We start from the raw sequence: 45056 nt of genomic DNA, 5'->3' as shown, positions 1-45056 counted from the left end.
CCCCCCCCCCCCCCCCCCCCCCCCCCCCCCCCCCCCCCCCCCCCCCCCCCCCCCCCCCGGGCTCCTACAAAGGGTGCATTCCAAATTTCAGTCATGCATTCCAAATTTCAGGCATGCCTTCCAAATGCCAGGCGTGCATTCCAGATTTTGGTCTGAGAACGACATCGGCTGTACTGAAAGCGCTACAGCGTAACGATATCGCTACAACCCTGTTTTTTGCGCGCCATGCAAGGCTTTGATCCACATAGGCTTTTTTTCTTGCGCCTGAGTGTAGCGAAATCGCTACAGCCAAACCGCATAACGCTATAACCAATTTCTCTAAGTTATTGTTTTGTAACGATTTAATAACCTTGGCCGCGATTTTGCTAAGCAACTCCCCATTATTCCAATCCCGTCCACCAGACGAATCTGGCCCCGAGGAGTTTCCATGAGCGAGTTGCGTTTCACTGAAGATCACGAATGGCTGCGCGCCGAAGCTGACGGCAGCGTCACCGTGGGTATCACCGCTTTCGCGCAGAACGCGCTGGGTGATGTGGTTTTCGTGCAACTGCCGGAGTTGCAGGCCTACGAGAAAGGCGCCGAAGCCTCCACCGTGGAATCGGTCAAGGCCGCCAGCGGCGTGTACATGCCCCTGGCCGGTGAAGTGCTGCAAGTGAACGACGCACTCAGCGACAGCCCGGAACTGGTCAACGAAGACCCGATGGGCGAAGGCTGGTTCTTCCGCTTTAAACCGGCCGATGCCGGGGCGGTAGCTAAACTGTTGGATCAGGACGCGTACGACCGCCTGATCAAAGCCAACGCTGAAGCCTAGGAGCGCGCCATGACCGCACACTCTTTTTTACAAGACGTGACCACCGCCAACGAATTCATCGCCCGCCACATCGGCCCGCGCGCGGAAGACGAGCAGCAAATGCTCGCCAGCCTGGGCTTTGACTCCCTGGAAGCCCTGAGCGCCAGCGTGATCCCGGAAAGCATCAAGGGCACCAGCGTGCTCGGCCTGGAAGACGGCCTGAGCGAAGCCGAGGCCCTGGCCAAGATCAAGGCCATCGCCGGCAAGAACCAACTGTTCAAGACCTACATCGGCCAGGGCTACTACAACTGCCACACGCCGTCGCCGATCCTGCGCAACCTGCTGGAAAACCCGGCCTGGTACACCGCCTACACCCCGTACCAGCCAGAAATCTCCCAAGGCCGCCTGGAAGCGCTGCTGAACTTCCAGACCCTAATCAGCGACCTCACCGGCCTGCCGATCGCCAACGCCTCCTTGCTCGACGAAGCCACCGCCGCCGCCGAAGCCATGACCTTCTGCAAGCGCCTGAGCAAGAACAAGGGCAGCAACGCTTTCTTCGCCTCGATCCACAGCCACCCGCAAACCCTCGACGTGCTGCGCACCCGTGCCGAGCCGCTGGGTATCGACGTGGTGGTGGGCGATGAGCGCGAACTGACTGACGTCAGCCCGTTCTTCGGCGCCCTGCTGCAATACCCGGCGAGCAACGGCGACGTATTCGACTACCGCGCACTGACCGAGCGTTTCCACGCCGCCAACGCCCTGGTGGCCGTGGCCGCCGACCTGCTGGCCCTGACCCTGCTGACCCCGCCGGGTGAGTTCGGCGCCGACGTGGCCATCGGCAGCGCACAACGCTTCGGCGTGCCGCTGGGCTTCGGAGGCCCGCACGCGGCGTACTTCTCCACCAAGGATGCGTTCAAGCGCGACATGCCGGGCCGTCTGGTCGGCGTGTCTGTCGACCGTTTCGGCAAGCCGGCCCTGCGCCTGGCCATGCAGACCCGCGAGCAACATATCCGCCGCGAGAAAGCCACGTCGAACATCTGCACCGCCCAAGTGCTGCTGGCCAACATCGCCAGCATGTACGCCGTGTACCACGGCCCCAAAGGCCTGACCCAGATCGCCCAGCGTGTACATCAGCTGACCGCGATCCTGGCCAAGGGCCTGACCGCACTGGGCCAGAAGGTCGAGCAGGAACACTTCTTCGACACCCTGACCCTCAACACCGGCGCCAACACCGCCGCCCTGCACGACAAGGCCCGCGCCCAGCGCATCAACCTGCGTGTGGTGGATGGCGAGCGTCTGGGTGTATCGGTGGACGAAACCACCACCCAGGCCGATATCGAAACCCTGTGGTCGATCTTCGCCGACGGCAAGGCCCTGCCCGCTTTCGCCCGGACTGAAAGCACGCTGCCAGCCGCCCTGCTGCGCCAGTCGCCCGTGCTCAGCCACCCGGTGTTCAACCGCTATCACTCCGAAACCGAGCTGATGCGCTACCTTCGCAAGCTGGCCGACAAGGACCTGGCGCTGGACCGCACCATGATCCCGCTGGGCTCGTGCACCATGAAGCTCAACGCTGCCAGCGAAATGATCCCGGTGACCTGGGCCGAGTTCGGCGCCCTGCACCCGTTCGCCCCGGCTGAGCAAAGCGCCGGCTACCTCGAGCTGACCTCCGACCTGGAAGCCATGCTCTGCGCGGCCACCGGTTATGACGCGATCTCCCTGCAACCGAACGCCGGTTCCCAGGGTGAGTACGCAGGCCTGTTGGCCATCCGTGCCTACCACCAGAGCCGTGGCGATGAGCGCCGCGACATCTGCCTGATCCCGTCGTCGGCCCACGGCACCAACCCGGCGACCGCCAACATGGCGGGCATGCGCGTGGTGGTGACCGCCTGCGATGCGCGTGGCAACGTCGACATCGAAGACCTGCGCGCCAAGGCCATCGAGCACCGCGATCACCTGGCGGCGCTGATGATCACCTACCCGTCCACCCACGGCGTGTTCGAGGAAGGCATCCGCGAAATCTGCGGGATCATCCATGACAACGGCGGCCAGGTGTACATCGACGGCGCCAACATGAACGCCATGGTCGGCCTGTGCGCCCCGGGCAAGTTCGGCGGCGACGTGTCCCACCTGAACCTGCACAAGACCTTCTGCATCCCTCACGGCGGTGGCGGCCCGGGCGTTGGCCCGATTGGCGTCAAGTCGCACCTCACGCCGTTCCTGCCCGGCCACGCGGCCATGGAACGCAAGGAAGGCGCGGTGTGCGCGGCACCGTTCGGCAGTGCGAGCATTTTGCCGATCACCTGGATGTACATCAGCATGATGGGCGGCGCAGGCCTCAAGCGCGCTTCGCAGCTGGCGATCCTGAATGCCAACTACATTTCCCGTCGCCTCGAAGAGCACTACCCGGTGCTCTACACCGGCAGCAACGGCCTGGTGGCGCACGAATGCATCCTCGACCTGCGCCCCTTGAAAGACAGCAGCGGCATCAGCGTGGACGACGTGGCCAAGCGCCTGATCGACTTCGGCTTCCATGCGCCGACCATGTCGTTCCCGGTGGCCGGCACCTTGATGATCGAGCCGACCGAAAGTGAATCCAAGGAAGAACTGGACCGCTTCTGCAACGCCATGATCGCCATCCGCGAAGAAATCCGCGCAGTGGAAAACGGCACCCTGGACAAGGACGACAACCCCCTGAAAAACGCGCCGCACACCGCTGCAGAACTGGTGAGCGAGTGGACCCACCCCTACACCCGCGAGCAGGCGGTGTACCCAGTACCGTCGTTGATCGAAGGCAAGTACTGGCCGCCGGTCGGGCGTGTGGACAACGTGTTTGGTGATCGCAACCTGGTGTGCGCTTGCCCGTCGATCGAGAGCTACGCGTAACCGACTGACGGAACACAGTCCAATGTGGGAGCTGGCTTTTGTGGGAGCTGGCTTGCCTGCGATGCAGGCACCTCGGTCTATCAAGTAGACAGGGGTGATGCTATCGCAGGCAAGCCAGCTCCCACATAGCCCGCCTCCACAGTTGGACCGAGCACCTTCAGAAAATAATAAGAAACCGGAGAACAACCATGTCCCTCAGCGTGTTCGACCTGTTCAAGATTGGCATCGGCCCCTCCAGCTCCCACACCGTCGGCCCGATGCGCGCCGCCGCTCGATTCGTCGAGGGCCTCAAGCGTGACAACCTGTTGAGCGCCACCGCCTGCGTCAAGGTGGAACTCTACGGCTCGCTGGGCGCCACCGGCAAAGGCCACGGCAGCGACAAGGCCGTGTTGCTGGGCCTGGAAGGCGAACACCCGGACACCGTGAATACCGAAACCGTCGCCGCCCGCCTGGCGCAGATGCGCAAGGACGGCCGCCTGAATTTACTCGGTGAACACAGCATTGCGTTCAACGAGAAAGAACACCTGGCGATGATTCGCAAACCCCTCGCCTACCATCCCAACGGCATGATTTTTCGCGCCTTCGACGCCGCCAATATCCAGATCCGCAGCCGCGAGTATTACTCGGTGGGTGGTGGTTTTGTGGTGGACGAAGACGCCGCCGGCGCCGACCGCATTGTCGAAGACGCCACGCCCCTGACCTTTCCGTTCAAACACGGCAAAGACTTGCTCAACCATTGCACCACTTACGGGCTGTCCATCAGCCAGGTCATGTTGACCAACGAAAGTGCGTGGCGCCCAGAGGCGGAAACCCGCGCCGGGTTGCTGAAGATCTGGCAGGTGATGCAGGACTGTGTGGACGCAGGTTGTCGCAATGAAGGGATCTTGCCGGGCGGCTTGAAGGTCAAGCGTCGTGCTGCCGCCCTGCACCGTCAGTTGTGCAAGAACCCGGAATCCTCACTGCGCGATCCGTTGTCGGTGCTGGACTGGGTCAACCTCTACGCCCTGGCCGTCAACGAAGAAAACGCCAACGGCGGGCGCGTGGTCACCGCGCCCACCAATGGTGCGGCCGGGATCGTGCCAGCGGTGCTGCATTACTACATGCGCTTTATCCCGGGCGCGAACGAAGACGGCGTGGTGCGCTTTCTGCTCACCGCTGCCGCCATCGGCATTTTGTACAAGGAAAACGCCTCGATCTCCGGCGCCGAAGTCGGCTGCCAGGGTGAAGTGGGCGTGGCCTGTTCCATGGCGGCCGGTGCGCTGTGTGAAGTGTTGGGCGGCACGGTTTCCCAGGTGGAAAACGCCGCCGAGATCGGCATGGAACACAACCTCGGCCTCACCTGCGACCCGATTGGCGGGCTGGTGCAGGTGCCCTGCATCGAGCGCAATGCCATGGGTTCAGTGAAAGCCATCAATGCGGTGCGCATGGCGTTGCGTGGGGACGGGCAGCATTTTGTGTCCCTCGACAAAGTCATCCGCACCATGCGCCAGACCGGCGCCGACATGAAAAGCAAATACAAGGAAACCGCCCGTGGCGGTTTGGCGGTCAACATTATCGAGTGCTGACGCCCCAAGGCGCGCCAGCACGTTTTTCAGGAGCTGAATATGTCCACCGAAACCCTGTTGAAAACCCCGTTGCACGCACTCCACATCGAGCTGGGCGCACGTATGGTGCCCTTCGCCGGCTACGACATGCCGGTGCAATACCCGTTGGGCGTGATGAAAGAACACCTGCACACCCGTGATCAGGCCGGGCTGTTCGACGTGTCCCACATGGGCCAGATCCGCCTCACCGGCGCGAACGCCGCCAAGGCCCTGGAAACCCTGGTGCCGGTCGACATCATCGACCTGCCGGTGGGCATGCAGCGCTACGCCATGTTCACCAACGAACAGGGCGGCATCCTCGACGACCTGATGGTGGCCAACCTGGGTAACGACGAGTTGTTCCTGGTGGTCAACGCTGCCTGCAAAGACCAGGACCTGGCCCACCTGCGCAAGCACATCGGCGACCAGTGCAGCATCGAGCCGCTGTTTGAAGAGCGTGCACTGCTGGCCCTGCAAGGCCCGGCAGCGGTGAAGGTGCTGGCGCGCCTGGCACCGGAAGTCACCAAGATGACCTTCATGCAGTTCGCCACCCTGCGCCTGCTGGGCGTGGACTGCTACGTCAGCCGTTCGGGCTACACCGGTGAAGACGGTTTCGAAATCTCGGTGCCCGCCGCCAACGCCGAGAGCCTGGCCCGCAGCCTGCTGGCCGAGACCGAAGTACAGGCCATCGGCCTGGGCGCCCGCGACTCCCTGCGCCTGGAAGCCGGCCTGTGCCTCTACGGCCACGACATGAACACCGACACCACGCCAATCGAAGCCAGCCTGTTGTGGGCGATCTCCAAGGCCCGCCGTGCCGATGGCGCGCGCGCCGGTGGGTTCCCGGGCGCCGACCGGATCTTCACCCAGCAACAAGCCGGTGTGAGCCGCAAGCGCGTCGGCCTATTGCCTCAAGAGCGCACCCCGGTGCGTGAAGGCGCAGAAATCGTCGATGAACACGGCACCGTCATCGGCAGCGTGTGCAGCGGCGGTTTTGGCCCGACGCTGGGCGGCCCGCTGGCCATGGGTTACCTGGACAGCGCGTTCATCGCACTGGACACCGAAGTGTCTGCGTTGGTACGTGGGAAAAAGGTGCCACTACGTGTAAGTAAAATGCCATTTGTGCCGCAACGTTACTACCGTGGCTGAGTGACTGTTTCTATAAGTAACGCGGTTGCGTTAATGTGCACTAAACTGTAACGCAACCGCCATAAAACAGTGCATTGACGATAGTCAATGCACTAGGGAATAACCTATAACAAGTGATCAACTCTATCGAATAAGTGGGATCCACATTGTTGACCAAAGTGTCACAAAGCCGAGCAAAACCTGGGTCTTGGGCAGGGCTTGTTTTTTCTCCTTTAGTTGGCGTAGAGTTTGTTCACTGTGTTTGCATGGGTCGCTTTGAACCTGGACCTGGGCAGTAGCTGAAGTAGTTGTGCTACAACCCGTTCGACGTCTCTTACTTTCCTGCAACTCAGCCCAGTACTCTTTCATGCGAAAGGGGCTGTCATTAATTTTTAGCGTCAAAGGAAAGAAGAAAATGTCAGATCGTCAGAGCGGCACCGTCAAGTGGTTTAACGACGAGAAAGGGTTTGGTTTTATCACTCCAGAAAGCGGTCCGGATCTGTTCGTGCATTTCCGCGCTATCCAGGGCAACGGCTTCAAGAGCCTGAAAGAAGGCCAGAAGGTCACGTTCAAAGCCGTGCAAGGCCAGAAAGGCATGCAGGCTGACGAAGTACAAGCAGAAGGCTGATCCTTCCTGCGACAAAAAGCCCCTGATGGTGACATCAGGGGCTTTTTTATGCGCGTTTGTTCGTAGAATGACTTTTTTATTCTGAGAGCCCTGCCATGTCCAAACCCTTGCTGACCCCCCAGGGCGATTTCCCCGCCGTTGGCCTTGGCCGGCGTCTGGCAGCCATGTTCTATGACTTCCTGCTGTGCACCGCCCTGCTGATCGTCACCGCATTCCTCTACAAGCTGGTGTGGATGGCGTTTATCGGCGAGGCCAGGATGCGCACGCTCACCGAGTCCGGCGCACTGGACGGCGACCCGTTGCTGTCGACGATCCTGTTTTTCGTGCTGTTTGGTTTCTTCGCCAAATTCTGGACCCATTCGGGGCAGACCCTGGGCATGCAGGTGTGGGGTGTGCGTGTACAGAACGCCGATGGCTCACGCATCAGCCTGTGGCAGGCGCTGCTGCGCTTTGTGGTGTCGATTGCGTCGTGGCTATGCGTGGGGCTGGGGTTTATCTGGTCGCTGTTTGATAAGCGCAAACGCAGCTGGCATGACATCTACTCGGACACGCAGCTGGTACATATCCCCAAGCAAAAGAAGTAATTCCAGGCTAGCGAAGATGCAAATGTGGGAGCTGGCTTGCCTGCGATAACGTCAGTCCAGTCACTGCAATATTGACTGATAGACCGCTATCGCAGGCAAGCCAGCTCCCACACAACGAAGTCAGGCGTTACCGGCCAGCTTCAGTCGCGCAGCCTGGGTGAAGTCGAGCATGCGCTTGAGCGGGCGCACTGCATGCGGGATCACCGAAGGCTCCACGAAGATCTCGTTGCTGCCCTCACGCAGGCACTGCAACGTGCGCTCCAGGGTGTTCATCGCCATCCACGGGCAGTGTGCGCAACTGCGGCACGCAGCGCCGTTGCCGGCGGTAGGCGCTTCGACAAAAACCTTGTCCGGGCACAGCTGCTGCATCTTGTAGAAGATGCCGCGGTCAGTGGCCACGATGAAGGTTTTGTTCGGCAAGCGCTGCGCGGCGGCAATCAGCTGGCTGGTAGAGCCGACGGCATCTGCCAGTTCGATCACCGAGGTCGGCGACTCCGGGTGAACCAGGATCGCGGCGTCCGGGTACAGCGCCTTCATGTCCTCCAACTGCTTGGACTTGAACTCCTCGTGCACGATGCACGCACCGTCCCACAGCAGCATATCGGCACCCGTCTGGCGCTGGATATAGGTGCCCAGGTGCTTGTCCGGGCCCCAGATGATGGTTTCGCCGTTGTCCATCAGGCTTTCGACGATTTCCAGCGCGCAGCTGGAGGTCACCACCCAATCGGCGCGGGCTTTGACCGCCGCCGAGGTGTTGGCGTACACCACCACGGTGCGCTCGGGGTGCTGGTCGCAGAATGCCGAAAACTCATCCACTGGGCAGCCAAGGTCCAGGGAGCAGGTGGCTTCCAGGGTGGGCATGAGAATGCGTTTTTCGGGAGTGAGGATCTTGGCGGTCTCGCCCATGAAACGCACGCCAGCCACCAACACGGTCTTGGCCGGGTGGGCAGCGCCAAAGCGTGCCATTTCGAGGGAGTCGGAGACACAGCCGCCGGTTTCTTCGGCCAGGGCCTGAATCACCGGGTCGCAATAGAAGTGGGCGACCAGCACCGCGTCTTGAGCCTTGAGCTCGGCAGCGATGGCGGCGCGCAGGCTCGCCTCTTCTTCGATGCTCAGGGCCTTGGGCTGCTTGGCATCGAGGTGGGCTTGAACCAGAAGGCGTTCGGAAATGTGCGTCATGTTCGCAAGACCTGCAGGCGCAGTTGCGCGAAAGTCGAGTGTACCACCGGCTCTGGGCCCCTTCGGGCACCGCCGGACGAAGTGATTGTGTTCATCAAGCACGGGTGAAGCTGCGCAAGGCTACAGAATATCGAGGGGTTTCAAAAGCCTAAAAGATGCGCCCCAGACACCGCAGCCGCAAACCGCATCGCCTTTGCCCGTGGAGAGGTCGGGCGCCATAACGTTCTTTTGTAGAACTGCGCGAATCGGTGACGCAGCAGAAATCACTCAACGTTTATAAACATTTAAACCCCGCGCGCCTCAGCCTATACAAAAAACAAACTTAAGACTTGTCTCAAAAGCACTCTGAAAAATTGCCAATCTCGTAAGTAACGGTAAGAATTGCCTCAACTCAATTCATACCCGAGCCACACCGTGAACAACAGAACCGTAATCGCCGACAATCATCCGATCGTCCGCCTGAGTCTTCGTAAAATACTGAATGACCACGGGCACAAAGTTGTCGGTGAAGCCAACACTGCGAAAGACGCATTAGAGCTATGCGCCTCACTTCGCCCTGGCTTTTTACTACTGGATGTCGCACAACCCGAACTGGATGGCCTGCACTTGATCAGGCAATTAAATCTGCAAAGGATCCCCACGAAGATAGTGGTATTTACGAGTTTAGTCTCGAACACCATTACCGAACGCTGTATGTCAGAGGGTGCACACGGCCTGGTCTACAAGCATGAAGAACCGTCCAGATTAATCGATTCCATCCGAATAATCGCAACGGGGTACAACTACTTCCCGAACAGAGGGCCCGCCGCTGTTGGTGTGGAACATGACACCCGAAAGGATGAAAAACTGTTGAGTTCACTGTCCCTGAGAGAACTGTGCATTCTGCAAAGGCTGTCTTGCGGGCAAACTCAAAAGTCCATTGCCGAAAGCATGCACCTGAGCAACAAAACCGTGAGCACCTATAAAGCCAGGCTGTCATTGAAGTTGAACGCCAACACGACCATTGAGTTGTATGAAATAGCCAGGCGCAATGGGTTGTCCTTGACACATTCGGTGTAACACCCGCGCCGTGCTCACCCTAATTCACACGATTAATCAAAACACCCGCAAACTCCACCCGTAAAAGATAGGCGTGCACTTCTGCACCTTATTTATCTCAAGATCAAGGAGGTTGGATTGCACTAGAGGTCTATCAATGAACACCGCCAATACACTCTTGTGTTTAGCATTAAATATTTATCACGAGTCCCGTGGAGAGCCCGAAAACGGCCAAATCGCGGTGGCAAGCGTCACCATGAACCGCGCCGGCTGGCAGACGGAAAACATTTGCAGGGAGGTATACCGGGAACGGCAGTTTTCCTGGACGCACTCCAATGCCCAGCGCCAACCGAAGGAAGAAAAGGCGTGGCGCAAGGCCAAGACCATCGCGACGCAAGTGCTCAACGGAGAGCACAAGGATCCCACCGGCGGCGCCACGCACTTTCATGCCTCAAACATCCAACCCTACTGGAGTCGATCCTTTCAGAAAAAAATGCGCATAGGCCGGCATATTTTCTATACCGAGAACTGACCATCGGGCCAGGTGATCGCTTCAGATGTCCTTGAGGTGCAGGTGTAACTTGAACAGTTCCGTATCGGTGCGCACATTCAGTTTGCGTAATGCGGCCTGTTTCTGACCGCTGATCGTCTTGCGACTGCGCAGGAACTTGACGGCAATTTGCGAGACGGACATCCCCTCAAGGCAGCAACGCAGCACTTCACGCTCCTTGGGCGACAACGCAGGGTAGTTGACCAGTTGTTCAGAGCCCGAATCGCCTTCCTCAACCGACGCAGAAGTGGGTGTTTCGGGGGTTGAATCCAACTCTGAGGCCATGGCCGGCGAAAGGTACAAGCGGTCCAGCGCCACCGTGCGAATCGCGCGTACCAAGTGCTCAGGGTTCTGTGACTTGCCGAAGAAACCGTTGGCACCCGCGCGTATGGCCATATTGACCGTCGCGGGCCGTTCCATGGACGAAAGCACCAGGATGCGCAAGTCAGGATGATGGCCGCGCAACAGCTGAATCAGCCGCAAGCCGTCGAGTTCACCATCGCTCAATTGGTAATCGAGGAGCACCAGGTCGATTGCCTCTTCACGTAGCGCCTGCAGAAGCTGGTTACCTTGGGAATACACGCCGACGACTTTGATGTCGGACTCGGAGGACAAACGAACCGTCAGTGCGTCACGTATCAACGCGTGGTCATCCAGGAGCGCCACCTTGAGCGGTGAAACGACCGACCATCTCATCGTAAAGCCCTCCGGATACACACGAAATTGCGCGAATTACCTGACAGGTCATTCGCCATTATAAACACACACTATCCTAAGTCTGAGAGAAAAAAAACCTGGGAATAGCGATTCTGAGGATTCGACCTACAACCGCGAACCACAACATATAACATATTGATTTTATTGAAATAAAATAAATACCAGCACACTAATGCGGCATAAAACCGGTCAGTCTGGCGTGACTGCAAAGCCCATCGTTTTTTCCAGAAAAAAAGCGCTCAAACAGAGCCGCGGCACAGGCCAGAGACCGACAAAAGGATGCCAGAGGGAGATATTGCACAAGCGTGAATGCAGGCAGGGAGCTATGTTGACTGGTATTAAATCTTACAGAATAAAATGACGGAAACTACGGACGCTGATTTTTCAGGGCGCCCGTCCTACCGGGCTTGAACGTCAATGCTTCCTACTGGACCTGACACCTTGAAGACCTTTCAACGTTTGTTCGCCTGGTTAACGGGCACCTTGATCCTGTTGATTGCGACCTGCGCCCTGGCGCAACCCCGTGAGCCGGTGCAGCTGCTAGTCAACGCTCCCACCAACATTCCTCACGTCGAATTCGATACCCAGACCCGCGCCTGGCTCGCCACCGGCCCCGAAATCAATGTGGCGATCTGGAACGGCGCGCTACCGCCCTTGCACATGGGCTTCGACCAAAGTCAGTTCGAAGGCGTGGCGGCGGACTACCTGGGCGCCATACGTGCCGCCACCGGGCTGCGCTTGAAGATCTGGCGCTACCCCAGCCCCAAAGAGGCACGAGAGGCGCTGGCCCGAGGCGAAGTGGACCTGCTGGCGCTGCATGACATCACCCAAGGCCAGGAAGGTGCGCTGACACAATCGCGTCCCTACCTGCTCAATCGCAAGGTCATCGCCCGGCGTATCGGCGAAACCTTGCCGCCGACCGCCGACCTGGACGGCCAGAGCCTGGCCTACGTGGGGGACGACAGCGTCGGCGCGGCCCTGCATACGCAGTACCCCAAAGCCCGATTGATCCAGTACTCCAACCACCTGATCGGCCTCACTTCGCTGGTGTACAACCAGGCGGACGCCATGTGGATGGATGCAATTACGGCGGAGTTCATGATTCGCCTGCTCTACAACAACGACGTATATATCTCGGGCGACGCCCTCCCCCGCGCCTCGGCCGACATCAACTTCGCGGTCAGCGACCGCCAGCCGCACTTGTTGAAGGCGATCAACACCACCCTCGACGCCATCCCGCCCCTGGACATGATGCGCATCACCACACGCTGGGGCTTGAGCAACAACTTTGTCGTGGACCAACCGCCACTGGACCTGGATGCCGCCGAGACGGCCTGGCTGGCCAGCCATAAGACCGTCCGGATTCTCGTGGCCGGTGCCTATGCGCCCCTGACGTTTTTTGATGATCATGACGGGTTCCAGGGCCTCAGCGCGGACTTGCTGAAAATCGTCAGCCAACGTACCGGCCTGAAACTGGAGATCGTACGCAGCAACAGCATCCCCACCATGCTCAAACAGCTTCAGGACAATCAGGCCGACCTGATCGCCGCCCTCAGCATTGGCGAAGCGCGTCTCAAGCCCGAACAATTCACCCGGCCTACCTCATCAACCCGTTCGTGCTGGTGACCCGACGCTCGGGCACCACGCTGGACACCCTCGACGCACTCAACGGCAAACGCCTGAGCATTCCCACCGGCAACCCGCTGGCCAACTGGCTGACGCAGCACTACCCGCAGATCATCCAGGTACCGGTTCCCAATGCCGTGCGCGGTATCGAAATGCTCTCCAAGGGCGACGTCGACGCGGCGGTGCATATCCAGATCGGCGCCGATTACTTCATCAAGCAGCATTTCCAGGATGCCTTGCAGATCAGTGCCGTGATCGGTGAATACCCCGCCCGCATCGCCATGGCGGTCGGTGATGACGACCCGCAGCTCAAAAGCATCATCAACAAGGTGCTGCTGGGCATTCCCCCCGAAGAGCTCAAGACCTTGAGTGACCGCTGGCGCAACCATGCCGCGCCGGCCGTTTCCAGTTCGTGGAACGCCTACAAGGATGACCTCTACCCCATCATTGGCGCGGCCGTGGCGTTTGTCCTGGCGTTTCTGGTGTGGAACTACTACCTGCAGATCCAGATCCGCAAACGGCGCAGTGCCGAACGCGCCCTCAGCGACCAATTGGCGTTCAGCAAAACCTTGATCGACGGTTCCCCTATCGCGCTGTATGTGCGGGACAAGTCAGGGCGCCTGGCCCAGTGCAACCTGGCTTACCTGGAGTTTCTGCACACGACCCAGGATGAAGTCATCGGCAAGACCCTGAGTGAAACCGGCGTGATCTCGCCAGCGCTCAGCGTCCAGTACCAGCAGATCTATGCACAGAGCGAGAAGAGCCAGGAACCGACCTTCGCCGACCTGGACATCGAGATCGACGGCCAGCAGCGCCAGATCTACCACTGGACGCTGCCCTTCCAGAACGCTGCCGGTGAGTTCTCCGGGGTGATCGGTGGCTGGTTGGACATCAGCGAGCGCGAGCAATTGATGGAGCAATTGCTGCTGGCCAAGGAAGCGGCCGATGATGCCAACGAATCCAAGTCGACCTTTTTGGCGAGCATGAGCCATGAAATCCGCACGCCCATCAGTGCGCTGATCGGGCTGATCGAGATGCTGCGGGTGCGCGGTGGCACCCCGGAACAGCTGGACGAAAACCTGCGGGTGGCGCACCTCTCCGCGCAGTCGTTGCTGTCATTGATCGGCGATATCCTGGACCTGTCGAAAATCGAAGCCGGCGCGATGCACCCGTTGCATCGTCCCACCCACTTGATCGAACTGCTGGAGTCGGTGCACACCCTGTTCGAGGTCAATGCACAGAACAAACACCTGGGCTTCGACCTGCGGGTCGACGCCCATGACCCGCTGGTGATCATCGATTCGTTGATGCTCAACCAGATCATCGCCAACCTGATCAGCAACGCGATCAAGTTCACCGAACACGGGTCGGTGACGTTGTCGCTCAAGCAATTGCCGGATGACGCCACCACAGGGTTTTGCCGCTATTTGATCGAGGTACGCGACTCGGGCGTGGGCTTGAGCGAAGCCGCGAAAAAGGCCATTTTCGAACCGTTCGTGCAGGTGGCGTCCGGCACCCGTAGCGCGCGCGGCACCGGCTTGGGCCTGAGCATTTGCACACGCCTGGCGGCGTTGCTGGACGCCCGCCTTAGCGTCACCAGCACGCTCGGCCAAGGCTCCTGCTTCCAGCTGGAGTTCGCCGCCGAGCGCACCCAACTTGCGCCCGCCTCACAACCGGCGCAAGCGCCCGGCACACCGAACCACCGCCTGAACATCCTGGTGGTCGAGGACCACGCACCCAATCGCTTGCTGCTGTGCCAGCAACTCGAGTTCCTGGGGCACCGCGTGGTGCCTTGTGACGATGGCGAAACCGCCCTGGCCGAATGGAAGCAGGCCGACCCGCCCTTCGACCTGACCATCACCGACTGCAATATGCCGCTGATGGACGGCTATGAGCTGACCCGCCAGATGCGCAACCTGGAACAGGACCGGGCCATGAGCCCGCACCCCATCTTTGGCCTGACGGCCCATGCCCAGTCGCAAGTTATCCAGGACTGCCTGGATGCGGGCATGACCCAGTGCCTGTTCAAGCCGACCGGCATTGAGGCCCTGGCCCAACACATCGGTGCCGTCTCTGCCGAAGCGGCCCGGCGCGCCGGTGCGGCCAACGCGAGTGGCGGGGAATTGCAGAAGCTTAAATTCCTCGCGCCCGACGCGTACAAGCCCCTGGTCGAGCAATTCATCAATGCCAGCTACGAAGACCGTGCCAGCTTCAAGGCGCTGCTGAGTACCAACGACACCCGGAAAATCGGCACGCTGACCCACAAAGTCAAAGGCGGCGCCTTCATGGCCGGCGCCCAGCAACTGGTCGAGGCCTGCACGCAGTTGGAAGACCTGCTCGAACAAGATCCGCCCGGGGCGTATCACCCGCAAGTGGAACGCGTCATGGCGGTGATGCAAACCCTGGAACAACAGTTGTTGGCCGAGATTGCCTAACGCCGGGGCACTGGCGGCTAGTCCGTCAGTTCCACCCGCCACTGCCCGGCGCTGAGGGGCGCCGCGACAAAAAACGGCAGGTCCGCCGACCAGCACTGCGCGTGTACCTTCGAATGGTAGCGGCACACTTCCTGGCCCGCCTGATCGAGTACACGCCAGCCCTGGTATTCACCACAGGCCTTGGTGCTGGGGCCACGGATCGCCTTGAAACTCGCATTGCTGCCCACATGAAAGCGCTCGGTCTGCCAGCGAATCGGGGCATGCGCCGGAAACGGCTGGGCGTCATGAAAATCGAACCACTCATCATGGTTCAACACGCTCTGGCGCAGCATCGGCCACACCTGCTCACGCAGGAACAACTGGTCGGCAAAGCGCGTCACGTCGGACTGCTGCGCCAGCCAGGCTTGCATCAGCGGTTTCAACGCAGGCAAACCGCCACGGCAACCGCCCCACAGCCCCGCCAGGATCAATTCGGTGTGGGTGAAATAATCGCGCATATGGTGAAACCAGCAGGGGCTCGCCAGCCACTGCTCGACGGCCACTTGCTCACGCTCAGACAGCAGCGAGTCCGCATCGCGGATCAGGTAGCGGTCTACCTCCGGGTCATCCACCACCAGGAAACGCCACATCAACGGGTGCACACCGTCACGCGCCGAACCGCTCATGTCGATCACCTGGGCGCCGGCCGCCAGCAGGCGTTGCCGGATCAGCGCCGGCACGCTGTCATCCAGGTAGACACGGCAACGCCACGCGGGAAACAGCTCCCGGGCCACCTGCACATTGGCGACAGCCGACTCGCAATAGCGCGGGCTGTCACCGAACAAGGTGTAGGCGATGATGTTGCGTTCAGGCGCGCCCGGCTCAAAGGCCGCCGGTGCAGCCGCTCGCGGCCCCGGCTCGACGGCATGGCCGTGGCGTGCGTCGGCACGTTCCAGTGAAAGCTTGCCATAGGTGCGTATGTCGTCGTACAAGCCCAGGCGGCCGCAGACCTCAGCCAACCCATCCAGCCACGTAGCGCTGGCCTGGGCTTGCAAGGCGGGCGGTGCGTTGAAGATCCGCAGGTACACCGCGTGCGCCTGGCTGAAATGATTGAGCCGCATCAGGCACAACGCGTAATCCGACAACACGCCCATATGCTGCGGCACAAGCTTCAATGCGCCTTCGGCCGCGCCCAGCCCCGTGGCAAAGTCATTGCGTGCCATGGCCGCCTGGAACGCCTGGGCGCAGTGCTGAAACTGCTGGGCCGGGCTGGAACGCTTGTGTTTAGCCAGGCTCATCGTGCTTCCCCACGCAACCAGGCGCCCAGCGCACCAGCGCCGGCGTACTGGCGCAAAATCGCCTGGTAACCGTCGAAGCGGTTACTGATCTCGCTGACGCGGTTGCCGTAGTGATCGGACTCGGCCGACAACACGTCGAGCAAGGTACGTTTACCCAAGTGGTACCACTGCTCGTAAAACGCCACGCGAATGCCGTCCGACTCGTTCGTCAGGCTGCGGTACAACTCGGCACGCTCCAGGAAGGTCTTGGCCTCATGGTTGGCGGTGCGAATGCCGTATTCCAGGTCCAGGCGCTGTTGCTCGGCCGTTTGGCGACCGGCTTCAGCGCGCTGCAATGCCGCGCGTTCCGAGGCGCGGGTGGAGCCGCCCCGGAAGGCGCCCCAGGACAACGACAAATGGGTTTCCCACGGCTGCTCACGGCCCAAGGCATCATCAGCCGTGGACTTGTTGATCACCCAGTTCAACTGCGGCAAGGACGATGCACGCGCCACCTTGGCCTGCAATTCGGCAGACTCGGTCTGCTCCCGCGCCTGATTGAGCGAGGGATGGTTGTCCACCTTGCCCAGCAACGCATCGAGGTTGGCCAGGCGGATGTTCCATTGCGGGGTGCGCGGGATCGGGATTGGCCGGTCACCCACCAGTTTGCGCAGGTTGATCTCGGCATCCTTGGCTTTGGTATCGGCCGCATCGCGTGCCGCCTGGGCCTGCAACTGGCGTGACTTGGCCTGGGTCAATTCACTGGCGCGGCCTTTGTCCACGGCGACGATACCGGCCAACATTTTCACCAGCTCGTTCATGCGATCAACGTACTGCTGGCTGAGGTCGACGATCAGGCGTTGCTTGCCCAGCTCGACGATACGGTGGGTCACATCGAAGGCCGATTTTTCCAACTCGGCCTCAATGGCCGAAGCGGCTGCCGCCGACAGGTGCCGACGACTCTCGATGGTGCTCTGGATACGCCCCCAGTCATACACGGGGGTGACGATGCTCAAATTGATCCCGGTACTGCCCGAGCTTTCGTTATCCGACGAGCCGCCGAACTTCTTGGAACCGGCGGTGGTGCTCAGGTCGACCTGGGGCCAACGCTGGCCCTTGGCTTCATCGATGTCGGCGTCGGCGGCATACTGCTCGGCCACAGCGGCCTGCACCTTGGGGCTGCGCTCGGCAGCGGCGCGCACGGCCCGCTGCAGGATCTCGCGCAGCTCGAATTCCGACGGACCTACGGCAGTGACCTGCCGCATCGCCACAGACTCAGAAACGCCCAAGGTGGCCAAGGCCGAAACCCCCGGCAGCTCGCCGCTGCGCGAAGGTGCCACGTTCACCGTCGAAGGCGCACGGGGGGCCGGCTTCGCCACGCTGTTGGCGTCCACCTTGGAAAACGACAGTGCTTCGCTGCGCGACGACACGGGCCGCGCCGGTGGTGTATAGGCCGTTGGCGCTGCCGGCTGGAACGTCACCACCTCGGCGCGACGCGGTTCGGCTTCGCGCACCACCGCAGGACGTGGCGGTGGCGTATAAGCCTTTGCCACTGCGGGCTGGAACGTCACCACTTCTGTGCGACGTGGTTCAGCTTCACGCACCACCGCAGGACGCGGCGCTGGCGTATAAGCCGTTGGCGCTGCCGGCTGGAATGTCACGACTTCTGCGCGACGCGGTTCGGCTTCACGTACCACCGCAGGACGCGGCGGTGGCGTATAAGCCGTTGGCGCTGCCGGCTGGAACGTCACCACTTCTGCGCGACGCGGTTCAGCTTCACGCACCACCGCAGCACGCGGCGGTGGCGTATAGGCCGTTGCCACTGCCGGCTGGAAAGCCAACACTTCTGTGCGACGCGGTTCGGCTTCGCGCACCACCGTACGCACGGCAGGACGCAGATCCCTCCCAGGTGCAGCCGCTAAAAACGCGAGGAATTCATCGGCCTGGACCGACACGCTATGCAACCCAACCGACAGGCTCCAGACCAGTGTGGCCAGCAGGCTCAGGCGAAACGCCGGCGCAGCCGTGCCCTGTGCCGACGGCATCGGCCGTCGGTCATGTGTGTAAGTCATGATCATCTCTCCCGGAAGGCTTCGCGCGCCTTGAGCACGGGCTTGAGCAGGTAATTAAGAATGGTCTTTTCACCGGTACGGATTTCCACCGATGCCACCATCCCCGGAATGATGGGCAGCGACTTGCCGCCCGCCGTCAGCTCACTGCTGTCGGTCAACACCAGGACGCGGTAGTAGGTGTCATCCGGGCGACCCGACGCCGCCTTCTGGTCGTCCTTGAGGGTGTCCGGGCTGATGTGTTCCACCCGGCCCTTGAGGCCGCCATAAATCGCGTAGTCATACGCCGTGATCTTCACGGTCGCCGCCAGGCCCGGGCGCAAGAAGGCCACATCCGAAGGGCGGATCTTGCCTTCCACCAGCAGTTGTTCTTCCAGGGGCACGATCTCAAGGATGTGCTCACCCGGCTGGATGACCCCGCCAATGGTGCTGACCCGCACGTTCTTCACGGTGCCACGCACGGGTGCGGTGATGGTGGTGCGGTCACGGATATCCGCGCGGCCAATCAGGTTTTCGCTGATCTGCGACAGCTCCAGCTCCAGCTTGGAAAGCTCGGAGTTGGCGTCTGCCTGGAACTTGTTGGTGCGCTCGACGATTTGCGACTTGATGTCGTTGGCCGAACGGCGAATACGCAACAGCTCCACTTCCGACATCAGGCCCTTGGCCGCCAACGGCTCGGCCAGGCGCACTTCACGGGTCGACAACTGGTAGCTGCGCTCCAACGCACTGATGCTGTCGTTGAGGGCACGTTTGCGCGACTCGTAGGCACGGGTTTCCTGGGCCACCACGTCCTTGTCTTGCTTGACCTGGTCGTCGAATTGCAACGGCTGGGAATACGCCTCGGAACGCAATCGCGTGATCGACGCTTTCAGGCCAATGACCTTGGACAGCACTTCGCGGTAGCTGGACTCGGCGCGGGTCGGGTCGATGCGCAACAGCACGTCGCCCTTTTCGACGATGGCGCCTTCACGCACATTCATGTCCAGCAGAATCCCGCCCTCCAGGCTCTGGATCACCTGCTCGCGGCTCATGGAAATAATCTTCGCTTCGCCCAGGGTGATTTCCTCGACCCGTGCGAAGTACGCCCACACCACACCGATCACCAGCACAGCGGCGATGAGGTACAACACCAGCTTGGAGCCGGGGGTGGTCTGGGACAGCAACGACTCTTTGACATCGTTCATGAACGCGGCATCGCCGGGTTCGAGGTTGGCCTTGGGTTGACGGCCGAAAAGTGTGCGGATCACGGGGCTACCTCGCCTGTCGCGGGGCCTGAAACAGGAGAGACCGCGGGTCGTGTTGCGTTGTTCGTTGGCACCTGAGTGCGTGGGGTGATCTGAAACGCCGGCGCTTCTGTTGCTGGCGCCCGCACCGGCGCCGGGGCTGGGCGCGCCCTCGCCGGCGCCGCCTTGGCCGTTGCCTCTGTGGGCGTTGGCGTCGGCGCAGCTTTTGCGGCGGGCTTGCCCGACAGCGCCTCAAGAATCTGTGCCTTGGGGCCATCGGCCACGATCTTGCCGTCGTCGACCACCACGATGCGGTCCACCAGCGCCAGCAATGAAGGGCGATGCGTCACCACCACCATGGCCTGGCCTTCGGTGGCACGCTTGAGGTGGTCCAGGAACGCCATCTCGGTCTGTGTATCCATGGCACTGGTCGGCTCATCGAGCAGCAGCATTTTTGGCCGCGCCAACAGGCTGCGCGCCAGGGACACCAACTGCCGTTGACCGCCCGACAAGCCCTCGCCCATTTCGCCAATCGGCAGGTTGATGCCTTTGGGGTGCTTGGCGGCAATGTGGTCCAGGCCGGTGAGGCGCAGCACTCGCAAGAACTCCTCGGCGGTGGCGTCGGGGCGGCCGAGCATCACGTTTTCACGCAGCGAGCCGTAGAACAGGCGTGCATCCTGGCCCACATAACCGACGGCTTTGCGCCAGTCGGCCGGGTCGATCTGGTTGACGTCCAGGCCATCGGTGAACATCTGCCCTTCGACCGGCGCGTACAGGCGGCCCATCACCCGCAACAGCGTGGACTTGCCACTGCCGATGCGGCCCAGGATCGCCACGCGCTCACCGGGCGCAACGGTCATATTGATGCCTTGCAGCACCGGCGGGTTGGGCTGCATCGGCGGTGCCGGGTACGAAAAGCCGACGTTCTTGAGGGTCAACTGGCCCGACAGCGGCGGCTTGGACAGGTACTGGCCTTTAGGGTCGCGGTCCACCGGCATGGCCATCAGGCCATTGAGCGAACCGAGCGCCGCCTTGGCTTGCTGGAAACGCACCGCCAAACCGATCACCTGGCCCAATGGCCCGGTGGCGCGGCCGGCGAGCATCACGGTGGCGATCAGGCCGCCCATGCTCAGGTCACCGGCATCGATCAGGTACACACCGATGATGATCAGCACCACGGTCTGGATCTGTTGCAGGAACGCCACCACGCCGGTTGCCAGGCTCGACAGCGAACGCGACTTCATGGACGTGGCCGCCGACAGCGCGCTGAAGTTTTCCCAGCGACGCTGCATGTAGGCTTCGCCGCCCACGGCCTTGAGGGTTTCCAGGCCTTCGACCGACTCCACCAGCACGCCTTGCTTGAGCGCGCCTTCGCGCATGTTCTCTTTCATGGTGCGCGCCAGTGGCCACTGGATGATGATGCTGATGATCAAGATCAGCGGGATCAGCAACAACGGCACCCAGCCGAGCGGGCCGCCCACCACAAAGATCACGCCGACGAACATCAGCACAAACGGCAGGTCGGTGAGCGCCGCCAGCGTGGCCGAGGTGGCGAAGTCGCGCACCGATTCGAACTCGCGCAACTGGTTGGCAAACGAGCCGGACGAGGCCGGTTTGTTTTCCATGCGGATCGACAGCGCCTGGCGGAACAGCATCGTGCCCAGCACCAGGTCGGCTTTTTTACCGGCCACGTCGAGCAAGTGCGCCCGCACATAACGTGCAATCGCTTCGAAGATCATGGCGATGGAGACGCCGATGCCCAGCGACCACAGCGTGACGAACGCCTGGTTCGGTACCACGCGGTCGTACACGTTCATGGTGAAGAAAATGGTGGCCAGGCCCAGCACGTTGATCAGCACCGCGCCGATGGCCGCGCTGCGGTAGTAGCTGCGATAGCGCCACAGGGTGCTGAGCAACCAGTGGCCGGCCGGGCGCGGGGTTTCATCGCCGGCGCGCAGGTCGACCTTGGCACGAGGCTTGATCAGAATCGCGTGGCCGGCGTACAGCGCGTCCATGCCGGCCTGGTCCAGTTCCACCGGCTCATCACGGCTGACTTCCGGCAGGATCACCTGGTAGAAGCAGGCGCGCTTGCCTTCGGCGTCGTTGCGCACTGTGCGGCCGAGCAAGACGCAGCCGCCCTGCTCCTTGCGCAGCAGTAAGATCGGCACCAATTGCTGGGGCAACGCCTGCGGGCGTCGCTCCACCAGGCCAGCGGTGAGGTCGGCTGCCGCCAAGGCGGCCAGCGCCAGCGACGGTGCCAGCATGCCACCCTTGGGCAGGCCGGCGGTCAGCGCTTCGGGGCTTTTGCCCACGCCGTAGTGATCACAGATCCACGACACGCTGTCGAGCAGCGTGTCCTGGACCGTCGTTTGAGTGGCGGGCAACACGGGAGGCTGCTCGCTTGGGCCAACAGGCGCGTCAGTAGTCATCACAAGAGTCCTGGGCCGCCGGTGGCGACCGCGTTGAAAATGGATGTCTCAAGGCATGCCCAGCGGAGTCGGCGGGCCTTGGAAACCGTTAGGAGAATTCTGACTAGATGGCCTGCTTCTAAGAATAAGACCTGTCCCAAAAGGGCTGCCTCCACAGCCCTCACGGGCAGGTGTACGTTGCACTCACAACGCGTCTCAGGGGCGACCCAGTTCCACTTTCACCACCACACGCCGGTTCGGCGCATAGCAGGCAATTTGCTGCGCACGGTTGCCGTAGCAGCTGTACACCACCGGTTCACGGTTGCCGGCGCTGGAAGCGCTGACGATGGATTCCGGAATGCCTTTGTTGATCAACAGCTGGCGCAGCGTGTCGGCGCGCTGCTGGCCCAACTGCTGGTTTTTGGCTTCATCACCGATGGGGTCTGTATGCCCGATCACCTGAACATTTTTGACCTGTGCATCGTCCTCATGCAGGTCGTTGATCAGGCGTGCAATGGCCTGGTGCCCGGCTTTGGAGATATCCCCCGAGCCGGCTTTGCCAAACGCAAACAGCACGTCGCTGGACAGCGCGTAATGCTTGAAGCGCGACGTGTCCACCAGGTAGTCGTAATGCCGGCACGCTTCGACGGACGCGGCGCGGGACACCGCGTGCACTTGGGTGCGCGAGGTGGTGAGTTCGGCCTCGGCCGCATCGCGAGCCACAGGCAGCGGGAAGGTGTTGCCGTCTTCGCGCACGCGCAGGTAGTAGGTCTTGCCGCCTTGCAAGGTGGCTTGGTACAGGTCGCTGTGCTTGCCTTTGTAGGTCGGCATGTCGTCCAGGTAAGCGCCCAGGGTATGGGTGCCCGGCGCCACGCAGAACGTGGTGTGGCCGCCCGGCAGCAGGCCGGTGTGGAACTCACGGTCAACGTAGATATGGGCCGCGCCCTTGCGCTGCACCCCGCCCAGCGCGCGGTAATACACCACCTGGGCCTGGTCGTCGCCGATGGCCGCGACCGGCTCGTAGGTGGCATCGAACACTTTGCCCGCCACGGGTGCCGGCACATTGGCCAAGGCCGGTAAATTGAACAAGGCTGCGCCGATCAGTACGGCGGCTCGGGTCCTGTTAAGTAAAAACATGGGCGTCACTCCGCCGTGGCCACCAGCGAACCGGTGACGGATTATTGAGTCGAGAAAAAGGCCGCAAACGCACAGCGCTTGCGGCAAAGAACGGGAACCCCGAAGGCCTCCCGGAGCGGGCTTTGCGTGAGGGCCTTACTGGCCGCTCACGTCCACGCGGACCACCACACGACGGTTTGGCGCGTTGCACGCCACTTGCTCGGCCTTGCTGCCGTAGCATTCGTCGGTGACCGGCTCGCTGCTGCCGGCGCTGCGGGCAACCACGGCGGTTGACGGAATGCCACCGTCGATCAGCAGGCGACGTACGGTTTGCGCACGCTTGAGGCCCAGGGCCTGGTTAGCCTGGTAGGCACCGATCGGGTCGGTATGGCCCACCACGACTACGCGGTCGAGCTTGGTGTGTTCGCGGTTGAGCTGGGTGACCAACTCCAGGATCGCCACACGACCACGGCTGCTGATGTCCTGGTAGCCGGACTTGCCGAAGGCAAACAGCACGTCGCCGGACAAGGCGTAGTCCTTGAAGGCCTCGGCCGGTTTGTCGACGAAGTTGCACTGCTGCACCTTGGAGGCACGGGACAGCGCCTGCACCTGGGCACGGCTGCCGGCCAGCTCGCGCTCGGCGTCGGCACGGGTCACGGCCAATGGCGCGCCGTTGCCGTTTTCACGGACCTTGAGGAAGTAGGTCTTGCCGCCTTCCAGCTTGGCCGAGTACAGGTCGGTGGTCTTGCCACGGTAGCTCGGGGCATCACCAATGTAGGCACCGAGGGTACGGCTGCCTGGCTCCACGCAGAACGCGGTGTAGCCGCCTGGCAGCAGGCTGGTGTGGAACTCGCGGTCAACGTAGACGTTGGCCGAACCGCGCTGCTGAGCATCGGTACCACGGTAGTAAACCACTTGGGCCTGGCCGTCGGAGACCGGGGCCACCGGCTGGTAACCATTGCCAAACGACTGGATGGCCGCCGACTGGTAGGTGTATTGCTGTTCTGCGTGGGCCAATGGCATCGCGCAGACGGCCGCCGCGAACAGCGCAGCGGTAAGGGTGTTGTGACGTGCAAACATGATCAAAACTCCGCGCAGGTGCCGCTGGGCACCCGGGCTAAAAAAGTAAAAGACAATTGAGAGAGGCAGTCACCTGCCTGGGTAAACCCTGGCACCCAGGCCCCGGGGGAAACCCCAGGGCCGGGTGCGGCCGGCTTACACCAGGTTGGTGGTGACGCCGTCCTGAACCAGCAGTTGTGCGTCCTGGGACGAGTGTTGGTAGACGTTGTAAACCACGCCTGCCACCGTCGCGGTGCCCGCACTGGCCCAATCACCCGGATCGGTGCCGTCTGGCAGCAGATCCGCGAGGTTGACCACATCGCCGGCATTGCCCTTGATCATCATCTGCGTGCTGTCATCCCCGGTGAACAGGCTGTTGCCACCCTGTGCCAGTACATCGCTCAGCGACAGGTTCAACACGTTGTCGCCGGTGCCGGTGATGTCGATGACCTCCATCGAAGTCACTTGGCCTTCCGCCAGGGCGGTCAGGTCGAGGACCTGGTTCGCGCCGGTGAGGGTCAGCGTGTCGATGGCGTCGGTGCCTTCGGCTTCGACGGTGAGCTCTTCGCCTTCGGCCACTTCGATGAGTTGGTCGGCGGCGGAGAGGTCGTCTTGCTGCTCTTGAAGGGCAGCGATTGCCTCAGGAACGGTGGAGTCATCGCCGAGGATGATGTTGTCAATAGAAATTAAGCTAAACCCTGTCGATGGCGGGCTATATTGGAAAACCGTAAAGCTGGAAAATGCCAGCCCGTTCGGCATGGTTATGCTCGTAAAGGAGCCCTCTTGAGTATTTTCAATTACGTGGGTATGGATAAGTACCCCATTCTCATCGTAAAACTCGATCTTTCCGACATCGGTTCCGTCTGGGACGGACGATCCCGGCCTAGCGATAACAGCAGCGTACATCTTCAAAGCAATAGACGTAGCACTCTCGCCCTTAAGATCAAACTCCATATTTTGCGCGCCGTAAGTTCCGGTAAGAGCATCGAAACCACTTTGCATACGGAGCGTGTCGCCTCCAGTAACTCCGGTGGGATTACCCTCTACGACCTCACGCTTGGCAGTAACCAAACCAAAATCTCGGACTTCATTGATCGCTAATTGGGAATTGGCACCATAATTATCGACAACTGAAAACGGGGTATTGCTTATGGAGATATCATCCAAATTGACGATTCGAGTTTCATTATACGGAGCTGGAGATATAACCACTTCGAACGACGCAAACTCTTTCCCTTCCGGCATCACATAAGTTTTATAACCCCCACTTACAAGCGACCCATTAGATACAATATTTTGCGTATCAATCAATTCCCCATTCGCATCGTAAAAATTGATCCTAGCCACGATGGTATTAGCTGGGGATGGATAACCGCCCGAGACATTACCTGATTGAACCTTCACATCAATACCAAGTAACTTAGCGGTCTCACCTTTCAAATCAACTATTGCTTTAGAATTACCATATTTGTCAGGTGTGCCCCCCCCTCCTGAGCCACTGCGCAAAGATATAATGTTTCCGATAGCTGGCGTATACGAGTCACCACTGACACGCTGACCTACAACTGTGAATAACCCAGCGTCAACTTCTTCGTTAAATCCAACTCCACCGGGCCCGAAAGTAGATGTAATCACCGGCCGATGGAAAACACTCACCAAATCAAACTCAAACAACGCACTTTCCGGCCCGGTATTCCCGGCCTTATCTGTCGCAGTGGCCGTCAAGCTATAAGCACCCAACTCCAAAGGCTCCGCAGGCTCGAAGGTCCAAACACCAGACGCGTCGGCCTGGGCCGAACCCAGCTCCACACCGTTGGCGTAGATGGTCACGATGGAACCCGCCTCGGCCGTACCGTTGATCACCGGCGAACGGTCATCGGTTTCGCCGCCATTGGCAATGGTTTCAGGCAGGGTTGGCGTACCGGTGCCGAAATCGTCAGTCAACGAAGTGATAACGGCAACGGGACCGGTGGTATCGACAATCACTGTCCAGGGTGCAGACGGCGCACTGGCGTTGCCGGCCGGGTCACGGGTGACCACGGTCAGCGAGTGGCTGCCGTCGTTGAGTGGCGTGGTGGGCGTGTAGCTCCAACGGCCATCCGTTCCCACCGTGGTAGAACCGATCAACAGGCCGTCGTCGTAGATCTCGACCGTGTCACCCGGCACCAGGCCCTCACCGTTCAGGGTCGGGGTGGTATCGTCGGTGGTCGCGCCATCGGCAATCGGGCCCTGGATGCTGCCCACGTCGTCACTGGCACCGCCAATCGCCGGAGCGGTCGGAGCGGTGGTGTCGATGATGGTTTCGAACACCGGGGTCGGGTCGCTTTCGCCGCCGGCCGGGGTGGTGGCGGTCGCGGTCAAGCTGTGCGCGCCTTCACTCAGCACGGGCGTGGTGAAACTCCACTGGCCGGTGCCGTTGGCGGTCACGGTACCCAACAAGGTGGCGCCGTCATAGATGCTGACGGTGGAACCCGGGGTGGCCTGGCCGTTCAGGGTCGGGGTGGTGTCGTCAGTGGCCTGGCCGCTGGTCAGGTTACCGGTGACGCTGCCTGCGTTGTCTTCCACGGAGGTGATGGAGATCACAACGGACGCGGTGTCCACGGTAAAGTCCATTGCCGGGCCCATCGGGCCGACGTTACCGGCTGCGTCGACAGCCTGGGCGGCCAGCGAGTGCGGGCCGTTGGCCAGCGGGGTAGCCGGGGTGAAGCTCCAGGCGCCAGTAGCGCTGGCGGTGGTGCTGCCAATGAGCACGCCGTTGTCGTAGATGTTCACGATGGAACCGGCTTCGGCCATGCCTTCGAACGTCGGGTTGGCGTCGTCGGTGGTGCTGCCAGCCGAAATCGGGCCGGTCACGGCGCCCACGTCGTCGATCAGCGCTTGGCCGGTCGGTGTGGTCGGTGCGGTGGTGTCCACGGTGATCGGGTAAGCACCGGTTGCCGGGCTCAGGTTGCCGGCGGCGTTTTGCGCCTGGGCGGTCAGGCTGTGGTTACCTTCTGCCAATGGGGTGGACGGAGTGAAGCTCCACTGGCCGCCCACCACGGTGGTGGTGCCCAGCAGGGTTTCGCCGTCGTACACGTAGATGATGTTGCCGTCTTCACCGGTACCGTTGAGGGTCGGGGTGGTGTCGTCGGTGGTCGCGCCCTGGGCCAGTGGACCCTGCACGGTGCCCGCATCGTCGATCACGCTGATGATGGCAGGTGCCGCAGGAGCGCCGCCGGCGATGACTTCCAGGTCGAAGCCCGGGGTCGGTGCGCTGACGTTGCCGGCCGCATCGGTGGTAGTCACGGTCAGGGTGTGGTTACCGTTGCTCAGTGGCAACTCAGGGGTAAAGCTCCAGCTACCGTATTCACCGGCAATAACGCTGCCGATGGCCGTGCCGTTGTCGTAGATGGTCACCAGGGAACCGGGTTCGGCGGTACCGGAGAGGTCCGGACGTGCGTCATCGGTGATGTCGCCCGAGGTCAGTTCGCCTTGCACGGCGCCCTGGTCATCGATCACCGAACCGAGGGTCGGTGCAGCCGGTGCCTGGGTATCGACGATGATGGTGATCGGGTCGGACGGCTCGCTTTCGTTGCCCGATGGGTCTTTGATCACGACCACGATTTCGTGGCTGCCTTCAGCCAGCTCATCGCCAGTACCCGGGGTGAATTCCCACTTGCCGTCTTCGCCCACGACCACGCTGCCGATTGGCGTGCCGTTGTCGATGATGGTCACGATGTCGCCAGGCACGGCGCCGCTGCCGCCAAAGGTCGGTGCGGTGTCGTCGGTGCTGTCGCCATCGGCAATGATGCCGGTGACCGGGCCGACGTCGTCGGTGATGATTTCAATGCCGCCCGCGCCAGGGGTTGGCTTGGCCGGTGGGGTGGTGTCTTCCACGATGATCACGGTGATCGGGTCGGACGGCTCGCTTTCGTTACCGGCCGGGTCTTTGATCACCACCACGATTTCGTGCGGACCTTCGTCCAGCTCGGGCTCAGGGGTGAATTCCCAGTTGCCATCGTCGCCCACGACGACGCTGCCGATGGGTTGGCCGTTGTCGATGATGACCACGGTGTCGCCCGGCGTTGCGCCGCCACCGGTGAAGGTTGGGGTTTTGTCGTCGGTGCTGTCGCCGTCGCCGATGCTGCCTTGGTCTGGGCCGACGTTGTCGAAGATGTCGTCAATGCCGCCAGTGCCCGGGCCTGGTTTTTCAGGTGCGGTGATGTCGATGACGATAGGGAATGGCAGCGAAGGGATGCTGATGTTGCCAGCGGCGTCTTCAGCGGCGATGGTGAATTCGTGGTCGCCCTCTTCCAGTTCGGTTTCCGGGGTGAATTCCCACTTGCCGTCTTTGTCGGCGATGGCGGTGCCGATTTCCACGCCGTTGTCGTAGATGTGCACGGTAGCGCCCGCTTCAGCGGTGCCTTTGAGCGTCGGGGTGGTGTCGTTGGTGCTGTCGCCGGCGGCCAGCAGGCCTTCGCTCGGCGCGGTGTCGTCGTACACGCCGTCAATCAGCGGGGCAGCCGGGGCCACGGTGTCGACGATGATGATGTGGCCAGGCGAACCTTCGCCCTTGTTGCCTTCGGCATCGACCGGAATGATCACGATGTTGTGGGAGCCGTCATCCAGGCCTGGCTCCGCAGGGGTGAATTCCCACTTGCCGTCTTCGCCCACCGGCGCGGTGCCGATGACTTTGCCGTTGTCGACGATTTCTACAGTGGTGCCGGGCTTGCCGATACCGGTGAAGGTTGGGGTTTTGTCGTCGGTGGATTCGCCTGGGCCGATCAGGCCTTGTTTGTCGCCCACGTCATCGGTGACGCCGCCCAGCGAGCCTTTGTCGCTGTTACCGCCGCCAACCGGGGTGTCTCGGTCGTTGTCGTTGTCTTTGTTGCGAACGGCGGCATACACGCCACCGAGCAGGCCCAGTGCGCCCAGGCCCAGCAATGCAGGCCAGAACCAGCCGATACCGGCGCCAGCGACCAGGCCATTGCCAAAACCGGCCAACGGTTGGGCGCCCAGCACTTGGGCAGACTCTGCGCCGTCGTACAGGAACGCGGCGGAGCCATCCTGGTCGGCGTCCGAGGAGATGAATTCGTAGTAGGAACCGTCTTCGGCGAGGCCGACCAGTTGGCCGCCGCTGCCTTCGAAGTTTTCGATGATCAGTTGAGCCTGGTCTGGGTCAGTGCCTTCCAGGGCGATGTGCAGGTTTTTGCCCACACGCTTGACGGTGAGGTTTTCGGGCGCGAAGCCTTTTTCGCCTTCGCCAATAAGGTATTGGCCACCCTGTACCGCTTTGATGCGTACAGGAAGACCGGTTTTGGCGGCACCGAGGTCCACCGTTTGGGTAATCGTCTTGCCGTCTACTACGGCGATATTCACAGAGTTAGCGTTCACGTTTTCTGCCTTTGAGTTAGTCAGGATTGCGTACACCGGTTCATCCGGCATTCCTATCAACCAAGCCACTCCGTTAAGAGGAATCCTTGGGATGTCGGAATTCTCCTCAAACGACGTAATAGGCAATATAAGAACTGTCTCAAAACCCCCAAGGCTTCATTATTTTTGTGTGCAATTGCTTGGTTAATCGCGCCTAAACAAAAACCCGCACGAGGCGGGTCTTTACGATAAAAATGACTGACTAACACCGCCCTAGGCAGGTTGTCTTTGAGACTTGTCTCAAAGCCCTTTCATGGTTTTGTATTGAGACAAACGTTTAAACAAATCCATGTCACTGGTCACGCCCAACTTGCGGTACGCCGCCAACTTTTGCGTGCTGACGGTTTTAAGGCTGCGGTTGAACATTTCGGCGATTCGCGTCACGGTCAGGCCGCTGATGCACAGCCTTAACACTTCACGCTCGCGCAACGACAGCGAAGCGTGGGACGCCAAGGCTTCTTCTGCACCGGTGGCCTCCCACCAGGTCGATACGGTGTCATTCTCCTGGGCCACGACGATGCTGGAGCAGAGGTAGCGCTGGCCGCACGCCAGCATTTCGATTGCGCGGATAAACACGCCCAGGGGCTGGCGCTTGCAGACCACGCCCTGCACACCGGCGGCCAGCAGGAGCATGGCGACCCTGGGGTCAGCCTCGGGCACCACGACCAAGACCCAAACCTGCGGGAACTGCGCCCTCAAGGCCTTGATAAAGTCCTGCGCAGCACCGTGTTCCAGTTCATTGTCCATCACCAACAGGTCCAACCGACCCTGCTCGATAGCCTGCCAGGCACTGTCTGTCGTATCGAACAGGCCCATTACTTCAATACCGGTTTGATCAGCCAGGTGGTAACGCAACCCCTGACGGACCACTTCATGTTCATCCAGCACCCCCACTCTGATTAACCCAGACATCACACACCTCGTCTTCCCAGGAATTTAACCTGCATCCTTTATCGCGCGGCCTAAACCGTTTAACGCCGAATTAAATAATGGCTTCGCTGCTATTAGCGAATACCCCGTATTAGAACTGTCGGGCACAACACCCGTTAAAAGGCCACTTCAAACCCCGGCGGCGAGCCGGAATGTTCGACCGATAGAACCACAGTAAGGGTTGAGACAAAGAAAGGCTCTAAGAACTGTCTCAATAACCGGGACGTGCACCCTCCCTGCCCAAACTCAGGTAATTGAGACATTTCTTAAATCACTGACGGGTGTGCGGCGAACACACTAAAAAAGTACTCACGCCTGCCATTCAAATGCCCACTCGGGTGATGTTGGCTTATTAATCTTATTGGGAGCCTTACCATGTTTGCCTGCACGCCTGTGCGTTTCGTTCGTCCCTTGCAGTTGTTATGTGTACTGACCCTGGGTTCTGTTTCAGTGGCCGCGCACAGCAGCTCACTCACCCGAGACAATGGCGCGGCGGTGGGCGATAACCAGAACTCGCAAACCGCCGGTCCCCACGGCCCGGTGTTACTGCAAGACGTGCACCTGATCCAGAAACTGCAGCGTTTTGATCGCGAGCGCATTCCGGAGCGTGTCGTGCATGCGCGTGGCACAGGTGCCTACGGCGTGTTTACCGCCAGCGAAAACCTGGTGGACCTCACCAAGGCCGCGCTCTTTACCTCCGGCACCGTCACACCGGTGTTCGTGCGGTTCTCCTCGGTGGTGCACGGCACCCATTCACCTGAAACCCTGCGCGACCCACGGGGTTTCGCCACCAAGTTCTACACGGCAGAAGGCAACTGGGACCTGGTCGGCAATAACTTCCCGACGTTTTTCATCCGCGATGCGATCAAGTTCCCCGACATGGTCCACGCGTTCAAGCCGGACCCCCGCACCAATTTGGGCAACGATGCACGGCGCTTCGATTTCTTCTCTCATGTACCGGAAGCCACCCGCACCCTGACCGAGCTGTACTCCAACAACGGTACGCCGGCCAGCTACCGGGAAATGGATGGCAATGGTGTGCACGCCTATAAATTCGTGAATGCCAAGGACGAGGTGAGCTACGTCAAGTTCCACTGGAAGAGCCTGCAAGGCGTGCGCAACTTCACCCCGGAAGAAGCCACCCGCGTGCAGGGCGCCGACTTCAGCCACATGACCCTCGACCTGATCAAGCACATTGAAAAGGGCGAGTTCCCGAAGTGGGACCTGTACATCCAGGTGCTCAAGCCTGAAGAACTGGCCACGTTCGATTTCGACCCGCTGGACGCCACCAAAGTCTGGCCGGAAACCCCCATGCGCAAAATCGGCCAGTTGGTGCTCAACCGCAACCCGGCCAACGTGTTCCAGGAAACCGAGCAGGTGGCCATGGCCCCTTCCAACCTGATCCCCGGCATCGAGCCTTCTGAAGACCGCTTGCTGCAAGGGCGCTTGTTTTCTTACGCCGACACGCAGATGCATCGCCTGGGCGCCAACGCCCTGCAATTGCCGATCAATGCCAGCAAGGCACCTGTGGATAACGGCAACCAGGACGGCGCGATGAACACGGCCTCGACCCTCACCGGTATCAATTACCAACCAAGCCGCTTGTTCCCACGTGAGGAATCTTCCGCTGCGCGTTACAGCATGCTCCTACTGACCGGCAGCACCCAGCAGGCCAAGATCCAGCGCGAACAGAACTTCAAGCAGGCCGGTGACTTGTACCGTTCCTTCAACAGCAAGGCGCGCAAGGACCTGATCCACAGCTTTGGCACCTCCCTGGCGCAGGCCGACACCGTGAGCAAACACCACATCCTGTCGTTCCTCTACAAGGCCGACCCGGAATACGGCACCGGCGTGACGGATGTGGCCAAAGGCGACCTGGATCAGGTGAAAAAAATGGCGGCGCTGTTAAGCGACTGAGCCTTCCCTCGACGGCCGCTTTGGCCATAACCCCACAAGGCCTGCGCTCACTGCGCGGGCCGTTTTTTTAGCAACAAGGTGCAACATGGATTTCAAATTCGATCAACTGATTCAACACAGCGAGGCCTGGTTACCCGTCATTCTGGAACACAGCCTGAACATTGCCTTGGCCGGCCTCACCCTGGTGCTGGGCTGGTGGTTCATCAGCACGGTGACGCGGCGTATTGGTGAAGTGCTGGGCAAGCGCAGCGTGGACAAAACCTTGCAAGGTTTCGTCGGCAGCCTGGTCAAGATTGCCCTGAAGATCATGCTGGTGATCAGCGTGGCCTCGATGGTCGGCGTGCAGACCACCAGTTTTGTCGCCGCCCTCGGCGCCGCGGGCCTGGCGATTGGCCTGGCGTTGCAGGGCAGCCTGGCCAACTTCGCCGGTGGCGTGCTGATCCTGCTGTTTCGCCCGTTCAAGGTGGGCGACAAAATCGAAGTCCAGGGCGTGTACGGCACCGTCGATGCGATCCTGATTTTCCACACGGTGATTCTCAGCACCGACAACAAACGGATCGTCGTGCCCAATGGCGGCTTGTCCAATGGGGTGGTGGTGAACTTCTCCAGCGAGGCCACGCGCAAAGTGGTGTTCGACGTAGGCGTGGACTACACCGCCAACCTCGACACCGTGCGGCACGTGCTGTTGAGCCTGTGCGACGACCCGCGCATTCATCGCGACCCCGAGCCGGTGGTGGTGGTGACTACGTTGGGCGACAGCGCGATCACCGTATCGCTGCGCGTATGGACCGACAATGACGACTATTGGGACGTGCTGTACCGGCTCAACGAGAAAACTCGCTGTGCCTTGGCCAAACAGGGTATCGGCATTCCCTTCCCGCAACGGGTGGTGACCCTGGTCCAGGGTTGATCCAGCCGGCACAAAAAAGCCCCGCGCTCTGTACAGAGGCGGGGCTTTTGGTTTGGCGCGCGTTCGTCAATGAAAGCGCTTGGCGGTGAGGTAACTCTTGTTCCAATAGGTGTTGCTCAACGAGTCGATGCGGATGGTCTTGCCCGTCCTGGGCGAGTGAATAAAGCGATCGTTGCCGATGTAGATCCCCACATGTTTAAGTTGCGCGGCACCGTTATGTTTAAAGAACACGGCGTCGCCGACTTTCAATTGGTTGCGCGCCACGGTCTTGGCGTTCGACGCCAGCATCGTGGTGGTGGTACGCGGCAGCTTGATACCGGCCTCGGTGCGGAACAGGTACACCAGCAGCCCGCTGCAATCGAAGCCGTCCTTGACCGTTTGGCCGCCCCAGCGATAGGGCGTGCCGATCAGCTCGTGGGCCCGCTCCACCACGCCGTTGATCCTGGGGTTCGCCTGGGCGGCGAGGCTTGAGTCGTGGCGCATAAAGCTCACGTTCATCGCGTCGGCGCGGGAAATAGGTGCGAATAAATACTCGAACAAACAAAAAACAGAACCTGCCACTAACGATAACTTGAACACGATAAACACCCTTGAATGTTTCTAAACCAGAAGAAACACAAGGGTATTTATCGGAACCCTCCCAAAATATGAGACTTGTCTCAGTAATCTTGGGAGCGCTCTTAGGCCGACAAACGGAAATTCCTACGCTTATCGGTAAGACAACGTCAGTGCATCAGCACAGCCGGATAGTCATGCAGCAACACCGAACCCTGCATGGCCACCAGGGCGTCCTTCAAGGTGGATTGCTCCAGCGCCTCTTTGGACTTTTTAACTTCCTTGGCCGCGTGCTCCAGCAACGCCAGGTAGTCGCGTTTGGACGAGCCATCTTTGGGCTCCACCGTGTCTGACACCAACTGGGCCATCTCGTACTTCTGGGTCCGGGTGTTCTGCACCGCCGACTGCGACACAGAAGCACTCGCCAGTTGGCCATCCTTATAGGAGAAGCTCGCGGTGCTGCTGGCCTTGTCCTGCACGTGCACATACAGGTAGTTCTGCGATTTGCGGGTATCATCCAACACCGGTGGCTCGCCACCGCCGAGGCTTCTGTGGAAGTTTGCCGACAGCACCGACTGCTGGTTCTGGGTCACGCTGCGGTCCGCGCTGCTGCGGCCATTGACCTCGGTCTTCTGCGACACGGTGTAGGAGAAGCTGTCGACTTCCTTAGGACGCATCGGGTTGGACGCACCGACGGCCTGCTTGATCGAGGCCTTGAAGTCCGCCAGCCCCGTCAGCAAACCTTTGTCGGTCGGGTTGTTGCTCAAGGCATTCGGTGCGCGAACCGTTTGGGGATGGTTGCTGTTCATGGCACTGAACGCGTCCTTGAACATCGCCATCAAGTCAGCGTTGGCGCTACCGCGCTCCTGCACCCGGTCGAACTGGGCGAGGTAGGTTTTCAGCGCGTTGGCTTGCTGTTTGGCGTCCCCCTGTATTGCGCTGTTTTTCAGGTCGACGGCCAGGTCGATGTCACCGGCCGGGCCACTCATGCGTGTGGTGCGGGTTTGGCTGTCGGCGTGGAACGCCAGGCTCAGGTCCTCGTCCGCCTGGTTTTTGAGCTTGGCGATGAGGTCCACCGACTTCAGCACGTGGGTGTCGAACTGGGTCAGCTTGCTCAGGTCGAGTTTCGGCGGTACAGCGGTCAACCCGTCGACCGACGCCTGGAACGCCGCCCCCAATTGGCCGACGGCCTTGAGCTCATCCGCGCTCAAATCGCCGCCCTCGACCGTGGCCTGCACGCCCAAGCCGTGTTTCTGACTGAACAGGCTGAACGTCACCGTCTTGCCGCTGGCGGTCTTGATGCTGAGGCTGACCTGGTTGTCGGCCTTGCTGTGCAGCACCGCCTGGTCGGCCTTGATCCCGCCCGCATCACCGGCACGCTCTGCCGTGGTGTTGAGCACCGATTGTGAAATCCCCGCCCCACCGCCCCCGGTGAACTGATCCATCAACGCAGCACCGAGGCCGCTGTAACGGCTGGCCGTGGAGATTGAACCGAAGCGTTGGCTGATCAACTGGGTGACGGCGTCCTGATTATCGTTTTCCCAGGCCCAGACGGTTTCGCGGCCGGGGAGCTGCCCGTTTTTGGAATAGAGATCGATAACGTCGGCCACGGGATTTCCGAGGCTGACCACGGAGGACGGCCTGACGGGCGAGACGTCGAGAGTGTTGGCCAGTGCTGCCGGCGGTGAGGTCGTGGCGGCGCGAAGAATGAGGGGATTGGTCGCGATGATCGGCGTTAGCGTAGTCATGACAGTCCGTGTCTTAAAAGCTGATTAGCCTTCAATCTAACCAAGACACGCCGCGATTGACAGCATTTAGGTCAAAATTTATGGCAAAGGGCCACGTCAAAAAACCGGCCCTTTGCCTTTATCTTCAGGTCAGAAGCGGTAAGTCACCGAACCACCAAACCCATTGGCGCTGTTTTCGTACTTGGCGTCGTAGGTCAGGGCCAACTGAGGGTTGTTGTCGCGCACTTTGATCGGCTCTTCCTTCAGGTAGGAATAGGCCACGTCGAAGGTCAGGTTATCCACAGGCGTCCAGCCGGCACCGAGGCTGAACACGGTGCGGTCACCCGTCGGAATCCGCACGGAACGGTCGGTGTTGTTGGTTGGGGTCTGGTCCACCGAGAAGCCGGTCCGCAGCACCAGTTGCTTGTTGAGCTGATACGCCAAGCCGATCGCGTGGGACCAGGTGTCGTGCCAGTGCTGTTCTTCGGTGATGGAGTTCAGGCCGGCCAACGCCGTGGTGATGTCGGACACGCCGGTGTTGTTGACGGTGATTTTCTTCAACTGGCTCCAGCGGGTGTAGGTGCTGCCCACGTAGAGGGTCAGGTCATCGGTCAATTGGTGGGTGACCGAGAAGTCCACGGAGGATGGCGTGGTGACGTCCAGCTTGGCGTCATACTTCTGCGGCCCGCCGTCCAGCAGGTCGGACAGTACACCGGAAGCGTTGGTATGGCCGCTCAGGTGATAGACCACTTGCGAATGGTAGGTGACGCCGATGCGGGTGCTGTCCAGGGCCTGCACCAGGATACCGGCGTTGAAGCCCGTGGCGGTGTCATCCCCTTTGATCTTGGCGGTTTCGGTGCCCAGGCCAAAGGCCGGGACCTTGGAATCCAACTCGCCGCTGATTTTGTTGAAGGTGGGGCCGAAACCCACCGAGACCTTGTCGTTGAACGCGTAGCTGACGGTCGGCTGCACGGTGATGACCTGAACCTTGCTCTTGTTGCCAAAGCCATTGCCCTGGAAGCTGTGTTCATAGTCGGTCACCAGGCCAAACGGTGCGTAGATCCCCAGGCCAAAGGCCCAGTGCTCGTCGATCGGCGTGACCAGGTAGCCCATCGGCACGGCAATGCCGGGGACCATGTCGCCTTTGTTGGTGCCGGGGTTGTCGGCGCCGCCCTGGGAAGAGCTGGCGTCCTTGATGTTGGATTTGGCATCGAGGTAGGTCGCGCCGATGCTCACTTCATTCTGTTTGATGCGGGACATGCCGGCCGGGTTGCCGAACACCGTGCTGGCGTCGTCGGCCGAGGAGGAGCGACCGGCGTAGCCCGTACCCATTGAACTGATGCTTTGTTCATTGAGCGCGAAACCACCGGCGAGCAGGTGTGTGGAGGCAAGCGAAACGGCGAGCGCCAAAGCGCTTCTCAGAGTTTTTTTATTCATTATTAGGACTCGAATTATTGGGCAGCGATGGGGAAACTACCAACGATCGAGGGGGGCGATTATGAAGAGTTTTTCATGCTCAGGATTGTCGGACAATCCTATTGGTTTCAAAGACTTTGAGCGATTTACGCTGTCTTTTTATGACTTTTTAACCCGATCGTGACTGACCGGTTTCGAGCCCTTTACCCTGTCGATTCCGACATTTTTCAGGGGCAGCCAATGGCTGGCATTGGCTGCCCTCTTCGCCCTACGGGTTCCAGTATTTATTGGCCGCCGCGATGGTTGCGAATTCAGTCGCCACCACCTGGCCGATGCTGATCAGCATCGCCGCGTCATTGGCGTACACATCGCGCAAGCGGCCGCGCACCGCCTCGTCGGGTTGGGTGGCCTTGATCACCAGCCGCGCCATCTTGATCGCCAGCTCGCGCCCCTCTTCCGGGGTGGCGGTGATCAGTGAATTGTTCGGTATCAGACTCATCAGGGCGTTCCTCTTATTATCGGTAGGGCGACGACTTACTGCCGACGGCCGAATGAAACAGGATAGGCGGCGGAACGCGCATTGATCATCGGATCCTGCGGTTCAATGCCGGCCGGCACGTTGTTGGGCAGGAACATCAGGCTTTTCTGCGCGGCGACGTTGTCGGCCACGGCCTGGGTGATTTCAAGCGTGCCCAGCTCCACCAACGGGCGGCTGGCGGGCCAGGCGATGGACGGATCGTCCAGCTTGTCGCCCTCGGCAGCTTCCTGCACCACCAGCTTGAAACGCACGGCGCCCTTGGCGATGCGCTGCTGGATCTCGTCGCTCAAATAATCCGGTGTGGCCTTGGCGGTTTGCGCCTCGCTAAGGAAGTGACTGCCGCTGACCGGCAGGAACTGGTAGCGACCGAAGGTGACCTTGCCCGCCGCGTTGATGAAGCGGAACGTGTTCACGCCGTAGTACGGCAGCGTGGCGAAGCTTTGCGGCGCCGGCTTGGGGGCGGTGAGGAAGGCCTTGGCCACCGGGTGCGTGCCGAGGTAGCCGTCCAGCGGTGTGGGCTTGGCGACATCCGGGCCGCTGGTGCCGAGGGCAATCAGCAGGTCGCGGAAATCATCGGCGGTGGGCGACGGAAAGCCGTTGAACGAGTGCGCGACGATATCGGTGCTGCCACCGCCCGGCAGGCTGAAACGCACCGCCAAGCCGCGTGGGCTGGCCAGGGCGTGGTTATCCGGAATGTCCGGGATACCGGCGAAGTTGGAGAACCGCACGGTCACCGGCACTGCGGTGGCCTGGAGGTGCGGCGCCTTGCTGATGGCCGCGGCGGAAGGGCTTGGGGTGAAACGGCCTTCCAACACGATCCCTTTGGCATGCACCGCGCGGGCACCCGCGTGTTTACCGAAGACGCCGTTCAGGGCGTCCACCAGTTGGGTGGGCGTGGACGGTGGCGGTGGGTCTTGCGCCAGGGCGCTGCCTATCAAGGTGAAGGCGAACGGGAGCGCGATCAACAAGCGTTGGGCGTTTTTCATGGGACGGACCTGCGGGTGGGTGGGTGATTTCGGCGAATTCTAAACACCTAACGACAATAATGACAATATGTTTTGTCATTATTGTTTTTCCTCTTCGATCCACCCCTTAAGGCGTTATACTCGGCCTCCCTCAAACCCCAGCGAACCGAGCCACTCGTGAGTACCAAAAGTGACATCCTGCACCTCCTTCAGCGCGAACCACTTACGGTGGTGCAACTGTGCGAATCCCTGGCGGTCACGCGCAATGCGGTGATCGTGCAGCTCAAGCAACTGGAGGCCGAAGGGCTGGTGCGGCGCAGCAAGGTTCGTCCGCGCAACACGGTGGGCAAGCCACCGGTGGTGTTTGAAGCGGCGCCGGGCAGTGAGGACGTGACGTCCACGGCCTACCAAGTGTTGCTGACCCAATTGCTCGCCACGCTCAAGGATCGTTACGACGTCGACGAACTCGGCGATGTGTTGGAACAGACCGGTCGACAGCTGGCGCAACGTGCTGGCCTGGCCAACCCCGTCACATTCGACAGTGGCCTGCGCGCCGCCATGGCCGCCGCCGATGCGTTGGGCGCCAGCACCGAGGCCGTGCCGCAGGAAGGCGGCGTGATGGTGCGCAACTTCACCTGCCCGGTGGGCAGCGTGGTGCGCGAAGAACAGTGCGTGTGCCGGGCGATGGCGGCGTTTTTCTCCGAAGCCACGGGGATGCCGGCAAGCGAGCAGTGCCTGCGTGAAGATCGGCTGATTTGCCAGTATTTCATCGAACAGCAGCAGGCAACGGCTGAATAAGGCGCTCGGCACCGTCAATCGCAAACATTTCTAAATGTTTCTTCATAAAGCCAAACCGTCATCAAAAAGACACATATCGGGAATTAAATCGTCACGTCTTAGACAGGTGGACCCTTCCACTTACCCCTTCCCTTGAGGTGTTGTCGTGATGTTGCCGACTAAAAAAAGTCTGTCTGTTTTGTTGACCGCTCTGTGCCTGAGCGGCGTCGCCCACGCCACCGACGTGACCGGTGCCGGCTCCAGCTTCGTGTACCCGGTGCTGTCCAAGTGGTCCCAGGACTACAGCAAGAATTCCAGCAACCGCATCAACTACCAGTCGATCGGTTCGGGCGGCGGCATCGCCCAGATCAAGGCGGCCACCGTCGACTTCGGCGCCTCCGACGCCCCGCTGTCGGCCGATGACCTGAAAGCTGGCGGCCTGGGCCAATTCCCCAGCGTGATCGGCGGCATCGTGCCGGTGATGAACATCGAGGGCGTGGCCGCTGGCCAGCTGAAACTCGACGGCGACACCCTGGCGAAAATCTTCCTCGGTGACATCAAGGCCTGGAACGATCCGGCCATCGCCGCCCTCAACCCCGGCGTGAAACTGCCCAGCGCAAACATCACCGTGGTGCATCGCTCTGACGGTTCGGGCACCTCGTACAACTTCACCAACTACCTGTCCAAGGTCAGTGACAGCTGGAAAACCAAGATCGGTTTCGGCACCACCGTACCCTGGCCAGTGGGTGTGGGCGGCAAAGGCAACGAAGGTGTTTCGGCCTACGTGAAGCAGATCAAGAACTCCATCGGCTTCGTGGAATACGCCTACGCGCTGCAGAACAAAATGACCTTCGCCCAGCTGAAGAACGCTTCGGGCAAATTCGTCGAGCCTAACGCCAAGGCCTTCCAGGCGGCTGCGGACACCGCCGACTGGGCCAGCGCCAAGGACTTCAACCTGATCATGACCAACGCCCCGGGCGAAGGTGCATGGCCGATCACCGCCACCACCTGGATCATCATGTACAAGCAGCCCAAGAATGCTGAGCAAAGCCAGGCGGCGTTCAGCTTCTTCAAGTGGTCGCTGGAAAAGGGCCAACAGCAGGCGGCAGCGTTGGACTACGTAGCACTGCCGGACTCCCTGGTGTCGCGAATCGAAGGTTACTGGAAGTCTGACTTCACCCACTGATTCGCCCTACGACCACCGCCCTCAGTCACCTGGGTGATTGAGGGCGACGGTGAGCACATCTGATATGAACGACACCGTCCAACCTCTGGTTATGACCACTCACGCCAGCGACACACACGGCGACCGCCGCGCCGCTCGCGATCAACGCCACGATCTGTGGTTCAAGCGCTCGATGTTCGGGGCCGCCATGCTGGTGCTGCTATTGCTGGCCAGTATCGCGGCCTCGACGCTTTGGGGCGGAGGCCTGGCCTTCCGCACCTTCGGTTTCGACTTCATCACCAGCACCGAGTGGGATGCGGTCAATAACCACTTTGGCGCCGTGGTGCCCATCTACGGCACCTTGGTGACGTCTTTCCTGGCTTTGCTGATTGCGGTGCCGGTGAGTTTTGGCATCGCGATCTTCCTGACAGAAGTGGCACCGCCCTGGCTGAAAATGCCGGTGGCGTCGGCCATCGAGTTGCTGGCTGGCATTCCATCGATCATCTACGGCATGTGGGGGCTGTTCGTGTTCGGGCCGTTCATGGCCGAGCACTTGTCCCCGCTGATCAACGATTACCTGGGCGCCCTGCCCTTTGTGGGCTCGCTGTTCCAGGGCCCACCGCTGGGGATTGGCATGCTGACCGCAGGCATTGTGCTGGCGGTGATGATCATGCCGTTCATCACGTCGGTGATGCATGAAGTGTTTCGCAGCGTGCCGACTCAGTTGAAGGAATCAGCCTACGCCCTGGGCAGCACCACGTGGGAAGTGGTGTGGGACATCGTCCTGCCCTACACACGCTCGGCGGTGGTCGGCGGCATCTTCCTCGGCCTGGGCCGGGCCCTCGGGGAGACCATGGCGGTCACCTTCGTGCTGGGCAACGCGCAACAGTTTTCTGCGTCGTTGCTGATGCCGAGCAGTTCCATCGCGTCGGTCATCGCCAACGAGTTCAGCGAGGCCTACACCGACCTGCACCGCTCCGCGCTGATCGCCCTGGGCTTCCTGCTGTTTATCGTGACCTTTGTCGTGCTGGCACTGGCCCGGCTGCTGCTCATGCGTCTGTCCCGCAAGGAGGGGTTATGAGTCCCAACGAACGCCTCTACCGCAAACGTGCACTCAAAAATGGCGTGGCGATGTTCCTCAGTTGTGCCGCCACCGCCTTTGGCCTGTTGTGGCTGGCGTGGATCCTGCTGACAACCATCATCAACGGCTTCCAGGCGCTGAACCTGCGCCTGTTCAGCCAGATGACCCCACCACCCGGCACCGAAGGCGGCCTGGCCAACGCGTTTTATGGCAGTGCGCTGATGTCGGCGATTGCCTTGCTGATCGGCACGCCCATCGGTTTGATGGCCGGTATCTGGCTGGCCGAGTTCGCGCGCCACTCACGCTTGGGCACCACGGTGCGGTTCATCAACGACATCCTGCTGTCCGCGCCATCGATTGTGCTGGGGCTGTTTGTCTACACCGCCGTCATCCTGCCGCTGAACCTGCTCACCAACCACCAGGTGGGGTTTTCCGCCATCGCCGGCGCATTGGCCTTGGCCCTGCTGGTGATTCCGGTGGTGGTGCGCACCACCGATGAAATGCTCCAACTGCAACCCTCGACCATGCGTGAAGCGGCGCTGGCCCTGGGTGTGCCGCAATGGAAGTTGACGCTGCAGATCGTGCTGAGGGCGGCCAAGGCCGGTGTGGTGACGGGCATCCTGCTCGCCTTGGCCCGGATCACCGGGGAAACCGCGCCCCTGCTGTTTACCGCTTTCGGCAACCAGTTCTGGAGCAGCAACCTGCTCAAGCCGATTGCCAGTGTCCCCGTGGTTATTTTCCAGTACGCCATGAGCCCGTTCGAAGACTGGCACGCCCTCGCCTGGGCCGGTGCATTGGTCCTGACGTTGTTCGTGCTGCTGCTCAGCCTGGCATCTCGCCTGATCCTTTTACGCAATAGGTCTCACTGATGGACGCCACCGGCATAGATCACGAAAAAACCAAAATCCGTGTGCGTGGGTTGGAGTTTTTCTACAACAACCAACGCTCCCTGAAATCCATCGACATTGATATCCCGGAAAAACGCATCACCGCCATCATCGGCCCGTCGGGCTGCGGTAAGTCCACGCTGCTGCGCGTGTTCAACCGCATCTACTCGATGTACCCGAAGCAGGAAGCGCGCGGCGAAGTGCTGCTCAATGGCGAGAACATCCTGGCCCCCGGCTATTCGATGAACCGCCTGCGCAGCCACGTCGGCATGGTGTTCCAGAAGCCTGTGCCGTTCCCGATGTCGATCTACGACAACATCGCCTACGCGGTGCGCCATCACGAGAAACTGTCGCGGCGCGAGATGAATGACCGTGTCGAACAGGCCTTGCGCGGTGGTGCCCTGTGGGATGAGGTGAAGGACAAGCTCAACCAGAGCGCCCAGAGCCTCTCAGGCGGTCAGCAGCAGCGCCTGTGCATCGCCCGCACCATCGCGTTGCGCCCGCAGGTATTGCTGCTGGACGAGCCTACGTCGGCACTCGACCCGATCTCGACCGGGCGTATCGAACAATTGATCACCGAGCTGAAGACCCAATACACGGTGATCATCGTGACCCACAACATGCAGCAGGCGGCGCGGGTGTCAGACAACACCGCGTTTATGTTCATGGGGGAGCTGATCGAGTATGGCAATACCGATGAGATCTTCACCAAGCCGAAGATGAAGCAGACCGAGGACTACATCACCGGGCGCTTTGGCTGATAGCCGCAAGGCCAAAAAAAACGGGGGAGCCCTTAAGGGGGCTCCCCCGTTGTGTTTTCGCAAGGCAAAAAAAAACCCGGAAATCCTCACTTTCGTGGGCCTTCCGGATTTTCTAAACCGCCAAATATGGTGGGTCGTGTGGGATTCGAACCTACGACCAATTGGTTAAAAGCCAACTGCTCTACCAACTGAGCTAACGACCCGCTGTGTGGTGGCGCGTATAATACTGATTTCTAAGGATTATTCAACACCTTATTTTAAATAAATCAGAAATAACGCGTGGGGTCCGCAATTCCGGCCGCTTGGAAGCCTTCTGCACGCAGTCGGCAGCTATCACATTTCCCACAAGCACGGCCGTCATCGTCTGCCTGATAGCAGGAAACTGTCAGCGAGTAATCGACGCCAAGTCCTACACCAGCCTTCACGATATCGGCCTTGCTCAGGTTCTGCAGCGGCGCGAGGATACGGAAGCCCTGCCCCTCGACACCGGCCTTTGTCGCCAGGTTGGCCATGCGCTCGAACGACTCGACGAACTCCGGACGGCAGTCCGGGTAACCGGAATAATCCACCGCATTCACGCCGATAAAGATGTCATGGGCATTGAGCACTTCAGCCCAGCCGAGGGCCAGGGACAGGAACACGGTGTTGCGAGCCGGCACGTAGGTGATCGGGATGCCTTCACTCGGCGCTTCGGGCACGTCGATGCTGCTGTCGGTCAATGCGGAGCCGCCAATGCCGTTGAGGTTGAGGCCGATCACCTTGTGCTCGACCACCCCCCTCTCACGGGCCACGCGCGCGGCGGCATTCAGCTCGGCGCGATGGCGCTGCCCGTAATCGAAGCTCATGGTGTAGCAGCTGTAGCCTTCTGCCTGGGCCATCGCGACCACGGTGGCGGAGTCGAGGCCACCGGACAACAGGATTACAGCGCGTTTTTGATCAATCGTGGGTTCAGTCATATCAGCGTCCCGGCTCGTCATTCCAAAGGTATTTGTGTAACTGCAACTGCAGGCGTACGGGCAGGTTATCGGCAACCACCCAGTCGGCCAGGTCCCGTGCGTTCAGGTCGTGATGGCTGGGAGAGAACAGCACCTCGCCCGCACGACGATCCAGGCCGTATTGGATCAGCTTGGAGTTCGCCCAGTCGTAGTCTTCACGGGAACAGATGACGAACTTGACCTGGTCGTTGGCCGTCAGCAGCTCGATGTTCTCGTAGCGGTTGCGATGCGCCTCCTTGGAGCCCGGGGTCTTGAGGTCGACCACGCGGCTCACACGCGGGTCGACCGCAGAGATATCCAGGGCGCCGCTGGTTTCCAGGGACACCTCGTAACCGGCGTCACACAGCTGCTGGAGCAAAGGGATGGCATTGGGCTGGGCCAGGGGCTCGCCGCCCGTCACACAGACGTAGCGCGGCCGGTAACTGGCAACCTGCTCCAGGATGTCTTCGAGGGTGCGCACAGTGCCGCCACTGAAGGCGTAGGCGCTGTCACAGTATTGGCAACGCAAAGGGCAACCGGTCAGCCGCACAAATACAGTGGGCAGGCCAGCCGTTCGCGTTTCACCCTGTAACGAGTAAAAAACTTCGGTGATGCGTAATGTGTCTTGCATAGTCGCCACGGGCGTAACAGCTAAACAGGCTGTCCGCCTCCGTCAGGCACTTCAAGGGATCCCGCCAACGCGTAGACCCCAAGGAGCGTGTTTCATAAAAGGGCGTGGATTCTAACGAAAAAACCCGCGCCAGGCGCGGGTTTC

The 45056-nt window shown here is 60.8% G+C and carries 33 protein-coding genes, 1 tRNA gene and 1 pseudogene; 17 read left to right on the top strand and 18 right to left on the bottom strand.

Annotated elements, in window-relative coordinates; genetic code table 11:
• The first annotated feature begins 427 nt into the window (after positions 1–427).
• The 6 genes from gcvH (at position 428) to AC07SU_RS12175 (ending at position 7593) form a co-directional block, all read left to right on the top strand.
• Positions 428–811, top strand: a complete 384-nt coding sequence (gene gcvH, locus AC07SU_RS12200) for a glycine cleavage system protein GcvH (protein WP_494997153.1) — start codon at positions 428–430, stop codon at positions 809–811.
• A gap of 9 nt (positions 812–820) precedes the next feature.
• Complete coding sequence (gene gcvP, locus AC07SU_RS12195) at positions 821–3673, top strand: aminomethyl-transferring glycine dehydrogenase (RefSeq protein WP_494997152.1); 2853 nt, start codon at positions 821–823, stop codon at positions 3671–3673.
• 188 nt (positions 3674–3861) lie between these two features.
• Positions 3862–5238, top strand: coding sequence for an L-serine ammonia-lyase (locus tag AC07SU_RS12190; RefSeq protein ID WP_457408817.1), 1377 nt, complete (start codon positions 3862–3864; stop codon positions 5236–5238).
• A gap of 39 nt (positions 5239–5277) precedes the next feature.
• Positions 5278–6402 carry a glycine cleavage system aminomethyltransferase GcvT gene (gcvT, locus tag AC07SU_RS12185; RefSeq protein ID WP_494997151.1) on the top strand — a complete coding sequence of 375 codons (1125 nt, stop codon included), beginning with the start codon at positions 5278–5280 and terminating at the stop codon, positions 6400–6402.
• A 394-nt stretch (positions 6403–6796) separates the two neighbouring features.
• Positions 6797–7009 (top strand): cold-shock protein, encoded by a 213-nt coding sequence (locus AC07SU_RS12180; RefSeq protein ID WP_034109143.1) that lies wholly within the window; start codon positions 6797–6799, stop codon positions 7007–7009.
• Positions 7010–7104: 95 nt separating this feature from the next.
• Positions 7105–7593 (top strand): RDD family protein, encoded by a 489-nt coding sequence (locus tag AC07SU_RS12175; RefSeq protein WP_176994294.1) that lies wholly within the window; start codon positions 7105–7107, stop codon positions 7591–7593.
• Between the two features lie 120 nt (positions 7594–7713).
• On the opposite strand, the gene nadA is transcribed toward AC07SU_RS12175, so the two are convergent.
• On the bottom strand, positions 7714–8772 hold the full coding sequence (gene nadA / locus AC07SU_RS12170) for a quinolinate synthase NadA (protein ID WP_178925344.1): 1059 nt from the start codon (positions 8770–8772) through the stop codon (positions 7714–7716).
• A 414-nt stretch (positions 8773–9186) separates the two neighbouring features.
• Here nadA and AC07SU_RS12165 point away from each other — a divergent pair, with 414 nt between their 5' ends.
• Entirely contained in the window at positions 9187–9831 is a 645-nt protein-coding gene (locus AC07SU_RS12165) for a response regulator (protein WP_494997150.1), read from the top strand.
• Positions 9832–9967: 136 nt separating this feature from the next.
• Entirely contained in the window at positions 9968–10342 is a 375-nt protein-coding gene (locus AC07SU_RS12160; protein ID WP_494997149.1) for a cell wall hydrolase, read from the top strand.
• 21 nt (positions 10343–10363) lie between these two features.
• On the opposite strand, the gene AC07SU_RS12155 is transcribed toward AC07SU_RS12160, so the two are convergent.
• The gene (locus AC07SU_RS12155; protein WP_494997148.1) at positions 10364–11056 is read right to left on the bottom strand and encodes a response regulator; all 693 of its coding nucleotides are present in this window, start codon (positions 11054–11056) and stop codon (positions 10364–10366) included.
• Positions 11057–11518: 462 nt separating this feature from the next.
• On the opposite strand from AC07SU_RS12155, the gene AC07SU_RS12150 reads away from it, so the two are divergent.
• On the top strand, positions 11519–12703 hold the full coding sequence (locus tag AC07SU_RS12150; RefSeq protein WP_494997147.1) for a transporter substrate-binding domain-containing protein: 1185 nt from the start codon (positions 11519–11521) through the stop codon (positions 12701–12703).
• Positions 12700–15138 carry an ATP-binding protein gene (locus AC07SU_RS12145; RefSeq protein WP_494997146.1) on the top strand — a complete coding sequence of 813 codons (2439 nt, stop codon included), beginning with the start codon at positions 12700–12702 and terminating at the stop codon, positions 15136–15138. The genes AC07SU_RS12150 and AC07SU_RS12145 overlap by 4 nt, the downstream gene beginning before the upstream one ends.
• A 17-nt stretch (positions 15139–15155) precedes the next feature.
• Here the strand turns inward: AC07SU_RS12145 and AC07SU_RS12140 are convergent, their stop codons facing one another.
• From AC07SU_RS12140 to AC07SU_RS12105, 8 genes are all read right to left on the bottom strand, one after another.
• The gene (locus tag AC07SU_RS12140; protein WP_494997145.1) at positions 15156–16415 is read right to left on the bottom strand and encodes a hypothetical protein; all 1260 of its coding nucleotides are present in this window, start codon (positions 16413–16415) and stop codon (positions 15156–15158) included.
• The gene (locus AC07SU_RS12135; RefSeq protein ID WP_494997144.1) at positions 16412–18463 is read right to left on the bottom strand and encodes a TolC family protein; all 2052 of its coding nucleotides are present in this window, start codon (positions 18461–18463) and stop codon (positions 16412–16414) included. The genes AC07SU_RS12140 and AC07SU_RS12135 overlap by 4 nt, the downstream gene beginning before the upstream one ends.
• A 2-nt stretch (positions 18464–18465) precedes the next feature.
• Positions 18466–19707, bottom strand: a complete 1242-nt coding sequence (locus tag AC07SU_RS12130; protein ID WP_494997143.1) for an HlyD family type I secretion periplasmic adaptor subunit — start codon at positions 19705–19707, stop codon at positions 18466–18468.
• A complete protein-coding gene (locus AC07SU_RS12125) occupies positions 19704–22112 on the bottom strand; it encodes a type I secretion system permease/ATPase (protein WP_494997142.1) in 2409 nt (802 codons plus the stop codon). The genes AC07SU_RS12130 and AC07SU_RS12125 overlap by 4 nt, the downstream gene beginning before the upstream one ends.
• Positions 22113–22307: 195 nt before the next feature.
• The gene (locus tag AC07SU_RS12120) at positions 22308–23228 is read right to left on the bottom strand and encodes an OmpA family protein (protein ID WP_494997141.1); all 921 of its coding nucleotides are present in this window, start codon (positions 23226–23228) and stop codon (positions 22308–22310) included.
• Positions 23229–23363: 135 nt separating this feature from the next.
• Positions 23364–24287 (bottom strand): OmpA family protein, encoded by a 924-nt coding sequence (locus tag AC07SU_RS12115; protein ID WP_494997140.1) that lies wholly within the window; start codon positions 24285–24287, stop codon positions 23364–23366.
• Positions 24288–24422: 135 nt separating this feature from the next.
• Positions 24423–29639 carry an Ig-like domain-containing protein gene (locus AC07SU_RS12110; protein WP_494997139.1) on the bottom strand — a complete coding sequence of 1739 codons (5217 nt, stop codon included), beginning with the start codon at positions 29637–29639 and terminating at the stop codon, positions 24423–24425.
• Between the two features lie 279 nt (positions 29640–29918).
• Positions 29919–30590 (bottom strand): LuxR C-terminal-related transcriptional regulator, encoded by a 672-nt coding sequence (locus tag AC07SU_RS12105; RefSeq protein ID WP_494997138.1) that lies wholly within the window; start codon positions 30588–30590, stop codon positions 29919–29921.
• Positions 30591–31076: 486 nt separating this feature from the next.
• On the opposite strand from AC07SU_RS12105, the pseudogene AC07SU_RS12100 reads away from it, so the two are divergent.
• Together AC07SU_RS12100 and AC07SU_RS12095 are read left to right on the top strand one after the other, a co-directional pair.
• Positions 31077–32525, top strand: a pseudogene (locus AC07SU_RS12100) (catalase); the annotation flags it as partial.
• 85 nt (positions 32526–32610) lie between these two features.
• Positions 32611–33435: a mechanosensitive ion channel family protein gene (locus AC07SU_RS12095; RefSeq protein ID WP_494997137.1), complete on the top strand. Its 825-nt coding sequence runs from the start codon at positions 32611–32613 to the stop codon at positions 33433–33435.
• A gap of 66 nt (positions 33436–33501) precedes the next feature.
• Here the strand turns inward: AC07SU_RS12095 and AC07SU_RS12090 are convergent, their stop codons facing one another.
• From AC07SU_RS12090 to AC07SU_RS12070, 5 genes are all read right to left on the bottom strand, one after another.
• Positions 33502–33918, bottom strand: coding sequence for a C40 family peptidase (locus tag AC07SU_RS12090; RefSeq protein ID WP_259174633.1), 417 nt, complete (start codon positions 33916–33918; stop codon positions 33502–33504).
• 242 nt (positions 33919–34160) lie between these two features.
• Positions 34161–35600 carry a lactate dehydrogenase gene (locus AC07SU_RS12085; RefSeq protein ID WP_494997196.1) on the bottom strand — a complete coding sequence of 480 codons (1440 nt, stop codon included), beginning with the start codon at positions 35598–35600 and terminating at the stop codon, positions 34161–34163.
• A 267-nt stretch (positions 35601–35867) separates the two neighbouring features.
• Complete coding sequence (locus AC07SU_RS12080; RefSeq protein ID WP_494997136.1) at positions 35868–37154, bottom strand: OmpP1/FadL family transporter; 1287 nt, start codon at positions 37152–37154, stop codon at positions 35868–35870.
• A gap of 247 nt (positions 37155–37401) precedes the next feature.
• Positions 37402–37632, bottom strand: coding sequence for a hexameric tyrosine-coordinated heme protein (locus AC07SU_RS12075; RefSeq protein WP_016973255.1), 231 nt, complete (start codon positions 37630–37632; stop codon positions 37402–37404).
• A 35-nt stretch (positions 37633–37667) separates the two neighbouring features.
• Positions 37668–38657, bottom strand: a complete 990-nt coding sequence (locus tag AC07SU_RS12070) for a catalase family peroxidase (RefSeq protein WP_494997135.1) — start codon at positions 38655–38657, stop codon at positions 37668–37670.
• Between the two features lie 156 nt (positions 38658–38813).
• Between AC07SU_RS12070 and AC07SU_RS12065 the strand changes: the two genes are divergently transcribed.
• The 5 genes from AC07SU_RS12065 (at position 38814) to pstB (ending at position 43307) form a co-directional block, all read left to right on the top strand.
• Positions 38814–39434, top strand: a complete 621-nt coding sequence (locus AC07SU_RS12065; protein WP_176994299.1) for a helix-turn-helix transcriptional regulator — start codon at positions 38814–38816, stop codon at positions 39432–39434.
• Between the two features lie 148 nt (positions 39435–39582).
• On the top strand, positions 39583–40599 hold the full coding sequence (gene pstS / locus AC07SU_RS12060) for a phosphate ABC transporter substrate-binding protein PstS (protein ID WP_494997134.1): 1017 nt from the start codon (positions 39583–39585) through the stop codon (positions 40597–40599).
• Between the two features lie 64 nt (positions 40600–40663).
• A complete protein-coding gene (gene pstC / locus AC07SU_RS12055) occupies positions 40664–41659 on the top strand; it encodes a phosphate ABC transporter permease subunit PstC (protein ID WP_176994412.1) in 996 nt (331 codons plus the stop codon).
• Entirely contained in the window at positions 41656–42528 is an 873-nt protein-coding gene (pstA, locus tag AC07SU_RS12050) for a phosphate ABC transporter permease PstA (RefSeq protein WP_176994301.1), read from the top strand. The genes pstC and pstA overlap by 4 nt, the downstream gene beginning before the upstream one ends.
• Positions 42528–43307, top strand: a complete 780-nt coding sequence (gene pstB, locus AC07SU_RS12045) for a phosphate ABC transporter ATP-binding protein PstB (protein ID WP_494997133.1) — start codon at positions 42528–42530, stop codon at positions 43305–43307. The genes pstA and pstB overlap by 1 nt, the downstream gene beginning before the upstream one ends.
• A 127-nt stretch (positions 43308–43434) precedes the next feature.
• Here the strand turns inward: pstB and AC07SU_RS12040 are convergent.
• From AC07SU_RS12040 to queE, 3 genes are all read right to left on the bottom strand, one after another.
• Positions 43435–43510: transfer RNA gene (locus tag AC07SU_RS12040), tRNA-Lys, on the bottom strand.
• Between the two features lie 63 nt (positions 43511–43573).
• Entirely contained in the window at positions 43574–44248 is a 675-nt protein-coding gene (gene queC / locus AC07SU_RS12035; protein ID WP_494997195.1) for a 7-cyano-7-deazaguanine synthase QueC, read from the bottom strand.
• Positions 44249–44264: 16 nt separating this feature from the next.
• Positions 44265–44912, bottom strand: coding sequence for a 7-carboxy-7-deazaguanine synthase QueE (gene queE, locus AC07SU_RS12030; protein WP_176994303.1), 648 nt, complete (start codon positions 44910–44912; stop codon positions 44265–44267).
• Positions 44913–45056: the final 144 nt, after the last annotated feature.

The sequence above is a fragment of the Pseudomonas sp. GW821-FHT05H12 genome (assembly GCF_059419385.1).
This window is presented reverse-complemented; position numbering and strand designations above follow the sequence as displayed.

Excerpts from the sequence above, each read along its gene's own strand:
- AC07SU_RS12175 (WP_176994294.1), top strand. The coding sequence starts at position 7,105 with ATGTCCAAACCCTTGCTGACCCCCCAGGGCGATTTCCCCGCCGTTGGC.
- AC07SU_RS12155 (WP_494997148.1), bottom strand. The coding sequence starts at position 11,056 with ATGAGATGGTCGGTCGTTTCACCGCTCAAGGTGGCGCTCCTGGATGAC.
- pstS (WP_494997134.1), top strand. The coding sequence starts at position 39,583 with ATGTTGCCGACTAAAAAAAGTCTGTCTGTTTTGTTGACCGCTCTGTGC.
- AC07SU_RS12160 (WP_494997149.1), top strand. The coding sequence starts at position 9,968 with ATGAACACCGCCAATACACTCTTGTGTTTAGCATTAAATATTTATCAC.
- gcvH (WP_494997153.1), top strand. The coding sequence starts at position 428 with ATGAGCGAGTTGCGTTTCACTGAAGATCACGAATGGCTGCGCGCCGAA.
- gcvT (WP_494997151.1), top strand. The coding sequence starts at position 5,278 with ATGTCCACCGAAACCCTGTTGAAAACCCCGTTGCACGCACTCCACATC.
- AC07SU_RS12115 (WP_494997140.1), bottom strand. The coding sequence starts at position 24,287 with ATGTTTGCACGTCACAACACCCTTACCGCTGCGCTGTTCGCGGCGGCC.
- AC07SU_RS12140 (WP_494997145.1), bottom strand. The coding sequence starts at position 16,415 with ATGAGCCTGGCTAAACACAAGCGTTCCAGCCCGGCCCAGCAGTTTCAG.
- pstC (WP_176994412.1), top strand. The coding sequence starts at position 40,664 with ATGAACGACACCGTCCAACCTCTGGTTATGACCACTCACGCCAGCGAC.
- queE (WP_176994303.1), bottom strand. The coding sequence starts at position 44,912 with ATGCAAGACACATTACGCATCACCGAAGTTTTTTACTCGTTACAGGGT.
- AC07SU_RS12090 (WP_259174633.1), bottom strand. The coding sequence starts at position 33,918 with ATGCGCCACGACTCAAGCCTCGCCGCCCAGGCGAACCCCAGGATCAAC.
- AC07SU_RS12125 (WP_494997142.1), bottom strand. The coding sequence starts at position 22,112 with ATGACTACTGACGCGCCTGTTGGCCCAAGCGAGCAGCCTCCCGTGTTG.
- AC07SU_RS12105 (WP_494997138.1), bottom strand. The coding sequence starts at position 30,590 with ATGTCTGGGTTAATCAGAGTGGGGGTGCTGGATGAACATGAAGTGGTC.
- AC07SU_RS12190 (WP_457408817.1), top strand. The coding sequence starts at position 3,862 with ATGTCCCTCAGCGTGTTCGACCTGTTCAAGATTGGCATCGGCCCCTCC.
- AC07SU_RS12095 (WP_494997137.1), top strand. The coding sequence starts at position 32,611 with ATGGATTTCAAATTCGATCAACTGATTCAACACAGCGAGGCCTGGTTA.
- gcvP (WP_494997152.1), top strand. The coding sequence starts at position 821 with ATGACCGCACACTCTTTTTTACAAGACGTGACCACCGCCAACGAATTC.
- pstB (WP_494997133.1), top strand. The coding sequence starts at position 42,528 with ATGGACGCCACCGGCATAGATCACGAAAAAACCAAAATCCGTGTGCGT.
- AC07SU_RS12070 (WP_494997135.1), bottom strand. The coding sequence starts at position 38,657 with ATGAAAAACGCCCAACGCTTGTTGATCGCGCTCCCGTTCGCCTTCACC.
- AC07SU_RS12080 (WP_494997136.1), bottom strand. The coding sequence starts at position 37,154 with ATGAATAAAAAAACTCTGAGAAGCGCTTTGGCGCTCGCCGTTTCGCTT.
- AC07SU_RS12180 (WP_034109143.1), top strand. The coding sequence starts at position 6,797 with ATGTCAGATCGTCAGAGCGGCACCGTCAAGTGGTTTAACGACGAGAAA.
- AC07SU_RS12075 (WP_016973255.1), bottom strand. The coding sequence starts at position 37,632 with ATGAGTCTGATACCGAACAATTCACTGATCACCGCCACCCCGGAAGAG.
- pstA (WP_176994301.1), top strand. The coding sequence starts at position 41,656 with ATGAGTCCCAACGAACGCCTCTACCGCAAACGTGCACTCAAAAATGGC.
- nadA (WP_178925344.1), bottom strand. The coding sequence starts at position 8,772 with ATGACGCACATTTCCGAACGCCTTCTGGTTCAAGCCCACCTCGATGCC.
- AC07SU_RS12120 (WP_494997141.1), bottom strand. The coding sequence starts at position 23,228 with ATGTTTTTACTTAACAGGACCCGAGCCGCCGTACTGATCGGCGCAGCC.
- AC07SU_RS12135 (WP_494997144.1), bottom strand. The coding sequence starts at position 18,463 with ATGACTTACACACATGACCGACGGCCGATGCCGTCGGCACAGGGCACG.